Genomic DNA, 57,306 nt, shown 5'->3' on the forward strand with positions numbered 1-57,306 from the left:
ATGCTGATGGACCCGGATTCCGCGCTGAGCGACATCAGCGAGGCCAGCGCCAACAACTGACCTGCCGACGCTTTCGGGCCTGCCGACGCCTCGGCATGTGAACACGTCCTTGATCGACCGCCGCCGCCGCGGCCGCGTCAGCGCGCGGCGGCGGCGCGGTCAGCTGCGGGTGGGGGAGGGCGTCGGGGTGCCGCTCGGCGACACCGGATTCTTGTCGTTGATCACGTGCCGCTCCAACGTGACCTGTGACTGCCCGGTGCCCCCCACCTGGATGTCGTCGTACGCCTGCAGCGTCCGCTCCTTGCTGAAATAGAGCACCGACATCGACAGCGGTGTCGGCGCCTCGCCCTCCAGGCCCCGCAGCCCCGCCCCGCCGGTCGAACCCTCGACCAGCAGCCGCGTCGGTGGCGCCCCCGGCACCTGCTTCAGCGTCCGCACCTCGCGTTTGTGGACGTGCCCCGCGAGGACCAGCGGGCAGACGCCGGAGAGCGCCCCGGCCGATTCGGGGTCGTGCACCAGCGCGATGTCCACCGGCTGTCCGGAGGCGCGGATGGTGTTCGCCAGCCGCTCGCCGGTCCCCATCACCTGCTCGGCGGCCGACTTGCTGAGCCCGGAGCCGGCCGGAGAGGTCTCCTTGTCCGGCGTGAACCGGGGGTCGCCGATGCCGGCGATGGTCAGCCCCGCCACGGTGGTCATGGAGTTGTCCAGGACGATCGCGTTGCGCTGACCGGCGACGGTCGCCGCCGTGCGGGCCGAGTCGTGGTTGCCACGAATGAAGATGTAGGGCACCTTCAGCGCTCCGATGGCGCTGACGAATGACCCTTCCGGCTCACTGCCCCAGTCGGTGATGTCGCCGGTGTCGATGACCGCGTCGATGTTGAACTGCTCGACCACGGTGCGGATCATCTGCCAGGCGGTCGGGTTGAGGTGCAGGTCGGAGACCTGCAGCACGCGCTTGGTGCCGGGTGCCGGGTCGTAGAGCGGCAGTGTGGAGACCGTGGTGTAGATCCGGCTGACGTTTCCCACCAACTGCTGCAACTGTTCCGAGTACATGTTGTAGTCGTTGGCGATCCGCCGCGCGTCGCCGACCACCGCCGGCGCGTTGACCAGCAGCCCTTCGTACCGTGGCTCTTCGATCGACTGGGTGCGCAGGGTCAGTCCGGCGATCCCGAGGCTGCCACCGGTGATGATCAGCGCCAGCAACCCCGACCACGCCACCCGGCGGACGTTGCGGAACACGAGCGCGGCAAGGAGCAGAGCGCAGAGTACGGAGACGGCGAGCGTGCGTACGCCGAGCCGGATGATGCCGCGGGTCACGTCCTGCACCGCTGTCTCGCTGGCCCGGGCGATGCCGGCCGGATCGTCGATCAACGCTCTCGTCCGCAGCTGGTCGAGCGTGCCGAGCTGCACGGAAAGATGGACCGGTCCGTCGTGGCTGTCGAGCAGCAGTGAGCCCAGTGGCGGGATGACGACGTCGGTTCCGCCGCTGAGCGACGGTCGGATCGTCATCTCGGCGTTGAACGGGCCGATGTTGGCCTTGGTGTTCGCGCCGAGGAGCACGCCGATGACGACTCCGATGAGGGCGACGGTGAGCACGCTCAGCGCGATCCCGGCCCGGCGGCCGGCTACGGAGCGGCCGGCACGGTTGAGGACGCCGAGGGTGGCGTCGAGCCACTGCCTGGCGGATCTCCGCACGTCAGGGGTCTGTTCAGCTCCGGCGGGGGTCCGCTCTTCGTCTTTGCGTTCCTCCATGTCGAGATCATGCCTGCCCACCGTTGCCGGTGGGCAAACCTGACGCGCCTACGGCGTTTCCGGTCGCCCGCGCCGCGGCCCGGGTGGGGCGGCTCGCCGTGCACGCGGTGCTAGCTCTTGCCGGCCGCCCCGCCGGCGAAGACGAGCCGGATGATCCGGTCGTCGGTGGGGGCGGGCTTGCCGCGGCCGTCGTGGTTCGACGTGGTGATCCAGAGAGAACCGTCGGGCGCGACGACGGCGCTGCGCAGCCTGCCGTACTGGTTGTTGAGGAGCGCGCGGGGCTGTCCCAGGATGCCGCCGGCGGTGGTGAGCTCCATCAGCCAGATCCGCTGGCCGCGCAGGCAGGCGGCGGCGAGCAGGGGGCCGACGATCGCGGCGCCCGAGCAGGAGGATTCGGTGGTACGCCAGACGACGAGCGGGCCGACGAAGCGGTTGTCGGAGCTCTGCCCCTCGACGTCGGGCCAGCCGTAGTTCTTGCCGGGCTCGATCCGGTTGATCTCGTCCCAGCTGTTCTGCCCGAACTCGGTCGCGTAGAGCCGCTTGCTGGCGTCCCACGCGATGCCCTGGACATTGCGATGTCCGAGTGACCAGACCAGCGAGTTGCCGAAGGGGTTGCCCGGGGCGGGCTTCCCGTCGGCGGTCATTCGGAGGATCTTGCCGCCGAGACTCGCCTTGTCCTGGGCGAGGCCGCGCCGGGAGGCGTCGCCGGTGGTGGCGTAGAGGAAGCCGTCCGGGCCGAAGGCCAGCCGGCCGCCGTTATGGATGCCGGAGAGGGGGATGCCGGTGACGATCGGCGTCGGTTCGGCGCCGAGGGTCAGTTTGGAGATCCGGTTGTCCGTGGCCGTCGAGTAGTAGACGAAGACGGTCTTGTCGTCGGCGTACCTCGGTGAGACCGCGATGCCCATCAGGCCTCCCTCGCCGGCCGCGTCGACCTCATCGAGCGTCTGGACGGTGGTGACCTTGAGGCCGTTCGGGCCGGACTCCGGCCCCACCTTGAGGAGCTTGGCGGTGTCGCGCTCGGTCACCAGGGCCGCGCCGTCGGGGAGGAAGGCGACTCCCCATGGCACCCGCAGGCCGGTGGCGAGGACGGTCGCGGCGACCTGCTGGTCGGTGCCGCCACTGCCCTGGCCGGGGCTCGCGGACGGGGTGGCGAAGCGGGGCGGCTCGCCGGCGACGTCGGGGGCGGGGTCGCCGAAGCTGCAGCCGGCGGTCGCGAGAAGCAGCGCCGCGCTGGCGGCGGCGAACGCGCGGATGCGGCTCACGCGACGGTACGGGGGGCGGGCGTTCACCTGACCCAGCCTAACCGCCGCCGCGGTCCCGTCCCGCCCGCGGATGGCGGGAGCGACGCCCCGTCGAGGTGGATCGCGGCGAGGGGTCCGGGTTGACGGAGAAGCCGTATTCGCGCCGCCTGCGGGGAATAGTCTGTCTCCGACGGTGAGCCGTCGACGCTGCGGCACCCGGAGGTGACGGGGTGGTATCGGTAGGCCTGCTCCTGAGGCTGAGGGCGAAGCCCGGTCGGGAGGGCGAGCTGGCGGACCTTCTCCGCGGAGCCCTGCCGCTCGCGATGCAGGAACCGGAGACGACCGTGTGGTTCGCGGTGAAGCTCGACGACTCGACGTACGGCGTCTTCGACGCGTTCCCCACCGAGGATGGCCGGCGGGCGCACCTGGACGGCGCGATCGCGGCGGCGCTGACCGACAAGGCGGGGGACCTGCTGGCGGCGCCACCGGAGATCACGCCCTTCGATGTGCTCGCGGCGAAACTCCCCGACTGACGCGCGGCGACGGCCACCGGGTCGGGTGTGGGCGCGTGGTCGGGCGGGGGCCGGGTCCGCGCGGTCGGCGGAGAGAGCGACAGGAAGCCCGCGTACACTCCCGCTCGTGTCCGGCGTCCACATCGCCGGTCGTGCCCTGTGCAGGGAGTCCCCAGGAGGTCTACTCGTGTCTACGCCCGTGACCACGCTGGCCCTCGGCCCCGACTTCCTGGATCCGACGTGGCTGATCTCGACATTCGGTCTGCTCGGCATCCTCGCGATCGTCTTCGCCGAGTCCGGGCTGCTGATCGGGTTCTTCCTGCCCGGTGACTCGCTGCTCTTCACCGCCGGCCTGCTGACGGCGGACGGGCAGTACATCACGTACCCGCTCTGGCTGGTCTGCCTGTTGATCACGATCGCCGCGATCGCCGGTGACCAGGTCGGCTACCTCTTCGGCCGGCGCGTCGGACCTTCGCTGTTCCGCCGCCCCAACTCGCGGTTGTTCAAGCAGGAAAACCTGATCAAGGCGAACGAGTTCTTCGAGAAGTACGGCGCGCGCTCGATCGTGCTGGCCCGCTTCGTCCCCATCGTGCGGACGTTCACGCCGATCGTCGCCGGGGTCAGCAACATGCGCTACCGGACCTTCGTGATCTACAACGTCATCGGCGGCGTCCTCTGGGGCTGTGGCGTCACGATCCTCGGTTACTTCCTCGGTCAGATCGCCTTCGTCAAGGAGCACATCGAGCTCATCCTCATCGGCATCGTCGTGGTTTCCGTGGTGCCGATCGCCATCGAGTTGCTCCGGGCGCGCTCGAACAGCCGCAAGGACAGCGCCTCCGCATAGCCGGCGGCGAAGATTCTGCCGAATCGTTCCGGGAGTAAGAGGACCTCACCGAGGCGCAGACGGCCGAGGTGGTCGGTGCGCATCGGCACGGTGAACCCCGCGAGTCCCTGATCGCCAGGGGCGCGGTTCGTCAGGGCTGTGTCGTGCGGATGGCGAGCAGCGCGATGTCGTCCTCGCGGCTGTCGGCCTGCCGCAGGAGCGCGTCGCAGAGCTCCCCGGTCGGCAGTTCGGCCGCCGCGCGGAGCCGGTCGCGCAGTTCGGCGATCCCGTCGTCGAGATGGCTCCCGCGCCGCTCCACCAGGCCGTCCGTGTAGAGCAGCAGGGTCGCCCCGGGCTCCAGGACGGTCTCGTGCGTGGTGCGCCGGGTGGCCCCCCAGGTCAGACCGAGCAGCGACTCCGGCTGCCGGTGCAACACCTCGACCTCGCCGTCGGCCCGCAGCACCATCGGCGGGGGATGACCCGCGTTGGTCCAGGAGAGCTGACGCACGCCGCCGTTGTGGTGCACGCGGGCCAGGATCGCGGTGGCCGGCTTGGGGATCCGCAGCCCCCGGATCGTCGCGTCCAGGTGGGCCATGAGCTCACCGACACGGTCCGACCGGCCGTACGCGTTGCCGCGGATCAGGTTGCGCAGCTGACCCATCGCCGCGGCCGCTTCGATGTCGTGTCCCGCCGCGTCGCCGATCGTCGCGATCAGATCGCCGTCGGGTTGCACGAAGGCGTCGTACCAGTCGCCCCCGACCTCGGCGCCCGACGCGGCCGGCTGGTAGCGCGCGTGCAGCTCGAGGTGGGGCGACGTGGGCAGGTCGGTCAGCAGGCTCTGCTGCAGGACCTCCGCGACGTGCCGCTGTTCGCCGTACATCCGGGTGTTGTCGACCGCGAGGCCCGCGCGGCGGCCGATGTCGAGCGCCGTGCGCACGTCCGCGTCGGTGAAAGCCTCCCGGTCGGCGCCCTTGACCAGGCTGATCGTGCCGAGCACGGTGCCGCGCACGGGCGCGGTGATCGGCACCGTGACGTGGGAGGCGTAGCCCATCCTGGCGGCGAGCTCGGGCATCTCCGGACCGAGGGTGCGGTTCCGCATGCCGCGGAGTTCGGCGTTGCGGTCCAGCACCGGCTGGCCGGTGCGGAGCACCGTGCGGGTGATCGCGGACTGGTCCAGTTGGCTGCGCATCAGCGTGGAGAACCGGGACACGTCCTCGGCACGTCGCGGATCGTGGTGCGCGGAGGCCACGTGCCGCAGGGTGCCGCGCGGGCCGACGATGTTGACCACGCACCAGTCGGCGAGGCGGGGGACGACGGCGGCGGCGAGCCGGGCGAGCGCGTCCTCGATGTCGAGGGTGCCGACGAGCGTCTCAGTGAGATCGGCGAGCATGCTGAGCTGCGCGTGCGCCTCCTCGGCCCGCCGCCGCGCGGCCTCCGCCTGGTCGAGCGTGATGCGCAGCCGGAGTTCGGACGAGCAGGCCGCGGCGAGGTCGGCGAGGGTCGTCAGCTCTGCTGACGTCCACTCGCGCGGTCGGCCGTCCACGGCGGCAAGCGCCCCGAGGGTGCGTCCTTCGAGGTCGGTCAGGGGCATGCCGGCGTACGCCACGATGCCGAGCCCGCCCACCGGCTGCTCGTCGGGGATCTCCGTGTCGAGCCGGATATCGGAGAGCACGACCGGTTGCCCGCGCTCGACCACATGCCGGCACGGTGAGTGCGACAGCGGCCGCTGCCGCAGCCGGTCCGACGGCGCCGGCAGCCCGGCCGCGCCGGGGAAGAACTGTCGGTCGTGGGCGACCAGCGAGACGAGGGCGACGGGCACATCGAGCACGTCGCGCACGAGCCGGGCGAACCGCTCCAGTGCCTCGTCGGTGCCGCCGCCCGTGTCCAGCCCGGTCTGGCGGAGCGCACGCAGCCGGGCAGGATCGCTGAGCGCGTCCGAGTTCACCGCCATCGAGCACCTTGTTTCGCCGAACGCCAGGGGGAGGGTGTGAGTCGCATCGTCAGGCTACCCGTCGGGGCGACGCGGGTGACGTGCGGCGATCTGCCCTTTTCGTACCGCCTTCGGGACTCGCTCTGCGCCACCCGGTCCGACTATCGTCGGCTTTCGTGAAGGTGTGGATTCCGCACGAGCAGGGGCTCCCGCTGCTCGGCGCGCTGCCGGACGGCGTGACGATCGAGGTCGTGCCCCGCCCGGACCTGCTCGACGTCGACCCGACCGGGGTGCGGTTCTGGGTGCCGCCGTTCCTGACCCAGGCCGAGTCGGTGCACGTGGCCGGCAAGCTCCCGGACCTGGCGGTGGTGCAGCTGCTCTCCGCCGGCGCCGACGTGTGGACGGGGCGCCTGCCCGAGGGCGTGCTGCTGTGTGACGCACGCGGAGTGCACGACTCACCCACCGCCGAGTGGGTGGTCGCGGCGGTCCTGTCCCACCTGCGGGCCTTCCCCGGGTTCATCCGGGCCCAGGCCCGGCGCGAGTGGTCGTACGGCGACTTCGCGCCGACCGATGAACTCGCCGGCAAACGGGTGCTGATCGTCGGCGCCGGCTCGATCGGCGCGGCGCTGCGTGCCCGACTGACGCCGTTCGAGGTCGAGTTGACGCTGGTGGCCCGCACCGCCCGGCCGGCGGAGGGCGTGCACGGCGTCGACGACCTCCCGGCGCTGCTGCCGTCGGCCGACATCGTCGTGCTGATCGTGCCGCTGACCGGCGAGACGCGCGGGATGGTCGACCGTGGCTTCCTGGCCGCGATGCCGGACGGGGCGCTCCTGGTCAACGCGGCCCGCGGCCCGGTGGTCGACACGGCGGCGCTGGTCGCCGAGGTCTCGACCGGGCGGCTCGGCGCGGCGCTCGACGTGACCGACCCGGAGCCACTCCCCGGTGACCATCCGCTGTGGACGTTGCCCAATGTGCTGATCACGCCGCATGTGGGCGGCTCGGTGCGCGGACTGTTGCCGCGGGCGTACCGGCTCGCCGGCGAACAGTTGCGACGGTTCGCCGCGGGGCGGCCGCTGATCAACCAGGTCGTCAACGGCTACTGAGCATCGGGGGTGTCGCTGATGTGCTGGCCGGCCGCCCCGATGAGCCGCGGCAGGTCGGTGGCGCGGACGGCCGGCAGCACGATGGCGCGTCCGTCGGTGAGGCGCGCGACCGCCCGGCCGCGGGCGTCGGGACCGAGTTCGGCGACCTCGGGCCACGGGATCCGGTGCGAGCCGGCCAACGCCCGCAGGCGTAGGCCCTCGCTGTCGGCATCGGTGCCGGCGCGCCAGGCCCAGACCGCCACGGTGAGCGGGATGAGCAGCACCGGCAGGAGGTACCAGCGCGCGGAGGCGAGCGGAAGCGCGCCGATCAGGGCGACGATGGCGGCGACCAGAATCGCCTGGGGGGGACGGAACCGGACAACGCGCGTGGTGCTCACCGGGTCATCCTTCCATCCGGGCCGGTTCGGATGGTCGCCGCCCTTACAGACTGAATCCGCCGTCCGGCAAGAGCACTTTTGGGCGAATGTTCACCGTAACCCGCGTAGCGTACTGTTCGTTGAGTCTTCACAGGCGTGGTCTCGTCCCTGCCTCGTCGTCCCGTACCGCCCTCTGTCCCCTCCTCCGCGAAGGTGACCACCGGCTGTGTCAGCGGCAGTTCCTGATCGCGATCAAGCCCGGGATACCGCCTCCCGGGCCGTAGACATCGCGGCATCGACATCGGCGGGCGCGATTCTTCTTGCCGGTTTCCTCGGCTTCCTGCCGCCCGTCGTCGCGACCGCCGTCGCATCCGGGATCGTGGCGTTGCTGGTCGGCGTACGACTGATCCGACTCGCCGTCACCATTCGACGGGTCTACGGCACCCGCTACGGCACGTGCCGCGGCGCCGGGCTCCTCGGGATCGGTGTGCTGGTCGGCGGCCTTGCCGTCGCCGCCCTGCCGCTGGCCGTCCCGACGGCCCGGGCGTTGGTCGCCGTGGTCGGGCTGGCCGGCGCCGTGCTCGCCTTCCTGATGGGCATCCTGCTGCTGCCCGGCGCCGCGACCACCGTCGCGACCCGGGTTCGGCGCGGCTTCGACGGCCTCAGCATCGGCATCACGCTCGCCTTCGCCGCCTGGTTGGTGCCGCCGACCGGTCCGATGCCGCCCGAGGCCCTGGCCGCCGGTCTGCTGGTCGCGGCCGGGCTCTCCGTGGTCACCGTCACCGCCCTGCGGGCCGCGCGCTACCGCCCGGCGGTGCTGCTCTCCGGGTCGGGTTCGGGCATCGCGATGCTCGGGCTCACCGCGATGGCCATGCTCCTCGCCTACGGCGTCGCGTCGTGGACATTGCTCGTCGCCGCGGTCCCGCTCGTGGTCGGGCCGTTGCTCATCTCGACGGGCGCGCACCGCGCCCCCGCCGGCCCGCCCCCGCCGTCGACGATCGAGGCTGAGTCGCGCCTCTCCGCCTACCCGTTGCTCAGCGTCCCCGCGATGGTCGCCACGCTGGCCGCGCTCTACCACCTGCTGACGGTCGGCGAGTTCGACCACACCTCGATCGTGCTGGGACTGGCGGGGATTCCGGCGATGGTGGTGCGTGAGGTGCTGTCCGCGATGGACATCCGGAGCTACGCCCGGCGGCTGGCGCAGCAGGAGGCGCACTTCCGCTCGATGGTCTCCGGCGGCAACGACCTGACGATGGTGGTCGGCGATGATCTGCTGGTGCGTTGGCAGTCGCCGGCCGCGGCCCGGCTGTTCGGGCTCGCGGACGCCGATGTGATCGGGCGCTCGTTCGGCGAGCTGATGCACCCCGACGACGCGGCCGACGTGACCACGCTGCTCACCGGGGTGCTGGCTCAGCGGGAGCAGGTCTCGGACGGGCGCACGCAACTCGTGGCGGCGCGGCTGCGCGACGGACACGGAGCCTGGCGTGACACCGAGTCCACCATCAGCGACCAGCGTGCCGTGCCGGAGGTGGGCGCCCTGGTCGTGCACATGCGCGACGTGGGGGAGCGCCGGCGGCTGGAGCGAACCCTGCATCAGCTGGCCTTCACCGACCAGCTCACCGGCCTGGCCAACCGGCGTGAGCTGATGCGCACGGTCGTCACCCAGCGGGCGGTGCCCGGCCACGGTGGCGCCCTGCTCGTCATCGATCTGCACGGGATGGCCGGGATCAACGACGTCCGCGGACGGGAGGTCGGCGACGCGGTGCTGATCGAGGTCGGCCGTCGGCTGCGCACCACGGTCGGCTCCGACGACGTCGCCGCCCGCCTCTCCGGTGACGAGTTCGCCATCATCACGGTGGAGGGACCGGTGATGGCGTACGCCCTGGCCACCAAGCTGCTCACCGCGCTCACCGAGCCCTATCAGCTGCCCGGCGCGATCGTTCATCTGCACGTCAGCATCGGGTTGGCCGAGGTCGCCGGCGGGGACAGCGTCGACGACGTGCTGCGCCGCGCCGACCTCGCCCGCCGCCGTGCCCGGCAGCTGGGGCGCAACCGCGTCGAGTGGTACGACGCCTACATGGAAGAGCAGCTCATCCGGCGGATGGATCTCGAACGGGAGCTTCCCGGCGCGGCCGAGCGGGGCGAGCTCGATCTGGTCTACCAGCCGGTGCTCGGGTTGGACGACGGTCGGCCGGTGGGCGTCGAGGCGTTGCTGCGCTGGCGCAGCCCGATGCTGGGCACCGTCCTTCCCAACGAACTGCTGCCGGTCGCCGAGGACCTCGCGCTGATCGACGAGGTCGGCAAGTGGGTGCGGCAGCGGGCCTGCCGGCAGCTCGCCGCCTGGTCGCACAGCGGGCACGACCTCTGGATGGCGGTCAACGTCTCGCAGCGGGAGTTGGCCGCCCCCGACTTCGTCAGCGCCGTGGCCGCCACGCTCGCCGCGCACCGGATCGCCCCCGAGCGGTTGGTCGTGGAGATCGCCGAGTCGCGGGTCGCCGCCGACGTGCCGTCGGTGGTCACCCAGCTCGCGGGGCTGCGGGCCCTGGGCGTACGGACGGCGCTGGACGACTTCGGCGCGGGTCAGGCCTCGCTGGCCCAGCTCCGGCGCCTGCCCGTCGACATTCTCAAGATTGACCGGGCGCTGGTCGCCGATCCCGCCGACCGGCGCGGGCCCAGCAAACCGTTGATCGACGTGGTGGTCAGCCTCGGCCGTCGCCTCGGTCTGGAGATCCTCGCCGAAGGGCTGGAGTCGACCGCCCAGGTCGACCAGGCACGGGAAGCGGGGTGCCGGTTCGCGCAGGGCTTCGCGCTCGCCCGCCCGGCGCCCGCGGAGCGGATCGAGGCGTTCCTGGCGGATTTCCAGACGCCCTCGGTCTGAACGCCGTCCGGTGTGGACGGTGGCGGTGGCGGGATGTCCCGGCGTTCAGTCAGGACCCGGCCACCGCCAAGGGTTTTCTCACCCCCGGCGGCGGCCGCGTCGCTGGTAAACCGATCATCGCCCCTACCGGCGGACGATCGTCGGGATGTCAGGCCCCGGCGTACCCCGGCATGGGATAGCCGGCGAGCAGGTCGCTCACCTCGCCGGCGATGCGGGTCAGCGCCGCCTCGTCGTCCTTGACGGCGGCGGTCACCGCGTCGTCCATCCACGCCGCCACCTGTGGCATCTGCTCCTCGGTGAGGCCACGCGTGGTCAGGGCCGCCGTGCCGAGGCGGATGCCCGACGGGTCGAACGGCTTGCGGGTGTCGTACGGGACGGTGTTGTAGTTGAGCTCGATGCCCGCCCGGTCCAGCGCCTGCGCCGCCGGCTTGCCGGCGACACCCTTGCTGCTGAGGTCGGCGAGGATGAGGTGGTTGTCGGTGCCGCCGGAGGAAAGCTCGAAGCCGCGCTCCAGCAGTGCCGCGGCCAGCGCCTTGGCGTTGGCGACCACCTGGTGCGCGTAGCGGCGGAAGTCGGCGGTCGCCGCCTCCTTGAGCGCCACGGCGATGGCGGCGGTGGTGTGGTTGTGCGGGCCGCCCTGCAGGCCCGGGAAGACCGCCTTGTCGATCGCGTTGGCGTGCTGCGCCGTACTCATGATCATGGCGCCGCGCGGGCCGCGGAGGGTCTTGTGGGTCGTGGTCGTGATGACGTCGGCGTACCCGACCGGCGAGGGGTGCGCGCCGCCGGCGATCAGACCGGCGATGTGCGCGATGTCGGCGACCAGCACGGCGTCGATCTCCTCGGCGATCTGCGCGAAGCCGGGGAAGTCGATGGTGCGCGGTACGGCGGTGCCGCCGCAGAAGATCACCTTCGGCCGCTCGCGCAGCGCGATCTCACGCACCTCGTCGAGGTCGATCCGGCCGGTCTCCCTGGCCACGTTGTAGCGGACCGGGTTGAACCACTTGCCGGTCGCCGAGACCGACCAGCCGTGGGTGAGGTGCCCGCCCATCGGCAGCGCCATCCCCATCACGGTGTCGCCCGGGGAGAGGAACGCCAGGTAGACGGCGAGGTTGGCGGGGGAGCCGGAGTAGGGCTGGACGTTGGCGTGGTCCACCCCGAAGACCGCCCGCGCGCGCTCGATGGCGAGCGTCTCGATCGGGTCGATGAACTGCTGCCCCTCGTAGTAGCGCTTGCCCGCGTAGCCCTCGGAGTATTTGTTGGTCAGCACCGTGCTGCTCGCCTCGAGCACCGCGGTGGAGACGTAGTTTTCCGACGCGATCATCCGCAGCTTGTCGTGCTGCCGCCGCGCTTCCTGCTCGATGAGGCCGGCCACCTGCGGGTCCGCGGCGGTCAGGCTGGGGATCGGGGGTACGTGCACGAGCGTCCTCCTGGCATGTCGGCGTTTGCCGGCCGGGAACCTGGCCGGGCAAGACGGCCCTGTCGACGTGCACCCAGGCGCGCGGTGCACGATCTGTGGTCGCTCCCCGGTGGTCTGTTCCACCTCGCTGCGCCAGTCGCGTAACCGTCCTGATCGTAGCGGTCCCGTCGGCGGCGGTCGGCACTCCGTCCGGGCCCGCCGGACCGGGCGCCTGCGCGGAACGGGTCAGCGGGGCGGCCCCGTGCTGCCGCGCGGCTTCAGGTGAGCGGTGTCATCCTGATACGCGCCGATGGGCTCGCCCGCGATGGCGGCGAGGAGTTGGCGGGCGGCGTGCGCACCGTACGCGGGGATGTCGCGACCGAGCGCGGTCAGCGGCGGGTGGACCAGCTGGCACAGCGGTGAGTCGTCCCAGGCGACGATCGACAGGTCGCCGGGGACGGCCAGCCCCATCTCCTGGGCCACGGCCAGGCCGGCGATCGCCATCACGTCGTTGTCGTAGATCACCGCCGTGGGCCGCGCGGCGGAGCTGAGCAGCCGGCGGGTGGCCCGCGCCCCCTGCTCGCCGGTGTAGTCCGAGGGGACCGTGACCGACTCGACCAGGTCGAGGCGTTCGCAGATCCCGGCGAAGGCGTGGGTGCGGATCTGGGTGTGCAGCAACTCGGGCAGGCCGCCGACCCGGGCGATCCGCCGGTGGCCGAGGGTGAACAGGTATTCGACGGTCTCGACGAGCGCCGCGGCGTCGTCGGACCAGACGCTGGCGAGCCCGCCGGTGTGCCCCGGTCCGCCGATCACCACGGCGGGGAGTTGCAACTCCTCCAGCACCGCGACCCGCTGGTCGTCGATGCGCAGGTCGCAGAGGAACACCCCGTCGACCCGGTGCTCGCCCCACCAGCGGCGGTAGACCGCGATCTCCGCCGTCGGGTCCGCGACGACCTGCAGCGTCAGCGCGTACGACCGCGCGGAGAGCTCGGCCTCGACGCCGCTGATCAGCTCCATGAAGAACGGTTCGATGCCGAGGATGCGGGCCGGGCGGCAGAGCGCCAGCCCCACGGCGTTGGCGCTCGCGCCGGAGAGGGCGCGGGCGGCGCTGTTGGGGTTGAAGCCGATTTCCTCGGCGATGGCCAGGATGCGCTGCCGGGTCGCCTCGGAGACGCCGGGCTGACCGTTGAGGGCGTACGAGACGGCGCCCTTGGAGACGCCGGCGCGGAGTGCGATGTCCGCGATCGTCGGCCGTTTCACCGGCGCTCCTTTGCGTTGACTGGACCGGGACGCGATCCGGGGCCTTCACGCTACCCCCGGGCGCGCGGGCCACCCGTTACGCGGCGCGCCCGGTCGGAGTTGTCTTGCTCGGTTAAGTAGATCGTCTGGAGCCTGTGGGCTCCGGTCACGAACCGGCCCAGCGACCTCGTCGACCCGCCATTGACACCCCGATGACCCGCCCGTACGGTGGCCCCACTTATCCGGTTCAGTCGATTCTCCTCGATGTTGGGAGCGATTCGAATCCTCCGGAGGTGGCGATCTTCGATCTGGCCAGTGGCAACTACGTGCTCTACCGCAGAGTCCTCGCCGGTGCCCTGGTGGCGACGTTGCCGCTGCTCATCATGCTCTTCGTCGGCGGCCGCCAGATCGTCCGCGGAATCATGGAAGGCGCGGTGAAGTCGTGATCGACCGGAGACCCCTGCACGACGGCTGGCAACTGCGCGCCCTGCCCGGGCCGCAGCTCCCCGCCCGGCTCGCGGGCGCCGTGGTCCCGGCGACCGTGCCGGGCTGCGTCCACACCGACCTGCTCGCCGCCGGGCTCATCCCCGACCCCTACCTCGACGACAACGAGCTGGGGCTGGCCTGGATCGGGCGCACCGACTGGTGCTACGAGACCACCTTCCGGTGGGACGGCTCCGACGACCCCCGGGTCGACCTGGTCTGCGCCGGGCTCGACACGATCGCCACCGTCACGCTCAACGACGTGCCGCTCGGCAGCACCGCCAACATGCACCGCGGTTACCGGTTCGACGTCCGGGCGGCGCTCCGCGGCGGCGACAACGTGCTGCGGGTCCGGTTCGACTCCGCCTACCGCTACGCCGAAGAGCTGCGGGACCGGCTGGGGGAGCGCCCCAACGCCTACCCGGACCAGCCGTTCAACTTCATCCGGAAGATGGCCTGCAACTTCGGCTGGGACTGGGGACCGACCCTGGTCAGCGCGGGCATCTGGCAGGAGATCGGGCTGGAGAGCTGGCGCGGTGGGCGCCTCGCCACCGTCCGCCCCCTGGTCACGGTCGCCGACGGCGAGGGGCGGGTCGAGGTGCACGTCGAGGTCGAGCGGGAGAGCGACGAGCCGCTCACCGTCGCCGCCGCCGTCGCCGGCGTCCACGCCGAAGCGGTCATCGCGCCGGGGCAACGCACGGCCGTCGTCGCGCTCACCGTCCGCGACCCCGCGCTGTGGTGGCCGCGGGGGTACGGCGACCAGCCACGCCACCCGCTCGACGTGACGCTGCGCGGGGCCGACGGTGGCGCGCTCGACGCGTGGCGGCGGCGGATCGGCTTCCGCTCCGTGCGGCTGGACACCACACCCGACGAGGCCGGGACGCCGTTCACGGTGGTCGTCAACGACGTGCCGGTCTTCGTCCGCGGGGTCAACTGGATTCCCGACGACGTCTTCGTCACCCGGGTCGACCGGTCGCGCTACGCCGAGCGGCTCGCCCAGGCGTGCGAGGCCAACGTCAACCTGCTGCGGATCTGGGGCGGCGGGCGCTACGAGTCGGCGGACTTCTACGAACTCGCCGACGAGCTGGGGCTGATGGTGCAGCAGGACTTCCTCTTCGCCTGCGCGGCCTACCCGGAGGAGGAGCCGCTCGCCGGTGAGGTGGCGGCGGAGGCACGCGAACAGGTCGTACGGCTCGCCAGCCATCCCAGCCTCGTGCTGTGGACCGGCAACAACGAGAACATCTGGGGCTGGCACGACTGGCGTTGGCAGGAGCGGTTGGTCGACCGGTCCTGGGGCGCCGGCTACTACTTCGACCTGCTGCCGGGGATCGTCGGCGAGTTGGACCCGACCCGACCGTACTGGCCGGGCAGCCCCTGGTCCGGCCGGGACGACGTGCACCCCAACGATCCCGCGCACGGCAGCACGCACATCTGGGACGTCTGGAACGCGGACGACTACCTGCGCTACCGCGAACACGTGCCGCGCTTCGTCGCCGAGTTCGGCTACCAGGCGCCCCCGGCGTACGCGACGCTGCGCCGGGCGTTGCGTGACGAGCCGCTGGCGTCGGACTCGCCGGGCATGCGCCACCACCAGAAGGCGATCGACGGCGACCTCAAGCTCCAGCGTGGACTCGACGCCCACCTGTCGGCGCCGGCCGACTTCGACGACTGGCACTACCTCACCCAGCTCAACCAGGCGCGGGCGGTCGCGGTGGGGATCGAGCACTTCCGCTCGCACCGCCCGGTCTGCATGGGCACGATCATGTGGCAGCTCAACGACTGCTGGCCGGTGACGTCCTGGGCCGCGGTCGACGGCGACGGGCGACGAAAGCCCCTCTGGTACGCGCTGCGCCGGGTCTACGCCGACCGGCTGCTCACCATCCAACCCCGCGACGGCGGCCTCGCCCTCGTCGTCGTGAACGACGGCGGTTCGCCGTGGCGGGACGAGGCGGCGGTGACCCGGCTGACGCTCGACGGCTCGCCGCGGGCCAAGGCGGCGTTCGAGCTGGACGTCGCGCCGCACTCCACCGTCACCCTGCCGCTCCCCGCGGACGTCGTGCTCGCCGACGAGCCGCGACGCGAGCTGTTGCTCGCCGAGGGCGGAACCGAACGGGCCTGGTGGTTCTTCGCCGAGGACCGGGGGATCGCCTACCCGCCGGCGGAGTACGACGCGACCGTCGAGCCGGCTCCCGGAGGACTCCGGGTGACGGTCACCGCCCGCACCGTACTGCGGGATCTGACCCTCTTCGCCGACCGGCTCGACCCGGCGGCGCTGGTCGACCAGGCGTTGGTCACGCTCCTGCCCGGCGAGTCGACCACCTTCACCGTCCGCACCGCCGCGCCGCTCGACCACGGGGCGCTGACCACGAAGCCGGTGCTCCGCTGCGTCAACGACCTCCGCCCCGCCGGCTGAGGGTGAGCGGTCGGCGTCATGGCGACAGGTGGTGCTAGGGGAAATCGGGGTTCCGCATGTTGGCGTGGCGCTTGTCGCGCAGGGCATGCAGCGCCTGGGCGTAGGTGGGGTGGTCCGCGCATTGCAGGCAGCGCAGCGTGGAGGCGCAGCGCGGGCGCCAGTGTGTGGAGCGCTTGAACGTCAGCAGCCCGATCGCGCTTGCATTCCTTGAACCCGCGAGGATGGGGAACACGCGACTGGGCGAGTAACAGAATGAGTGACGGTCGAGACGCCGATCTGGCGATCAACGCGGTAGGTCGGACGTCGCGCGTCAGCGTTTCGGCGGCACGAGGTAACGGGTCAGGTTGGTGACCTTGGCGCACGCCGTCGCGTACCTCGTGCCCTTGCCGTGCAGCGTAAAGAGCGCGACGACGAACCGGTTGTTCCGTCCCGTCGTGCCGGTCGTGTGCAGGGCGTCGCTCCGCAGGTCCAGCCCGGGGATCTTCGCCCGGGACGGCGGGTTGCCGCCGAACCCCGACCAGCCCTGTTTGACCGCCCGCGGCGCGGCGAAGGTCAGCAGCCCGAACTTCTGATTGAACCCGTCGCCCGCTCTGGTGGTGGCCTGGCTCAGGTTCCCCATGATGAAATCCCGGACCGGCCTGCGCGCCGAGTCCAGGATGAACCGGTAGATGCGGACGACGTCCTCGGCGCTGATGCCCACGTACCCCCACCATCCGCGCAGCGACGACGGTGGCGGCACCGTGTTCCGCAGTTTCAGCCGCTTCGCCATGCGCAGCGCCACGTTGCGGTTCCCGCCGCGGTTCCAGAAGTAGGTCGCGGCGCCGTCGTTGCTGCTGCGCAGCATCGACGTCAGCCGGCTGCGGTCCTTCGCGCTCAACCTGCCGGGGTCGCGGGTCCACAGTTGGTCGAGCGCGATGAGCAGTTTCACCACGGACGCGGAGCGGAATCGTGTCGTGCTGTTGCGTCGCTCGGTGAACCTGCCGGTCTGGCGGTCGAAGACCGCGTAGCCGACCGTCATTCCGGCGGTCGCGCTGCGCGGCGGGGCGGCGGCTGTGGGACGGGCCGGGGCGAACAACGCGATGGCGGCGCCCATGACGAGCGTCAGCGTTATCCGGAGGCAGACATCGCGACGCGGACGGGGCGCGGTCATCACACTCCACCCCCGATTGTTCAGGTCGCCTGCCGTCCATAGCGGTCGGCAGTCGGCGTACCTGAGAAGAACTCGCGATTGCCGATGCGCTGCCGCTCCCGGTGTCTCTTCCGGTTCGAACCGCAGCAGGTTCCGCTGACAGCCGAAATCCTCAGGCTGCCTTCGCTCCATGCCGATCCAGGACATTGCGCGGACGGTCATGGACGGCTGGGTCTCGATCCGTTACCCCGACGGTTCGTGGCGTTCCCGCGCACGACGTTCGCCCCCGAACTACGCAATGGAAGGAACCCTGATGGGATCTCCCGTCCCGTACGGTCGTGTTCTGGCCCCTGCGATCGCTGTCCTCACCGCGCTTGTCGTCCTGGTCGGTACTCCATCGCAGGCGTCCGCCGCGATGAGCTACAAGCAGATGCAGAACCGCGCGCAGAGCGCGATGAACTCGGCCGTGCCGTACGCCTGGCGCAAGGCTCTGCCGAACGTGAAGGTCGTCAGCGTCATCGGCGGATACTCGTCGTACTCCACCCGCTACCGCGGCATCAAGATCGGCACCTATCACGCGCAGCGTCCGTGGTCGAACCTGAAGTCGGTGATGGCGCACGAGTTCGCGCACCACATCGCGTTCCACTACGGCTCGCGGCGCTCCTACGGCGCGCCGCCGACCGGCTTCCCGCAGGCGACCCGCTCCACCGTCGAGACCTGGGCGGACTGCGTGGCGACCGCGCTCACGGGTACCAGATACAGGTACGGCAACGTGCCGCCCTGCAACGCCAGGGCGCTGGCCTGGACCAAGGCATGGCTGAAGAAGGGCCCGAGTGGGCACCGGCGCACTCTGCGTTGACGCGTGAGCAGCGGCACCCCGACAGGTTCGGGGTGCCGCTGTCGCATGGTGGTTACTCCGGGACGCGGCGGTAGGCGCCGTCGCTGGCCGAGGTCGCCATCGAGGCGTACGCGCGCAGCGCGGCGGAGACCGGACGCTGCCGGTCGACCGGGGTGTACGGCCGGTCCCGCTTCTCCTGCGCGATCCGGCGCGCCTGGAGCACCTCGTCGGAGACGTTGAGCTGGATCGAGCGGGTCGGGATGTCGATGACGATCTCGTCGCCCTCTTCGACCAGCGCGATCGTGCCGCCGGAGGCCGCCTCCGGTGAGACGTGCCCGATCGACAGGCCGGACGTGCCGCCGGAGAAGCGCCCGTCGGTGATCAGGGCGCAGGCCCGACCGAGCCCGCGCCCCTTGAGGTACGAGGTCGGGTAGAGCATCTCCTGCATGCCGGGGCCGCCCTTGGGTCCCTCGTAGCGGATCACCACGACATCCCCGGCGACGATCCGCTTACCGAGGATCGCCTCGACCGCCGCGTCCTGCGACTCGAAGACCTTGGCCGGGCCACGGAAGGACAGGCACTCCTCGGGAACGCCGGCGGTCTTCACGACGGAGCCCTCGGGCGCGAGGTTGCCGGAGAGGATGGCGAGCCCCCCGTCGGCGGAGTAGGCGTGGGCGATGTCGCGGATGCAGCCGCCCGCGGCGTCGGTGTCCAGCGTCGACCAGCGGTTGGTGGTGGAGAAGGGCTGGGTGGTGCGCACCCCGCCGGGCGCGGCGTGGAAGAGTTCGACGGCCTCGGGCGTGGGCGAGCCGCCGCGCACGTCCCAGTCGGCCAGCCACTGCGTCAGCGTCGGCGAGTGCACCGAGTGCACGTCGCGGTGGAGCGCGCCGGCCCGGTCGAGCTCGCCGAGCAGCGCGGGAATGCCGCCGGCCCGGTGCACGTCCTCCATGTGGAATATCTGGGTGGCAGACGCGCTGTTCGGGGCCACCTTCGCCAGGCAGGGCACCCGGCGGGAGATCGCGTCGATGTCGGCCACGTTGAAGTCCAGTTCGGCCTCGCGGGCCGCGGCGAGCAGGTGCAGCACGGTGTTGGTGGAGCCGCCCATCGCCACGTCGAGCGCGACGGCGTTCTCGAACGCCGACTTGGAGGCGATGGAGCGGGGCAGCACGGAGGCGTCGTCCTCGTCGTACCAGCGCTTGGCGATCCGCACCGCGGTCCGCCCGGCCTCCTCGAACAGCGCCCGGCGCGCGGCGTGGGTCGCCAGGACCGAGCCGTTGCCCGGCAGGGCGAGACCGATCGCCTCGGTGAGGCAGTTCATCGAGTTGGCGGTGAACATGCCGGAACACGACCCGCAGGTCGGGCAGGCCGAGCGCTCGATCTCGCTGAGCTGCTCGTCCGTGACCGACTCGTTCGAGGAGGCGATCATCGCGTCGATCAGGTCGAGCTTGGCGTGCACGACGCCCTCGATGGCGACGGTCTTGCCGGCCTCCATCGGGCCGCCGGAGACGAAGACGGTCGGGATGTTGAGCCGCAGCGCGGCGAGGAGCATCCCGGGCGTGATCTTGTCGCAGTTGGAGATGCAGACCAGGACGTCCGCGCAGTGCGCGTTGACCATGTATTCGACCGCGTCGGCGATCAGCTCACGGCTGGGCAGCGAGTAGAGCATGCCGCCGTGGCCCATGGCGATGCCGTCGTCGACCGCGATGGTGTTGAACTCCCGGCCGACGCCGCCGGCCTCGGCCACGGCGTCGGCGACCAGGCCGCCCATGTCCTTGAGATGCACATGCCCCGGTACGAACTGGGTGAAGCTGTTGGCGATGGCGACGATCGGCTTGCCGAAATCGTCGTCGGTCATCCCGGTGGCCCGCCACAGGGCCCGGGCGCCGGCCATCATCCGGCCGTGCGTGGAGGTCTTCGACCGCAGTTCAGGCATACGCTCAGTGTTGCACCGACCGCCCTGGTACGGCTGGCGTGACAGGTGTCCCGTCCACCACTCGGGACGCCGGTCGATGCGTGGTTCCTGCCCGTCACGGCCACCCCGTTCCCCATGTGCGGTTCCGATCCGGCAGAGTTGACCCGTGCAGCTCATCTCGGGCCCGGGTGTCGTCGCCGTGGAAACTGCGGTCGCGGCTGTGCTCGGCACCCTGATGTTGATCCTCTCGGCCCGGCGCCGGCCGCCCGGCCGGGGCGTCCCGCACCGGCTCTTCGCCGTCGGCGCGCTGATCGCGACCGTCAGCGCGATCGCCGCGCTGGCCGGAGTCGTCGTGCTGGCGCCGCGCTGGGCGGCGACCCAGCCCGACCGGATGATGCTCGCCTCGGTGGTCGCCGTCGGGTTCACGCTGAGCGCCGTCGTGCTCTGCGCGGGGCTGCTCGCGCTCCCCGGAGTGTCGGAAACCGGCGGTTGCGTGCTGCGGCACGTACTCGACGCTCTGGTGATCGCCGCCGCGCTCTGGTTCGTCGGCTCGGTGCTGATCTCGCCGCCGACCCGGATCCTCGGTGACTGGAGCCCGACCGCCTGCCCGGCGATCCTGCTGCCGGCTGCCGCGGCCGCCCTGGCGATCGGGGTCGCGGCCATCGTGGGCATGCGCTGGTCCGGCCCGCGCCGCGAACTCCTGCTCGTCGGTGGCGGCGTGGTCTGGGCGGCGCTCTGCGGCACGGGTCTCGCCGCCGGCATCTGCCAGCGTGGCGCCGGGCTGGCCCTGGTCTCCGCCGCCGGACTCCCGGTGGGGCTCCTGCTCGTCGCGGTCGCGCGCCGCACGCCCCACGTGCCGGGACCGCGCGACGGAGACGTCATCCGGCGCGGGACCGGCTACGCGTTCGTGCCGATGATCGCGATGGCGGTCGTCGCCATGTACCACGTGCTCGTGCGGGGAGAGTTCACCGCGATGGGCATCGCCGCGGGCAGCGTCGAGGGATTGACGCTGGTCGCCCGGCAGTACCTCGCCCTGCTCGACGTGCGCGGCTACGCCCTGCGTCTCGCCGACCGCGAGGCGCACTTCCGCGAGCTGGCGCACACCGATCCGCTCACCGGCGTGGCCAACCGTCGGGCGCTTCTGCAGGAGCTGCACCACGAGGTCGCGTCGGGCCGGCCGTGCGTGCTGGTCGCCCTCGACCTGGACGGCTTCAAGATCATCAACGACATGCGGGGGCACGACGTCGGCGACGCGGTGCTCGTCGAGGTGGGCCAGCGGTTGCGCGCTCAACTGCGGCCGGGTGACGTGACGTCGCGGTTGGGCGGGGACGAGTTCGCCGTCCTGCTCACCGCCACCGGACCGGACGAGGCGCGCCGGATCGCCGAGCGGCTGCTCACGGTGCTCAACCTGCCGTACGAACGGGTGGAGGGGCCCGTGGTCCGGCTCTCGGTGAGCATCGGGATGGCCGGCTCGGCCGCGGCGCCGGACGTGCCGGCGTTGCTGCGCAACGCCGATCTCGCGCTGCGCTACGCCAAGCAGCGCGGCAAGAACCGGGTCGAGCAGTACGACAGCGACTACGACCAGCAGCTGCGTCGGCGCACCGCGGTGGAGCACGAGATGCGGGGCGCGATCGAGCGCGGCGAGTTGCACCTGGCGTACCAGCCGGTGGCGGCGGTGCCCTCGGTGCGGCCGGTGGGCGCCGAGGCGCTGCTCCGCTGGCACCACCCCCAGCTCGGCAACGTGCGCCCGGACGAGTTCATCCCGCTCGCGGAGGAGTGCGGCCAGATCGGCAAGCTCGGCGCCTGGGTGCTCGATCAGGCGTGTCGCCAGCTCGCCCGTTGGCTCGTCGACGGGCACGACGTGTGGGTCTCGGTCAACGTGTCACCGCTCGAGCTGCACGCCCCGGAGTACGCCCTCCAGGTCGCCGAGGCGCTCCGGGCCCACCAGGTCCCGCCGCAGCGGCTCGTGCTCGAGGTCACCGAGCACGCCGTCGCGACCGACCTCGACGAGCTGATCCGGCGGTTGCGGGCGCTGCGCGCCACCGGCGTGCGCATCGCGCTGGACGACTTCGGCGCCGGCTACTCGTCGTTGGCGCAGCTCCGTAACCTGCCGATCGACATTCTCAAGATCGATCACAGCCTCGTCGCGGAGCAGGGGCCGGCGCAGCCGGCGGTGCCCGGGCGGCGGGCCTTCGCCCCGATGGTCGACATCGTCATGCGGCTCGGCCACCAGTTGGGACTGGAGGTGATCGCGGAGGGGGTGACCAACCAGGCGGAGCTCGCGGTGGTGGTCGAGGCGGGCTGCCGGTTCGGCCAGGGCGCGCTCTTCGGCTGGGGTGTGCCGGCGGAGCACCTGGAGGCGATGTTGGACGCGGCGACATCGCAGGGCTCGCGCGCGTTGCCCGCGCCCCGCCCGGCCCCGGATGGGCGACTCGCGCTGCCGCCGGCGCCGTCGTCGCCCGCCACGCCGGTCTCGCCGGCCGGCGCTGGACCGCAGGTCGAGGGGGATCTGCCGACACGGGGCGTCCAAGATCTGGGATCAGTTGACTCAGCGCGTGAGATCCGTCAGGCTTAGCCCCATGTCGCCGACTAGGTCGTCTCGAGTACTTATCTGAGCGCACTCTCCTGCTGCGAGAGTGCGCTGGCCCCGTGCATCTGCACGAGGGCCGTTTTTATTGCCAGCTTCGGAGTCCACCGGGTGGGCACAGCCCCGCCCGACGCCGACATCAACGAGACCACCGACCGAGCCGAAGGCCTGAATCGCTATGACGAGACCAACGCCAGAGACCCTCGCCCACCGTGCCCACGCCGCCGCAGCGCCCGCCGTCACCCCCGTAGCGTCGGCCGGGCCGACCCAGATCTCCGGGGCGGGCTCGCTCGTCAGGTCTCTTGAGGCGCTCGGCGTCGACGTCGTGTTCGGCATTCCCGGCGGGGCGATCCTGCCGGCGTACGACCCGCTCTACGACTCGAAGGTGCGGCACATCCTGGTCCGCCACGAGCAGGGCGCGGGGCACGCCGCGACGGGCTACGCGCAGGCCACCGGCAAGGTCGGTGTCTGTATCGCCACCTCCGGCCCCGGCGCCACCAACCTGGTCACGCCGATCGCCGACGCGTACATGGACTCGGTCGCCATGGTGGCGATCACCGGGCAGGTGGCGAGCCCGTCGATCGGCACGGACGCCTTCCAGGAGGCCGACATCCAGGGGATCACCCTGCCGATCACCAAGCACAACTACCTCGTGCAGACGGCCGAGGAGATCCCGCGGGTGCTCGCCGAGGCGTTCCACCTCGCCTCCACCGGCCGTCCCGGTCCGGTGCTGGTCGACATCCCCAAGGATCTGCTGCAGGCGCAGACCACGTTCAGCTGGCCGCCGACGCTCGACCTCCCCGGCTACCGGCCGACCCTGCACCCCCACGGCAAGCAGATCCGCGAGGCGGCCCGGTTGATGACCACCGCCCGCCGCCCGGTGCTCTACGTCGGCGGCGGCGTGCTCAAGGCCGGCGCCACCGAGGGGCTGCGCAAGCTGGCCGAGCTCACCGGCATCCCGGTGGTGACCACGCTGATGGCGCGCGGGGCGTTCCCCGACTCCCACGAGCAGCACCTGGGCATGCCCGGCATGCACGGCACCGTCGCCGCCGTCTACGGCCTGCAGCGGGCCGACCTGATCGTGGCGCTCGGCGCGCGCTTCGATGACCGGGTGACCGGCAAGCTCGACTCGTTCGCCCCCGGCGCGGCGATCGTGCACGCCGACATCGACCCGGCGGAGATCGGCAAGAACCGCGCGGCGGACGTGCCGATCGTCGGCGACGCCAAGTACGTCATCGACGAGCTGATCTCGGCCGTCGAGGCGGTCAGCGACGGCGCGGAGCGGCCGGCGGGGGGCGGCGTCGACCGGACCGAGTGGTGGTTGCAGCTCAACGACCTGCGGGAGCGTTACCCGCTCGGCTACGACGAGCCGACCGACGGCACGCTCGCCCCGCAGTACGTCATCGAGCGGCTCGGCAAGATCGCCGGCCCGGACGCGATCTACGTCGCGGGGGTGGGCCAGCACCAGATGTGGGCCTCCCAGTTCGTCTCGTACGAGAAGCCGTACACCTGGCTCAACTCCGGTGGCCTCGGCACCATGGGCTACGCGGTGCCGGCGGCGATGGGCGCCAAGGCGGGCAAGCCCGACGCGACCGTGTGGGCGGTCGACGGGGACGGCTGCTTCCAGATGACCAACCAGGAGCTCGCCACCTGCGCCCTGGAGGGCATCCCGATCAAGGTGGCCCTGATCAACAACGGCAACCTCGGCATGGTGCGGCAGTGGCAGACCCTCTTCTACGGGGAGCGCTACTCCAACACCGACCTCGGCACCCACAAGCACCGCATCCCCGATTTCGTGAAGCTGGCCGAGGCGCTGGGCTGCGTCGGACTGCGCTGCGAGAGCGCCGCCGACGTCGACAAGACGATCGAGGCCGCGATGGCCATCAACGACAGGCCGGTGGTGGTGGAGTTCGTGGTCGGCAAGGACGCGATGGTGTGGCCGATGGTGGCCGCCGGCACTGGCAACGACGAGATCATGTTCGCCCGGGGTGTCCGCCCGGCCTTTGACGAGGATGACATCTGATGACGACCCACACTTTGTCCGTGCTGGTGGAGAATAAGCCCGGTGTCCTGGCCCGGGTGTCGGGTCTCTTCTCCCGGCGCGGGTTCAACATCGACTCGCTCGCCGTCGGCGAGACGGAGAATCCGGAGGTCTCCCGGATCACCATCGTCGTCAACGCCGACGAGTCGCCGTTGGAGCAGGTCACCAAGCAGCTCAACAAGCTGGTCAACGTGCTCAAGATCGTCGAGCTGGATCAGGGTGTCTCGGTGTCGCGGGAGTTGCTGCTGGTCAAGGTGCGGGCCGACCGTGCGATGCGGTCGCAGGTGCTGGAGACCGTGGGCCTCTTCCGGGCCCGCATCGTCGACGTCGCGCCGGACACGTTGACCATCGAGGCGACGGGCACGCCCGACAAGCTCGACGCGCTGCTGCGCGACCTCGAACCGTACGGAATCAAGGAAATGGTGCAGTCCGGCCTGGTCGCGATCGGTCGCGGCTCGCGCTCCATCACGACGGGTCCGGCACTGCGTGCCGCATAAGCACGGCGGCCGGGGTGGCCGCCGCAGGAAAGGGAAGTCATGACCGCTGAGGTGTTCTACGACGACGACGCCGACCTGGGCATCATCCAGGGCAAGAAGGTCGCGGTGCTCGGCTACGGCAGCCAGGGCCACGCCCACTCGCTCTCGCTGCGCGACTCCGGCGTCGAGGTCGTGATCGGCCTGCCCGAGGGCTCGAAGAGCCGCGCGAAGGCGGAGGAGCAGGGGCTGCGGGTGCTGACCCCGGCCGAGGCGTCCGCCTGGGCCGACGTGATCATGGTGCTGGCGCCGGACACCGCGCAGCGCAAGCTCTACACCGAGGCGATCGCGCCGAACCTCACCGCCGGCAAGGCGCTCTTCTTCGGCCACGGCCTCAACATCCGGTACGGCCTCATCGAGCCCCCGGCCGACGTCGACGTCGCGATGGTGGCGCCGAAGGGTCCGGGTCACCTGGTGCGCCGCCAGTACGTCGACGGCAAGGGCGTGCCCGCGCTCGTCGCGGTGGAGCAGAACGCGAGCGGCAACGCGCTCGCCCTGGCGCTGTCGTACGCCAAGGCGATCGGCGGCACCCGTGCCGGCGTCATCAAGACGACGTTCAAGGAAGAGACCGAGACGGACCTCTTCGGCGAGCAGGCCGTGCTCTGCGGCGGTGCCGCGGCGCTGGTGCAGACCGGGTTCGAGGTGCTCACCGAGGCGGGTTACGCCCCGGAGATCGCCTACTTCGAGTGTCTGCACGAGCTGAAGCTGATCGTGGACCTGATGTACGAGGGCGGCATCCAGCGGATGCGCTACAGCATCTCCGACACCGCCGAGTTCGGCGACTACACCCGCGGCCCGCGCGTCGTTGACGCCCGGACCAAGGACGAGATGCGCAAGATCCTGGCCGAGATCCAGTCGGGCCAGTTCACCCGCGAGCTGATCGAGGACGACGAGGCGGGCCGGCCGGCCCTGACCAAGTTCCGCGAGCAGGGCGCCGCACACCCGATCGAGCAGACCGGCAAGAAGCTGCGCGACATGATGAGCTGGGTGGACCGCCCGCTCACCGAGACGGCCTGACCCAGGCGTCTGCCGAGCCCGGCGTCCGGGGTGTGTCACCTGCACCCCTGACGCCGGGCTCTTCGCTGTTCGCGACGCCTTCACCGACGCGGCCGACGCTGTCCCACCGACCGGGAAGCACGGCGGTCAGCGCGGGCCGGCCGGGCATGACGCCGCTCACCCAGGCGCTCGTGGTGGGCGTTAGATCCCGTCTTGTGAGGGCCCTCACGCGGGGCCGCGAGGCGTGGTCCGGGCGGGGGCGAATACGATCGGCGGTAGGCCGCATCCGCATCTCCGGGTCACCCGGGTGGGGGAGCATAGGGCGCAGCGCGGCGCCCGTCCGCGCCGCAGACACTCGCCACTGATTACTGCGAGGACCAATGAATCCTGTCGTACTGATCGCCGAAGAGCTCGCCCCCGCCGCCATCGACGTGCTCGCGCACGACTTTGACGTCCGTCACGTCGACGGCACCGACCGGCCGGCGCTGCTCGCTGCCCTGGCCGAGGCCGACGCGGTGATCGTGCGCAGCGCCACCCAGATCGACGCTGAGGCCGTCGCCGCCGCCCCGCGGCTGAAGGTCGTCGCCCGTGCCGGCGTCGGCCTCGACAACGTCGAGGTGCCCGCCGCCACCGCGCGCGGCGTCATGGTCGTCAACGCCCCGACCTCCAACATCGTCTCCGCCGCGGAGCAGGCGCTCGCCCTGCTGCTCGCGGTCGCGCGCAACACCGCCAGCGCGAGCGCCGCACTCAAGGCCGGCGAGTGGAAGCGCTCCAAGTACACCGGGGTGGAGATCCAGGGCAAGACCGTCGGCGTGGTCGGCCTCGGCCGGATCGGCGTGCTCTTCGCGCAGCGCATCGCCGCCTTCGGCACCCGCCTCATCGCGTACGACCCCTACATCCAGCCGGCCCGCGCCGCCCAGCTCGGCGTCCGCCTCGTCGGCCTGGAGGAGCTGCTGCGGGAGAGCGACTTCATCTCGATCCACCTGCCGAAGACGCCGGAGACCGTCGGCCTGATCGGTGAGAAGGAGCTGGCGATCGTCAAGCCCGGCGTCCGGATCATCAACGCCGCACGCGGTGGGCTCGTCGACGAGCAGGCCCTGGCCAACGCGATCGCCGAGGGCCGGGTCGCCGGCGCCGGCATCGACGTCTACGTCAAGGAGCCCTGCACCTCCTCGCCGCTCTTCGCGTTCGACAACGTGGTGGCCACCCCGCACCTGGGCGCCTCCACGAACGAAGCGCAGGACAAGGCCGGCCTGGCCGTCGCCAGGAGCGTGAAGCTGGCGCTGCAGGGCGAGTTCGTGCCGGACGCGGTCAACGTGCAGGCGGGTGGCGTGGTCGCCGAGGACGTACGGCCGCTGTTGCCGCTCGCGGAGAAGCTCGGCAAGGTGTTCACCGCCGTCGCCGGCGGAGTCGCCGCGAGCGTCACCGTCGAGGTGCGTGGCGAGATCGTCGCCAACGACGTCTCCGTGCTCAAGCTCGCCGCGACCAAGGGGCTCTTCGCCTCGGTCGTCGAGGAGCAGGTCACCTACGTCAACGCGCCGCACCTCGCGGCCGACCGGGGCGTCGAGGTGGAGCTGAGCACGCACGCCGAGACGATCGACCACCCCAACCTGGTCACCCTGCGCGGGGCGCTCCCCGACGGGCGTACGGTCACCGTCTCCGGCACGGTCGTGACCACCGGCACCCGCGAGGTCGTCCGGCTCACCGAGGTCGACGGCTTCGACCTTGAGCTCGGCGCCGAAGGGATCCTGCTGTTCTTCCGCTACGCCGACCGTCCGGGCGTCGTCGGCACCGTCGGCTCGATCCTCGGCGAGAGCGGCGTCAACATCGCGGCGATGCAGGTCGCCCGTCGCGAGGCCGGCGGTGAGGCGCTGATGACCCTGACCGTCGACTCGGCGATCGCGGTGGAGTTGCTGGCCTCGGCGGCCGAGGCCATCGGCGCGGGCACGGCGAGCGCGGCGGACCTGCGCGACGAGTAGTCGCCCCGGCTCCCGAAGGGCTCCCCTTGATCCGCGCAGGCGGGTGGAGGGGGGCCCTTTTCGTTGGCGGCGGCGGAGCAGCCCTCAGACGCGGGTCGGTGGGGGGTAGACCGAGCCGTCCTGCGGGTCCAGCAGCAGCAGGTTGTGCTCCCCGGCGAGCCGTTCGATCGTGAGCAGCACCTCGTCGGCGCAGGCCGGGCGGAGATGCATCTCGACGTGGTCCGTCGCGACGTGCAGCGGGGCGGCCGCCCACGGCGACTGTTCGCTCTGCATGGCGGGGCCACGGTCGGGGTAGCGGCCGGCCAGATCCGCGTAGAACGCGGCGATCCGCCGATCAGGTTGCCCCTCGACATGTTCACCCTGACGGCACAGTTCATGGGCCGCCCGCACATCCGCTGAGGTGGACCCGCTGTCCATGGACCACACGACCAGATCGAAACTCACGGGCGACAGATTGCCATCCGGGACGTGTCCAACTCCACTTGCCCCGGCCGACACGCGGCGAAGCTCGCTCTTGCACCGTGCCGCACGGAATCGATAGCGTGTTCGACGGGTTACTCAGTGAGTTGTCCGGTGTGGACACGTCTTCGGGTGACGTCGTTCCCTGCCGGGTGGGTGGCCCACACCCCCCGTGTGTGCGAGCCACGCGCACTCGTCTTTGGTCGGCCCCCGCGATCCGTTGCCGAGTTCGCGGGGGCCGATCGTGCGTGGAGCACCGCAAGTCGTTACATGACAGGCTTTCGCGGGCCGGTGCCGCCGAAGAGCGCGCGGTAACCGTCCACGGTGGGGAACCAGTCCAGGCCGGCCGGGCCGGCGGCGCAGAGCCCGGTCGCGTAGGCGTCGGCCACCGCGAGGTCGGGTCCGGTCACGATGGCGCGGCGGTGCTGCTCGACGGCGGCGCCGGTGTGCGGGTCCACCACGTGCCCGCGCCGTCCCGCCATCCCTGATGTGCCGACCGCGCCCTCCGTCAGATGCAGCATGGTCGGCTGCGGGTTGCCGCACTCCGGATCGTGTACGGCGATGCGCCACGGACCGCCGTGCGGCGCGTGCCCGCGTACCGTCAGATCCCCACCGCTGACCACCGCGTGGTCCTCGATGCCCGCGGCGCGCAACCGCGCGGCCGCCCGCTCCATCGCCCATCCCTTGAGCAGGCCGCTCGGGTCGAAGCCGCCCGGCACGGCCCACGCGTCGAACCAGCCGTCCGTGGCGGCGCGCATCGCGTCGCACCGCGCCACGATGTCGGCGAGCGGGGGGTACGCCTCCGGCGAGACCTCGCCGCGGCGCAGCAGCGAGACGAGGCTGGTCCGGCGCAACGGGCTGTACGTCACGTCGATCGCCCGCAGTTCGGCCACCGCGTCGGCGATCGCCTCGCCGAGAGCGCGCCGGGTCATCCACTCCGGCGCGATCAGCATCATCAGGTAGTCGGCGGTCGAGGTGTTGACGGTGTGCCGGGCGACCACCCGGTCGCCGAAGCCGACGGCGAGCGGCGCCCCGGTCCGCTCCGCGGGACCGGTGCCGATCCGCACGTCGGGACGGGCCCAGCTGTCGACGGCTACCGGCGTGTGTGCGGTGCGTCGAGTCCGGGTCGTCCGGTGTGCCAGCATCTCCTTGACCTTCCTGCCTGCCCCCGTGCCGGTCGCTACATACGGTAGGGGCTGGAGATGATCCCCTTATGAAGGTTCGCTGCGAAGCCGCTGTGAGCTGGGTAACCGCTGCCCGTTATCGCGCCGGTCCGTATCCTGGGATTCGTGTACCGGAACTCGGGACAATCGCCTAACGTTGCCCCCGACATCAGGTCGTAGCGGAGGAGTTGACGTGACGGTGGCGCGGATCGCGGTGGTGGCCGGCGACGGCATCGGCTCCGAGGTGACCGCGCAGGCCCGCAAGGTCATCGATGCCGTCCTCCCCGGTGTCGAGGCGACCGAATACGACCTCGGCGCCGCCCGCTACCACCGCACCGGCGAGGTGCTTCCCGACTCCGTGCTCGCCGAGTTGGCCGGGCACGACGCCATCCTGCTCGGCGCGGTCGGCGACCCCACGGTGCCGCCGGGCGTGCTCGAGCGCGGGCTCCTGCTCAAGCTCCGCTTCGCCTTCGACCAGTACGTCAACCTCCGCCCGTCCCGCCTGTGGCCCGGCACGACCGGCCCGCTCGCCAACGTCAAGCCCGGCGAGATCGACTTCGTCGTGGTCCGCGAGGGGACCGAGGGGCTCTACGCGGGCGCCGGCGGCACGCTGCACCGGGGCACCCCCGCCGAGGTCGCCACCGAGGAGAGCCTCAACACCCGGCACGGCGTCGAGCGGGTGATCCGGGACGCCTTCGCGCGTGCCCAGCGGCGCGAGCGGCGCAAGGTCACCCTCGTGCACAAGACCAACGTGCTGACCCACGCCGGCTCGCTGTGGGCGCGCGCCTTCGACGCCGTCAAGGCCGAGTTCCCCGACGTGGCGACCGAATACCAGCACGTCGACGCGGCCGCCATGTTCATGGTGACCCAGCCGCAGCGCTACGACGTCGTCGTCACCGACAACCTCTTCGGCGACATCCTCACCGACATCGCCGCCGCCGTCACGGGCGGCATCGGCCTCGCCGCCAGCGCCTGCATCAACCCCGAGCGCGCCTACCCGTCGATGTTCGAGCCGGTGCACGGCTCCGCCCCGGACATCGCCGGCAAGGGGCTGGCCGACCCGGCCGCCGCCGTGCTCTCCGCCGCCCTCCTGCTCGACCACCTCGGCCACGGCGACGCGGCCCAGCGAGTATCCGAGGCGGTCGCGGCCGAGCTCGCCACCCGTACGCCGGGAGCGCCGCTGCGCACCGCCGAGGTCGGCGACCGGCTCGCCGCGCACGCGGCGCGCTGACCGCGACTCACCTCCTCCCGTCACTCGCCGTCGATCCAGTGCCTGCGTCTGGCATCGTCGTCGCGGCGGCCGCCCTCCGCCCCGCGTGTGCGGACTCCCTCTGAACGAACGTTCGGGGTAAGTTTCAGGGCACCACTCTTTCGTTCACGTAACCGGAGGTCAGCGCAATGAGCGGTGGTGACAAGCTCGACTTCGAGATTCGTCCGAATCTCCAGCCCGTATCCGCCGCCGAGCGCGCCGCGCTGCTGGCCGACCCGGGATTCGGTCGGATCTTCACCGACCACATGGTCACCATCCGCTACGCCGAGGGCAAGGGCTGGTACGACGCCCGCGTCGAGGCGCGCGCCCCGATTCCGATGGACCCGGCGACCGCGGTTCTGCACTACGCGCAGGAGATCTTCGAAGGGCTCAAGGCGTACCACGCCGCCGACGGCGGGATCACGATGTTCCGGCCGCAGGCCAACGCCGCCCGGTTCGCCGCCTCCGCCGAACGGATGGCGATGGCGCAGCTGCCCGAAGCCGCGTTCCTCGACTCGCTGCGACACCTCATCACGATCGACCGCGACTGGATCCCGACCGGCGAGGACGGCAGCCTCTACCTGCGCCCGTTCATGTACGCCAGCGAGGTCTTCCTCGGCGTGCGCCCGGCCGCCGAATACCTCTACGTCGTGATCGCCTCTCCCGTCGGCGCGTACTTCTCCGGTGGCGTCAAGCCCGTCAACGTCTGGGTCTCGCCCCGGTACACGCGGGCCGCGCCCGGCGGCACCGGGGCGGCCAAGTGCGGCGGCAACTACGCCACCTCGCTGGTGGCCCAGGCCGAGGCGATGGAGCACGGCTGCGACCAGGTGGTCTTCCTCGACGCGGTGGAGCGCCGCTACGTCGACGAACTCGGCGGCATGAACGTCTTCTTCGTCTATGACGACGGCACCCTCGTCACCCCGCCGCTCACCGGCACGATCCTGCCCGGCATCACCCGCGACTCGGTCATCACGCTGGCCCGCCAGGCCGGTCGGACGGTCGTGGAGCGGCCGGTCAGCTTCGACGAGTGGCGGGCGGACGCGGAGAGCGGGCGGCTTCGGGAGGCGTTCGCCTGCGGCACGGCGGCGGTCCTCACGCCGATCGGGCAGGTGCGCTTCCCGGAGGGTTCGTTCACGATCGGGGACGGCGGTCCCGGCGAGGTGACGCTCGGACTGCGGCAGGTCCTCGTCGACCTGCAGCGTGGGCGCGGCGAAGACCCCAACGGCTGGACGCACCGCGTCTCCTGACGTCCCCGCGCAGCGCCGTCGCCGCGTCGGCGCGTTGATCGACGGAGAACTCCTTGATCGACGTGGCGGGCCGTCAGGGCGTCGGGTCGGTGAGCAGGTGCGCGCGCAGCGCCGCCACCTGCTCCCTGCCCAGCCCTGCCCCGGTCACATAACGCTCGATCGAGCCGTGCCGCTGGCGTAGCTCGCCGAGAAACGTCTGCATCGCCTCCGCCGGGCTGGAGAAGAACGGCGTGGGAACCGTGCGATAGGGATCCTGCTTGTCCAGCCACGCCGTGAAGCGGTCCGCTGCCGCCGTGCTCAGCGCGTAGTCCTCGGCGATCACCTCGTCGGGGACACCGAGCAGCGACAACGTCAGCGCGCACACCACGCCGGTGCGGTCCTTGCCGGCGGCGCAGTGCACCACGGCCGGGGCGCTCGCCTCGTCCGCGATGAGCGTCAGCGCGTCCACGACGCCGCCGGCCGCCTGCTCGGCGAGGTCGTGGTAGCGGTCGGCGAGATAGCGCGCCGGCCCCACCTCCTCCTCGTACGGGATCTCGATCCACTCCTGGTGCTCGAGGTGAACGTGCTGGTAGTCCAGCCCGTCATAGGCCGGCACCCGGCCGTACCGGCTCACCTCGTGCGGGCGGCGCAGGTCGATGACGGTGCGCACGCCGAGCGCGGCGAACGCCGCCCGGTCGCTGTCGTCGATGCGGTGCAGCGAGTCCGAGCGGTAGACACGACGCCACCGCACCGTGCGACCGTCGAGCCCGGCGTACCCGCCGACGTCCCGAAAGTTGAACAGGGTCGAGAAGGTCAGCGTGCGGGTCGCGGGGGAGACATCCATGCCGACACGGTAACGGCCGCCGTATCGCGGTCGCTGTGGCGCGCGTCGCCGGAAAATCACGCGACGATGTCGGGGGCCCGTGGTCCCATGGCAGCGTGCACAGCTACCGCCGCGACCTCCAACTCCTGCGTGATCGTCGCTTCGCCCTGCTCTTCGCCGCCCGCACCGTCTCCGTGCTGGGCGCCGCCTTCGCCCCGGTGGCCCTGGCGTTCGGTGTGTTGGGGCTCGAGGATGCCACGGCCGCGACCCTGTCGGTGGTGCTCGCCGCGCAGGCCATCCCGGAGATTGTCTTCATGCTCGTCGGTGGCGTGCTCGCCGACCGGTTCCCGCGCTACCGGGTGATGGTCGCGGGTGAAGTCCTCAGCACGCTCGCCTACGGACTGCTCGCCGCGATGCTGATCAGCGGTACGGCGCCGGTGCCGGCGCTCGCCGCCGGAGCGGCTGTCGCCGGCATCGGTCTGGCGGTCTTCTTTCCCGCGCTGATCGGCATCGTCCCGGAAGTCGTGGCGGATGAGCGGCTGCAGGCGGCGAACGGGCTGCTCCGTGTCGGCACCAACATCGCCCGCATCGCCGGCTACGCGCTCGCCGGGGCCACTGTCGTGCTGGTGGGTGGTGGCGTGGCGCTGGCGGTCAGCGCCGGTCTGTTCGCCGTCTCCGCGCTCCTCATCGCGGCGCTGCGGCTGCCCGCGGTGGCGGCGCGGGCAGCCGGCCCCGGTCGCACTGCGATCGCCGATCTGCGCGACGGCTGGCGTGAGTTCGTCGCGCGGCAGTGGTTGTGGGTGATCGTGCTGCAGTTCGCCTTCATCGTGGCGGCGCTGCAGGCCGCCCACGGGGTGTTGGGGCCGTTGGTGGCGAAGCAGGAGCTCGGCGGAGCCGGCGCGTGGTCGGCGGTGCTCGCCGGTGAGGCCGTCGGCATGCTGCTCGGCGTGGCCATCGCGATTCGGATCCGGCCCACCCGGCCGATGCTGGTGTGTGTCCTGATGACCCTGCCGACCGCTGCGCCCTACCTGCTGCTCGGAGTGTCGGCCCCACTGTGGATGGTGGTCTGCGGCGCCGCGGTGATGGGGATCTGCTTCGACATCTTCGGGGTGCTGTGGGAGACGACGCTCCAGCGGGAGATCCCGCCGGCCGTACTGTCCAGGGTCAGCTCGTACGACGCCCTCGGCTCGTTCATGTTCGGCCCGATCGGGCTGCTGCTGGCCGGTCCCGCGGCGCTCGCTTTCGGCGCCCGGCCATCCCTCATCGTCTGCGGCGGTGTGATCGTCGTGGCCACGCTCGCCACGCTCTGCTCGCCCAGCGTGCGCGGGATGCGGGTGCCGGCCGCGGAGCCCGCCGCCCATGGGCTCGCGGTCCCCACCGTCGCGAACGCGGTGGCGACGCCGGCGCTGGCGGCGGACGGCCCGGCGGCGGCTCCGGACGTTGCGCGGCAGCCCACCGGCGTCGTGCCGTCCTGACCGCTGGGCGCGCCGACGGCCGGCGGGGGATTCCCGCCGGCTGTCGTGACTCCCTCTCCGCCTAGGCGGTCGGGGGGAGCGTCGAGCCCGGTGCGCCGTACGTTCCGCCGTAGTAGCCACCGAGCTTGTCCCGGTACGTCGGATCGCCGTAGGTCGTCTCGTCGAATTCCGGAGCAGCCTTGATCTGGCCCTTGCTCCGGTCGAGGTAGACCTTCCGATCCTCGTGGTCGACGTGGTTGATCACGCCGGCCGGCAGCATCACCTTCTTGCCGAAGATCCACGGCCCGGTGTCGACCACCAGGTAACTGGCGTTGACGTCGTGGCTGGCACTGTCGATCTTGCCAATGCCGCCATCGGTCGCCTCCACCTTGTAGCCCACCACGTCGCCGCCGGTCACGTCGGCATCCTCGCGGTAGCTCCACGGATCGAAGGCGTGGGCCGGGGTCGCCCCGGCGAAGGCGCCCCCGCCGTCGTGCGCCAGGGGGTCCGACGTCTGGTTCGGGGTCGTCTGAGGGTCGAGCCTGTCCACGGGCTTTCACTCCTCTTCTCGACATCGACTGCTCTGTCATCCCTCGCCATACCCGGTGCCCGGATCGGCTACACGCGTAGATCGAAGATCCTTGGTGAATGGGTGAATGGGTGAATGGCCGGGTCAGGTCGGTGGTCGGGGCACCTGTCCGCGTCGACTTCCCAAATTGTGGACTTTTCTTCCCGGAGATCGGTCGGGATGGCAAAGTACTCTGCGTGACGCAGCTCGTACTCATTATTGGCACCTAGCGCGCCGGCCCCCCTCACGCCGAGCGCGCAGACCTCCCGCATCCGCCGGGGGGTCTTTTTGTTGGTCGCCACGAGCCGGTCGCAGGTCGAGAGAGGAATTTCGATGACATTCCAGGTGTACGACACGACGCTGCGCGACGGGGCACAGCGTGAGGGGATCAGCTATTCGGTCGTCGACAAGCTGGCCATCGCGCGACTGCTGGACGACTTCGGCGTCGGCTTCATCGAAGGCGGCTGGCCGGGCGCGATGCCGAAGGACACCGAGTTCTTCCGCCGGGCCCGCACCGAACTCGACCTGCGGCACGCGCTCCTCGTCGCGTTCGGCGCCACCCGCAAGGCCGGCGTCGCGGTCGCCGACGACCCCCAGGTGCGCGCCCTGCTCGACGCCGAGACGGCGGCGGTGTGTCTGGTCGCCAAGTCCGACATCCGGCACGTCGAGCGGGCGCTGCGCACCACCGGAGCCGAGAACCTGGCCATGGTCCGCGACACGGTCGCGCACTTCGTCGCCGAGGGCCGTCGCGTCTTCCTCGACTGCGAGCACTTCTTCGACGGCTACCGCTTCGACCCGGCGTACACCAGCGAGGTCACCGCGACCGCGCTCGAAGCCGGCGCCGAGGTGGTCGTCATGTGCGACACCAACGGCGGGATGCTGCCGTCGCAGGTGACCGCGGCGATCGGCCAGCTCGTCGACCGGCTCGGGGTCCGTCCGGACCGGCTCGGCATCCACTGCCAGAACGACACCTCGTGCGCGGTGGCCAACACCGTCGCCGCCGTCGAGGCGGGGGTGAAGCACTTCCAGGGCACCGCCAACGGCTACGGCGAGCGGCCCGGCAATGCCGACATCTTCGCCGTCGTCGGCAACCTGCAACTCAAGCTCGGGCTGCCCGTCCTACCGGAGGGGTGCCTCGAACAGATGGTGCGCGTCTCGCACGCCATCGCCGAGATCGCCAACATCGCCCCCGACACCCACCAGGCCTACGTCGGGGCCGCCGCCTTCGCCCACAAGGCGGGGTTGCACGCGAGCGCGATCAAAGTGGATCCGGTGCTCTACAACCACGTCGACCCGGCCGTGGTGGGCAACGACATGCGGATCCTCGTCACCGAGATGGCCGGTCGGGCCAGCATCGAGCTCAAGAGCCGTGAACTCGGTCTGGACCTGGCCGGCCATCCCGACGCGCTGTCGCGGGTCACCAAGCGGGTCAAGGAACTGGAGGCCGAGGGCTGGTCGTTCGAGGCGGCCGACGCCTCGTTCGAGCTGCTGGTCCGCGCCGAGCTCGCCGCCGAGACCGGCGCGGCGACCGTGCGGCCGTTCACGCTGGAGTCCTACCGGGTGATCGTCGAGCACCGCGAGGACGACGCGGTGGTCTCCGAGGCGACCGTCAAGATCCGGGTACGCGGCGAGCGGGTGATCGCCACGGCGGAGGGGAACGGTCCGGTCAACGCCCTCGACGAGGCGCTCCGGGTGGCGCTCTCCCGGCACTACCCCGAGCTGCGCGGCTTCGAATTGGCCGACTACAAGGTGCGCATCCTGGAGGGGAGCCACGGCACCGGCGCCGTCACGCGGGTGCTCGTGGAGACCGACGCGGAGGGTGGGCGCGACTGGACCACGGTGGGCGTCCACGAAAACGTGGTCGAGGCCAGCTGGCACGCGCTGGTGGACGCGCTCGCGTACGGGCTGGTGAAGGCCGGCGTGACCGCATGAGGCGGATCGGAAGGGCCCTGCCCTGTGCGGAAAGGGCCCTCCCGCCGAATCAGGACCGCGGAAGGGTGAGCTCGGCGAGCACGGGGCGGTGGTCGCTGCCGGGCAGTGGGTGCACCGAGACGCCGCTCACCCCGATCCGCCGGTCGACGAGCACGTGATCGATGGTGACCGGCGGAATGAGATCCCCGTCGTACGGGCCCCACGTGCCGACCAGGCCCTGACCGACCGCGGCCGCGGCGTCGACGTACCCCGTGCCGAGCAGGCGGCGCAGGACCGCGTGGTCCAGCGTCGAGTTGAAATCGCCGGCGAGGATGCGCAGCCCCCCGTGCGGCGTCGCGGCCGGCTGCGCGCGTAGGTCGGCCCACCAGTCCGGCAGGGTGGAGAGCGCGTGCGGGGCCATCGGGTGCGCCGATTCGACGCGCACCGGCGGGGCGCCCGGCACGGCGAGCGTCCCGTACGCCTGGGTGAATCCGCCGGCATTGCGACGGATACCGGTGTCGGTGAGCGGAAAGCGTGTGTAGAGCGCCGACCCCGTGGTGCCCACCTCCGCGTTGAGCTGCCGGTGCGGCAGCAACTCCGCCAGGCCCAGCCGGTCCAGCTCCGCCTGCGTCTGCGGCGTGAACTCCTGCAGTGCCAGCACGTCCACCCGGTGCGTGCGGACCAGCCCGACCACGGTCGCCGCGTCGCCCTCTCCGGCGAGCATGTTGGCGGTGGCGACCCGCAGTGGCGGACCGCCCGTGGCGGCACTGTCGGGCAGCGCCCGGGGCGCGACCGCGCCGATCAGCGTCAGCGCGACGACGCCGGCTGTCACCGCGGGCCACCGGCGGCGCAGCGCGACCGCGAGCACCAGCGGCGCGAGCGCCCAGCCGGCGACGTACGGCGTGAAGGCCACCAGTTGTACCAGCGGACCGCGTTCGAGCCCCGGCAGGCGGATCAGCGCCCACAGCAGTCCCGGGGCGGCGAGCAGCCAGCAAAGCCAGGTCAGTGCCGGGGACCGCCGGCGTGCGACCGGTGCCGTGCTCTTCTCTGTCGTCTCCACGCTCATCCGGGCACGTTAACCACCCCGTGTCGGCGTCGGGAACGCGCCGTCGTCCTGCCCGGCCACGCGCTCCGACCGGCCGGCGCGTTAATCGGGCCGTTTAGCGGGCAACCCCGACGGGTGCCCGACCCCGCCGGGCACGGACGTCCACCGCCAGTCATCCGCGCGCTCGACCGAGGGGAACCCACATGGTCACGCCCACACCGGCCACGACGGTCGCGACCGCGAGCGACCTGGAGCAGACGCTGTTCGAGGTCAAGAAGGTGATCGTCGGGCAGGACCGCCTGGTGGAACGCCTCCTCACGGCGCTGCTGGCCGATGGGCACTGCCTGCTGGAAGGGGTGCCCGGAATCGCGAAGACGCTCGCCGCGCAGACCCTGGCCACCGCGGTCGGCGGCGATTTCTCCCGGATCCAGTTCACCCCCGACCTGGTCCCGTCGGACATCGTCGGCACCCGGATCTACCGGGCGTCGACGGAGAGCTTCGACGTGGAACTCGGCCCCGTGATGGCCAACCTGGTGCTCGCCGACGAGATCAACCGCGCCCCCGCGAAGGTGCAGTCGGCGTTGCTGGAGGCGATGGCCGAGCGGCAGGTGTCGATCGGCGGGCGCAGCTATCCGGTGCCCGACCCGTTCCTGGTGCTCGCCACGCAGAACCCGATCGAGTCCGAAGGGGTCTACCAGCTGCCGGAGGCGCAGCGCGACCGGTTCCTGATGAAGGTCGTCGTCGACTATCCGAGCGACGAGGAGGAGCTGGGGATCCTCTACCGGATGGGGGCCAGGCGACCGCACGCCACACGGGTGCTCGACCCGGAGCGGCTGCGCGCCCTGCAGGCGCGGGCGCGCACCGTCTTCGTGCACCACGCCCTCGCCGAGTACGTCGTCCGGCTGGTGCTCGCCACCCGCCGTCCCGAACGGTTCGGCCTCGCGCCACTCGCGCCGCAACTCGCGTACGGGGCGAGTCCGCGCGCCACGCTGGGCCTGGTCGCCGCGGCCCGCGCGCTGGCGCTGCTGCGCGGACGCGACTACGTGCTCCCCGACGACGTGCAGGAGCTTGCCGTGGACGTGCTCGCCCATCGGCTGGTGCTCTCCTTCGACGCGGTGGCGGAAGGGGTTTCGGCGGAGTCCATCGTGCGCCGGCTGCTCCAGGCGGTTCCCCCGCCGCGGATCGCGCCGGCCCGCGAGGAGTCCACCGTCGGCCTGGCCGCGGCATGACGCGTGGGACGCGCGACGTCGACCACGCCAGCCTCCCGCAGTTGGCGCCCGAGGCGCGGCTGCGCCGGCTGGAACTGACCGTCACCCGGCGACTCGACGGACTCCTGCACGGACAGCACATCGGTCTGCTGCCCGGGGCGGGAAGCGAGCTCGCCGGTAGCCGCGAGTACCGGCCGGGGGAGGACGAGGTGCGCCGGATGGACTGGGCGGTCACCGCGCGGACGGCGGTGCCGCACGTGCGCGAGGTCGACGCCGACCGGGAACTGAGCACCTGGGTGCTGGTCGACTCGACGCCGAGCATGGACTTCGGCACGGCCGAGGTGGAGAAGCGGGAGTTGGCGGTCGCCGCGCTCGCCGCGGTCGGGTTCCTCACCGCCGGCGTGGGCAACCGGCTCGGCGTCCACGTGCTCGGCGCGGAGACGGTGCGCCGATTCCCGGACCGCACCGGCCGCACCCATCTGCTGGGGTTGCTGCGTACGCTGCTGGCCGCGCCGCGTGGCGCGGACGGCGCCCGGCCACCGTCGCTCGCCTCCGCGATCGACGGGTTGCGCCGATCGGCGCCCCGGCGCGGTCTGATCGTCGTGGTGTCCGATTTTCTGGACGGGCTCCCCGACGCCGAGGGCGGCGAGCCGACGTGGGAGAAGCCGTTGCGGCGGCTCCGCGTGCGCCATCAGGTGCTCGCGGTCGAGGTGACGGACCCACGCGAGCTGGAGCTGCCGGACGTCGGCCTCATCACGCTGATGGACCCGGAGACCGGGCAGCGCCGCGAGGTGTCGACCGGCAGTGCGCGGCTGCGCGAGCGCTTCGCCGCGGCCGCCGCCGGGCAGCGGCGGACGGTCGCGCAGGCGTTGCGTCGGGCGGGGGCGGCGCACCTGTCGCTGCGGACGGACCGGGACTGGGTCGCCGACATCGTCCGGCACGTCCACGTCCAGCGCCGGCTTTCGGTCGCCGGGCCGGCGGCGGGCTTCCGCGGAGGTGTCGCATGAGCATGAACTGGGAGTCCCCGCACCGGCTCTGGCTGCTGGCCGGAGTGGTCGGCCTGCTGGCCGGGTACCTGTTCCTGCAGCGGCGGCGGAGCCGCTACGCGGTGCGCTTCACCAACCTGCGCCTGCTGGACCGGGTCGCGCCGAACCGGCCGGCCTGGCGTCGGCACGTACCGGCCGGGTTGTTCCTGGCCATGCTGTCGCTGTTGGTGGTCGGCTTCGCGCGTCCCAACGCCGACGTGCGGGTCCCGCGCGAGCGGGCCACCGTCATGGTCGCGGTGGACGTGTCGACGTCGATGCTCGCCACCGATGTGGCGCCGAACCGGCTGGCGGCGGCGAAGTCCGCGGCGCACGGGTTCGTCGCCGACCTGCCCAAGCAGTTCAACGTCGGGCTGGTCGCCTTCGCCGGAAACGCCTCGGTGCTGGTCGCCCCGGACACCAACCGAAAGGCGTTGGACGCCGGCATCGACCGGCTCGCGGAGGGTGTGACCGGCACCCAGGGCACCGCCATCGGCGAGGCGATCAACACGTCGTTGGAGGGGATCCGTTCGCTGGACGCCAAGGCGGCCGAGACCCCGCCGCCCTCCCGGATCGTGCTCCTCTCCGACGGCGCGAACACGTCGGGTCGGGACCCGGAGACCGCGGCGAACGAGGCGATCGAAGCGGGCGTTCCGGTCGACACCATCTCCTTCGGCACCGTCGACGGCACCATCAACCAGGGGGGTGGCCAGCCGCTGCGCGTCCCGGTGGACGGAGACAGCCTGCGAGCCGTGGCCGGGGTGACCGGCGGCGCCTACCACGAGGCGGAAAGCAGCGACGAGCTGCGGAAGGTCTACGACAACATCGGTACGTCGGTGGGCTACCGCACCGAGCGGCAGGACGTCTCCGCCCGCTTCATCGGGGTGGGGTTGCTGCTGGGCCTGGCCGCCGCCGGCGGCTCGATGCTGTGGTTCTCCCGCCTGCCCTGACGTCTCTCAGGAGTGTGCGATGACTACCAGCCCTACCGGCCTCGGCGAACCGCGCGGACCGTGGTTCGTCTCGCCCGAGCTGAACCCCGCCGACCGTCCCGGTTACGGCGTGCCGGAGGCCGCGCCGCGCGGGGGTGGAGCCGGTGCGTGGCGGCGCGGCCTCCTCGCCGCCCTCGCCGTGGTGGCGCTCTCCACGGCGTCCGGCGGGCTCGCCGGCGGCTACGTCGCGAGCCGCGACCCCGCCCAGGGCAAGGTCGCGGCGAGCCCGCCGAGCTCCCCGGGCGGCGCGTCCGGCGTCCCCGCGGATCTGGTCAACGCGGCGGCGCAGGCGCTGCCGGGGGTCGTCTCCGTGCAGGTGGGCACCGGCAGCGGCATGGCCGGCGGCTCCGGTTTCGCCGTCGACGACGGACAACACATCATCACCAACGACCACATCCTCGACGCCGGGGGTTCGGGCGGGGTGACCGGCAGCGCGGCGGGCGGCAACGGAACAGGCGTCACCGTCGTGGGGCCGGACGGCCGGCGGTTGCCGGCCCAGGTGGTCGGCCGCGATCCGGGCAGCGACATCGCGGTGTTGCGGGTGTCGCGGTCGGCGGGTCTGCGGCCGCTGCCCCTCGCCCAGCCGAAGAGCACCCGGGTGGGGGAGCCGGTCCTCGCGGTCGGCTCGCCACTGGGCCTCTCGGGCACCGTCACCGCCGGCATCGTGAGCGCTCTGGACCGGCAGGTGCGGCTCGGCCACGCGGGCCGGCAGTCGGCGGTGCAGACGGACGCCTCCATCAACCCGGGGAACTCCGGCGGACCGCTGGTCAACGCCCGCGGTGAGGTGATCGGGGTGAACACGGCGATCGCCACACTGGAGGGAAGCGGCTCGATCGGGATCGGGTTCGCGATCCCCATCCAGCGGGCGGAGCAGGTGGCCGACCGCCTCATCCGGCGGGGCGGCTGACACGTCAGCGGCGGGAATGCGCGCGCGTGCCGGCCGGTGCGACCACTAGCCTCAAGGGATGGCCGAGGATCTGCGCGTGAGTGAGCGGCTGGTCATTCCGGCCAGCGAGTTGCGCGAACGCTTTTCCCGGTCGTCAGGTCCGGGCGGGCAAGGGGTAAACACCACGGATTCCCGCGTCGAGCTCACCTTCGACGTCGGAGCCTCCGCGGCGCTGCCGGAGTGGTTGCGCGGTCGGATCAGTGAGCGGCTCGCCGGGCGGCTCGTCGACGGCTCGCTCACCGTGACGGCCAGTGAGCACCGCGCGCAGCTCGCCAATCGCGAGGCCGCCCGTGCCCGGCTCGCCGCCCTGCTGCGCGAGGCGTCGGCGCCGCCGGCGCCGCCCCGTCGCGCCACCAAACCGAGTCGCCGGGCGAAGGAGCGGCGGCTCGACGCCAAGCGTCGGCAGTCGCAGTTGAAGAAGGGCCGACGGGCCCAGGAGGATTAGGCGTCCAGCGCGTCGATCGCGTCGATCAGACGGGCGCGCAGCGGCGCCGCCCGCTCGGCGAATCCGCGCTGTGCGGCGGCGTACTCGGCGCGTCCCTCCGGGGTTTCCACCGACACCGGCGGATAACCGAGCGCCGCCAGGTCGTACGGACTGGCCCGCATGTCGAGCGTGCGGATGTCCCGCGCCAGCGCGAACGCCTCGGCCACCAACTCGCTGCAAACCAGCGGCGACAGCTTGTATGCCCACTTGTAGAGGTCCATGTTGGCGTGTAGACAGCCCGGCTGCTCGTTGTCGAGTTGCCTCTCCCGCGTCGGCGAAAGCAGGTTCAGCGGCCGGGCGGGCGCGGTGAAGAAGCGGTAGGCGTCGAAGTGGCTGCAGCGGATTCGGTTCTGTTCCACGGTCTGCGCGGTCTGTTCCGGGGAAAGCCGCAGCGGCCACGCGTTGTGCCGGACCTCGTCCTGGGTCTGCCGGTAGACCATCGCCCACTCGTGCATCCCGAAGCACCCGAAGTGCGCGCTCCGCCCCGCCGTCGCCACGAGCAGCGTGCGGACCCAGGCCGCCGATTCGCCGCGGCGAGCCAGGAGCGCCGGGGTGTCCAGGGTGATCCCGCCGTCGACCGTCCGGTAGTCACGGCCGAATTCGTTCGGATCCGCGCCCGCCAGCACGACTCCGGCTCCGGGGTGCCAACGGCGCAGTTGAGCCGGGCGGTGCGAATAGTAGGTGAAGAGGAAGTCCTCGACCGGATGCTTACGGCCGGTGCGCCGCCGCTCCAGGTGCCCGCTCAGCCACCCGTCGACGATGTTCTCGTGCGCCGCCCGCCGGGCCCGCCAGGTCGCCGGCGCCAGTGCGCCGCGGCCGGCGCCGGTGGCGGCGGCGTCCGTCGGGGTGGTCGCGGTCATCCGTCCAGGGTACGGGCGGCGCGGCTCAGACCGAGGTCACGGTGACGCCGGCGTTGAAGACGCCGCTGCGTAGCTCGATCCGGTTGGGCAGCAGGTCGCTGGTGACGGTGAACACGAGCGGGAAGAGCAGGCGCTGGCCGGAGGCGACGGGCTCCGCGAAAAAATCCCGACCCCCGTTGACCTCCCGCGTGGCCGCCTCGTCGGTGCTGACCCAGTTGCCCGTGGGGAGGTAGGCCCGCTGCAGCGGCGCGTACCAGAGCTGTTTGTTGTTGCTGACGTTGTGCAAGCCGATCGTGGCGAGGCAGCGTCGGGCCGCTCGTCCGGACTCCTGGCACGCGATCCGGTAGACGGTGACCTCGAAGGCCGCCTCGTGCAGCACGGCGCCGACCGGGCCGGCGGCCGGCTCGCCGATCCAGCCTCCGTTGCGCTGTTTGCCGACGATCCCCGTGGCGTGGGCGCCGAGGACCGTCGCCTGCGTGCCGATCGCCGATCCGGCGGCCAACAGCACGATGCCCAGGGCGAACACGAGGAAGGCAGGGGGGCGGCGTCGGCGCGGCGCCGGTGGCGGTGCCAGGGCCCGAGCCGGATTCCGGGTCGTCGGGCCGATCGGGGGCCGGCCGGCCGCGCGCCGTCGGCGCCGGCGCAGCGACCGGGCGAACGACCAGATCAGGACGACGCCGAAGAGCAGGGACAGCCCGGCGATGGTGAGATTCCGTGGTTGCTGCCACCACACTCTGGCGTTGGCGGGCACGATCGGTGGTGGGGGAGTCCAGGAGGCGGCCGAGCAGTCGTACGGCCGGTTGCCGCCGTTTTCGTACGCGCAGGCGGGGGAGAGCAGCGGGGTGACGCCGCCGGACTGGGTGAGCGAGGTCGTCAGCGCGGTGGTGCTCCGGGGCGGGGCCTGGACCTGCCAGGTCACCTCGGTCTCGCCGACCCGACCGCCGGAGCTGGTGGTCGTCACGCCGGTGCCCCGCGGTAGCTCCTGCCGCACCGTGACGTCGATCGGCTTGGTGGTGGAGTTGCGCAGTTCGAGCCGGTAGTTCGGCGAGAGCTGACCGCTGCTGTTGATCGTCAGACTGACCGTATGGGGGTCGGCGCTGGCCGGTTGCGGCGCCGCGAGGGCCGACGACATCGCGACGATGATGAGGATTGCAGCGCGCTGCCACGAGGTAAACATGAGCTTCCTTCGCCTCCCATCCGAAGATAGGCCGCGTCGGTCCGGTCGGCTGGCGAAAGCCCCGATCCCATGTCCGCGCCGGTCCCCACCGGTACGGTGCCGCACCCACCGGCCGCGCCGCGACGACGAGTGTGTCGCCTCCCCGGCTCAGGAGTTCGCCCGCCGGATAGATTGAGCCCGTGCGAATCGCTCGTTTTGCTCATGCCAGTGGAATGTCATTCGGTGTCGTCGAGGGAGAGCCGGGGGCGGGGTTGGCAGGGCTGACCGTCGCCGAGATCGATGGTCATCCGTTCGGCCGCATCTCCTTCACCAAACAGCGCTGGGCCCTCGCGGACGTCCGGCTGCTCTCGCCGATCCTGCCGAGCAAGGTGGTGTGCGTCGGCCGCAACTACGCCGAGCACGCCGCGGAGCACGGTGCGGAGGTGCCGACCGAGCCGCTGATCTTCCTGAAGCCCTCGACCTCGGTGATCGGTCCGCGCGACGCGATCCGGTTGCCGGCCCAGTCCAAGCAGGTCGAGCACGAGGCCGAGCTCGCGGTGATCATCGGTCCGCCGGGGGCGCGCCGCGCTGACCGGGCGGACGCCGAGAAGGCGATCTTCGGGTACGCCTGCGGGAACGACGTCACCGCCCGCGACCTCCAGCGCTCCGACGGCCAGTGGACCCGCGCGAAGGGCTTCGACTCGTTCTGTCCGCTCGGCCCCTGGATCGTCACGGGCGCCGACGTGCGGGACCTCGAGGTGCGTTGTGAGGTGGGCCGCGACCCGGAGCAGATGGAGGTCCGTCAGCTGGGGCGGACGAAGGACATGGTGTTCGACGTGCCGACCCTCGTGTCGTACATCTCACACGTGATGACGCTGCTCCCCGGCGACGTGATCCTGACCGGCACGCCGGCCGGGGTGAGCCCGGTGACCGCCGGCGATACGGTGACTGTGCGTATCGAGGGGATCGGCGAGCTGTCGAATCCCGTGGTCGCGTTCGAGTAATCGGTGCTTCGCCGCGTCCGGGAAACGCCGTCATGGAACCCGATTTGGCGCGGACCATGGGGTCAGGTAAAGTTCTGTCCCGGTGCGGCAAGCACCGATGGGGTATGGGGTAATTGGCAGCCCAACTGATTCTGGTTCAGTTAGTCTAGGTTCGAGTCCTGGTACCCCAGCCACCGATGTGAATATGCATCGGTTGCTGGTCTCTGATAGAGTTCAGCACCGTTGTCCGGAAGGATAACGAAAAGTTCTGGCCCCGTCGTCTAGCGGCCTAGGACGCCGCCCTCTCAAGGCGGTAGCGCCGGTTCGAATCCGGTCGGGGCTACAGATTAGCCGAGGCGCCCTCCATCTGGAGGGCGCCTCGGCTTTTTGGTGGTCCGATCCGTGCGAGACCAGGCGGATCGCGGCAGGGCCACGTGGGTCCCTGCGGGGCCACGTGGGTCAGCGCGGGAACATCGTGCCCCGCCGCCCGCCGCCCGCCGCCCGCCGCCCGCAACTGCGTCGAGGTCGCGGCCAGTTCGCCGGCGGCGTGCTGCGCGCCGAGGTGGCGCCGGAGCGCGGCGTGCTGGCTCCGCTGACCACGTCCTCCACGCCGTTGGCGCGCCGGGTCGTCCCCGACGCCGCGGTACCCAGCTCCGCCGCCGTGCTGCTCGTGGTGGCGCTCTGTTCCTCGGGACCTACAGACCGGAGAGGCGTTGGCCGGCACGGACCACGGCCATCGCGTGCCGGTCGCCCGGACGTCGGCCGAGTCGCTCGATCGGGCCGGAGATGCTGATCGACGCGATGACGCGCCCCGTGCGGTCGCGGATCGGCGCTGAGACGCTCGCCACTCCGGCCTCCCGTTCGGCGACGCTCTGCGCCCAGCCCCGGCGGCGCACCTCGGCCAGCGTGCGACCGGTGAACTTGCAGCGCGGCAGCAGTGGCATCACGGCCTCCGGGGGCTCCCACGCGAGCAGGATCTGCGCGGCCGACCCGGCGACCATCGGCAGCACGGAGCCGACCGGGACGGTGTCCCGTAGCCCGCTGGCCCGTTCGGCGGCGGCGACGCAGATCCGCTCGTCGGCACGGCGCAGGTAGAGCTGTGCGCTCTCCCCGGTGGCGTCGCGCAATGCGGCGAGCAACGGCTCTGCCGCGGTCAGCAGCACGTCCGGCGCCGCGTTGGCGAGTTCGCCCAGGCGTGGCCCCGGGCGCCACCGCCCCTGGGTGTCCCGGACCAACATCCGGTGGATCTCCAGCGCCTGCGCCAACCGGTGGGCGGTGGCCCTCGGCAGCTTGGTGCGATCAACGAGTTCGGCCAGGCTGGCGCCGTCCACGCAGGCGGCAAGAATGACGACCGCCTTGTCGAGAACGCCGACACCGCTCATACTGTGTCCCACAAGCCGAAACATACCTCCCAGAATTTAGGATGTCCAGATGGTGGGAGTCACTCCGAAACCGACAGCGCCCCGGACCCTGGCCGAGAAGGTCTGGGATGCGCACGTGGTCCGGTCCGCCGACGGTGAGCCGGATCTCCTCTTCATCGATCTTCACCTCCTGCACGAGGTGACCAGCCCGCAGGCGTTCGACGGACTGCGCGTGGCCGGTCGGTCCGTCCGCCGCACGGACCTCACGCTCGCCACTGAGGACCACAACACCCCGACCGGGTACGCGGACCCCGCGTTCAACACCCGCCGCGGCGACCTGCTGACCATCGCCGACCCCACGTCGCGTACGCAGATCGAGACGCTGCGCCGCAACTGCGCAGAGTTCGGCGTGAAGCTGCACGCGCTCGGTGACGACAACCAGGGCATCGTGCACGTGATCGGGCCGCAGCTCGGCCTGACGCAGCCCGGTACGACGATCGTGTGTGGTGACTCGCACACCGCGACCCACGGCGCCTTCGGCGCCCTGGCGTTCGGCATCGGTACCAGTGAGGTTGAGCACGTCCTGGCGACCCAGACGCTCCCGCAGACCCGGCCCCGGACGATGGCCGTCACGGTCACCGGCGAACTCGGACCGGGGGTCACCGCGAAGGACCTCGTGCTCGCCCTCATCACGCAGGTCGGCACGGGCGGCGGACGCGGCCACATCGTGGAATACCGGGGCGAGGCGATCCGCAAACTCTCCATGGAGGGGCGGATGACGATCGCCAACATGTCCATCGAGTGGGGCGCGAAGGCCGGCATGATCGCGCCGGACGAGACCACCTTCGCCTACCTCAAGGGCCGTCCCAACGCCCCGCAGGGCGCCGACTGGGACGCCGCTCTCGCCTACTGGCGCACCCTGCCGACCGACGAGGATGCCACCTTCGACACCGAGGTGATCCTGGACGCCAGCCGGATCAGTCCCTTCGTCACGTGGGGCACCAACCCCGGCCAGGGCGCGTCGCTCAGCGCGAGCGTCCCCGACCCGGTCGACTTCGCCACTGAGGCGGAGCGCGTCGCGGCGCAGCGGGCGCTGGAATACATGGACCTCACGCCCGGCACGCCGCTGCGCGACGTCGCGGTCGACGTGGTCTTCGTCGGCTCATGCACGAACGGCCGACTGGAAGACCTGCGCGCCGCCGCCGATGTGTTGCGCGGGCGCACCGTCGCCGAGGGCGTACGGATGCTGGTCGTGCCGGGTTCCGCCGCCGTGCGGGAGGCCGCGGAGAGCGAAGGGCTGCACAAGGTCTTCCTCGACGCCGGCGCCGAGTGGCGCTTCGCCGGGTGCTCGATGTGTCTGGGCATGAACCCGGACACGCTCAAGCCGGGCGAGCGTTCCGCCTCCACCTCCAACCGCAACTTCGAGGGCCGGCAGGGCCGCGGCGGGCGTACCCATCTGGTCTCGCCGCCGGTCGCCGCCGCCACCGCCGTGGTCGGCCGGCTGGCCGCCCCCGCCGACCTGTGAAGGGCTGACACGACATGGACAAGTTCACCGAGCACACCGGCACCGCGGTTCCGCTGCGCCGTTCCAATGTGGATACCGATCAGATCATCCCGGCCGTGTATCTCAAGCGGGTCACCCGCACCGGATTCGCCGATGGTCTCTTCAACGCCTGGCGGGAAGATCCGGCATTCGTCCTCAACGATGCCTCATATGCGGGTGCGTCGATTCTTCTGGCCGGGCCGGAGTTCGGCACCGGCTCGTCACGGGAGCACGCCGTGTGGGCATTGCGCGACTGGGGCTTCCGCGCCGTCATCGCCCCCCGCTTCGGTGACATCTTCCGCGGAAACGCACTCAAGGAAGGGCTGCTGCCGGTCGAGCTCGAATTGAGCGTCGTCGAATCATTGTGGGAGCTGACGGAGCGCGACCCGAGTGCGCAGATCACTGTCGACCTCACCGCGCGGGAGGTGCGGGCGGCCGGCTCCGCCTGGCCCTTCCCCCTCGATGACTTCAGCCGTTGGCGGCTTATGGAGGGGTTGGACGACATTGGACTGACGCTGCGCCACGAGTCCGTGATCGCGGAGTACGAACAGCGCCGGCTTCCCTTCCTGCCCGTCGTGGCATAGGCCGATCCTCGGCCGCGCAGTCGTTTTCGCCCCCATCGGTTCAGCCGATGGGGGCGAATCCGTTACGACACAACGACTTTTTTCGAGCAGATGTTTGTGTACTGGGGGCGTAGGGCATACGGTGCGCGCAGAATGGCTCGCGATGAGTCTAGTTGCACAAACGGGAGGGAAGTCGTGAACAAGGCCGAGCTCATCGAAGCGCTCAGTGCTCGCCTGGGGGATCGTAAGGCGGCGACCGCAGCGCTCGACGCGGTTCTCGCCGAGATCCAGGTCGCGGTCACCAAGGGCGACCGGGTTGCGATCACGGGTTTCGGAGTTTTCGAAAAGCGTGCACGCGGTGCCCGAACAGCGCGGAACCCGCGCACCGGCGAAGCGGTGAAGGTGAAGAAGACATCCGTTCCGGCATTCCGTGCCGGCGCGGGATTCAAGGAGATGGTCGCCAGCGGCAAGGTGCCGAAGGTTGCCACGGTGAAGAAGGCCGCCACCGCCAAGGCGACGACGGCCCGCAAGGCCACCGTCGACAAGGCGACGGCGCCCCGGGTGACCACCCCGAAGGTGCCGCCGACCAAGGCGACCGCGGTCAAGAAGACCGCCGCCACCAAGGCGACCGCCACCAAGGCGACCGCCACGAAGGCGACCGCCACCAGGGCCACCCCCGCGACCAAGAAGGTCGCGGCGGCCAAGAAGACCGCCACCAAGGCGACCGCCACGAAGGCGACCGCCACGAAGGCGACCGCCACGAAGGCGACCGCCACGAAGGCGACCGCCACGAAGGCGACCGCCACCAAGGCCACCGCCACGAAGGCCACCGCCACCAAGGCGACGGCGGCCAAGAAGGCTCCGGCCAAGAAGGCCGCGACCCGGCGCTGACCCGAGGAAGTCCATCGAAGGGTGCCCACCATCCCGGTGGGCACCCTTCGTCCGTCCAGCGCGCCCGGCACATGCCGAACCGAACCGCCGGACCGGCCGCAGACGGCACACATAGGACAATGTGCGGCGTGCCCGCGCTGCCCGCCGGCCTACAGCCGGTCCGCGGCCGCCAACCGTCCGTCCGTGAAGGCGAGCAGCCAGCCGCCGCCCTTCGGCGTCGCGTACCGCTCCGGCCTGTCGTCGCCGGCCAGCCGCGCCAGCGCCGCCGGAATGACCTTGCCCTGACTGCACACCGCGGCGGGGATGCCGGCGGCCGCCAGTTCAGTGAGGCGCGCGGCCGCGACCAGCGCGTTCTCCACCGCGTCCTGGCCCGGCACCGGCTCATCGAAGGACGAGTCGATCTCGACCGGCAGATCCAGCAGCTCGGCCAGCGGATCGAGCGTCTGCAGGCACCGTCGCGCGCTCGCCGACAGCAACCGCCGCGGCGCGGTGAGCGCCTGCAACGCGGCCACCGCCCGGGCCTGCGCCAGCCCCTCCTCATCCAACGGCCGGCCCTGATCCGGCCCCGGCCAGGTGCCGCGCCTACCGGCATGCGCATGCCGAACGAGGGTGAGCACCGTCGTGACGGTCGGCAGCGCCGCGAAGTCTCCCAGCACCCGCACGTCATGGTCGTACGTCATCCGCCGGACCGCGGCCGGGACGGGCAGCCAGCACATCCCGTCGACCTCGCCCGCGACGCCCAGCCCCTCGCCCTCGTACCCGCGCATCGACCAGTAGTCGACGGTCTTCGGCAGACCGTCACGGATGTAGGAGACGGAAGGGAGGCGGATCTGCGGTACGCCACGCAGGTCGGTCTCCTCGCCGACCTCGCGCACCGCGGCGGCCAGCGGATGCTCTCCCGGCTCCAACTTGCCTTTCGGCAGCGTCCAGTCGTCGTACCGCGGGCGGTGGATCAGACAGATCTCCACCCCGTTGCCCGCCGGCCGCCAGACCACGCCGCCCGCGGCCCGCACCGGTGTCACGACAACCAATCGGTTCGGCGACCGCCGGTCGCGCGCCGCCACACCCGCGGGAAGTCCGCCCGGACCGCGCGGACCACCGTCCGTTCCCGCTCGAAGAGTCGCCCGGCGGTCAACGCCAGGGCGTGGTCGTCGGGATGAGCCCGCGCGATGTCCCGCCACGTTTCCGCGGCCACCACCGCGTCCTGGTGCTCGCCGAGGAGATCCTGCACGCCGGCGAGGGCCTTGGCGAGCTTCTTCGCCGCGCCGCCGGCGACGGGCACGACCGCGTCGACCGCGTACCGCGCCTTCTTGCCGTTGAGGCGGACCGCGTGCCAGCGGCCGTCGGGGGCGTCGGGGTCGAGATCGCCGGCGCCGTCGACGCCCTTGCCGCCGTACGCCAGCCTGCGCCAGCGCCGCGACACCAGCCGCGGCAGCAGGCGGTCCGCGCGGGACCCGGCCCGCGGCGTGAGCAGCGGGTCACGGGTCGCCTGGACGAGGGCCTCGACCAGCGTCAGGTAGCGCTGCGAGCGGAGCACCTCGTCGAGGCCGGTGAGCGCCCGCTCGTGCCGCGCCGCCAGTTGGGCGTCGAGCCGGGCCACCACGGGGGCGTCCGGCGGGCAGAGCGGATCGGCGTCGGCGGTACGGCGCAGCCGATCGCGGAGCACCTCCGCGTCGCGGGCCGCGCCGAGGGCATCGGCCAACCACTTCAACTCGGCACGCAGGGACCGGCTCCAGTCGGCCCGCACGAGCGGCGCGAAGGTGCGTAGGTCGCTGCGGAGCCGGCGGGTGGCGGCCCGCATCCGGTGCACGGCGGTCTTGCCGTCCGCCGGGGCGCGCAACCGCACCAGCGGGTCGTAGCTGAGCATCCGCCCCACGCTGCGGCGGATCGCGGCGGACACCACGTCACCGCCGGTCGGGCGGCGCGGCAGGTCGGCCGGCGGCACGAGGTCGGCAGGCGCGGACGCGGCCTCGCCCAGGGCGCGGACGTGCTTGGGGGTGAATCCGGTGACCGTCGCCCCGCCCTGGCGCAGCGGCGCCTCGATCTCGTCGAGCAGCCGGCGCGGCCCGTCCTTGCGCTCCACCTCGATTTCGCGGAACGTCGAGGGCGCCGTTGCACCGTCGAGCACCGTCACCGTGTCGTCGGCGAGCTCGGCGAGCACCCGGTCGTCGCCGTCGCGCAGCTCGTACGCCTGCCGCGCCGTGCGGATCACGACGACCGGTCGCAGCCGCGCGCCCCGGGAATACGCCGAAACCAACGCGACGAGGTCGGCGGGCGGCTCCCCCGCACTGCCCGCGCGGGAGATCTCGTGCCGCACGCCGGGCAGCTCGGCAGGGAGCTTCACCGTCCACGGCTCCCGGTCGCCGTCACGGTGCCGCAACGAGACCCCGGCGCGGGCCAGGCGCAGATCGGGGGCGTCGAAGTAGGTCGCGGTGAGGGTGACGGGCGGCAGCCGCACCACCCGGCCGCCGGGGGGCAGGCATTCGCCGAGCGCGGGGAGCGCGAAGTCGCCCCTGACCTCGTATTTGCGCTCCTCCTCCAGCATGTCGGTCAGCCTATCCGCGCCGGCGCGCCCGCCGGTGCCGATCACGTGCCGGGCCCGACGGTGCGACGCAGCAGCAGCTCCTGCAGGTGCAGCAGGGGCGCCTCCGGGGTGGAGACCCGACGACGCCAGCCGCCGTCCGCCGCGAGTTCGAACGCCTCGCACTCCGGGCCCATCGCGGCGGTCAGCACCTGGTCCAGCTCGGCGCGGGCAGCCGCGTCCGTCACCTGCACCAACGCCTCCACCCTGCGGTCGAGGTTGCGGTGCATCAGGTCGGCGGAGCCGATCCAGAACTCGGTCGAACCGTTGTTGCCGAAGCGGAAGACGCGGGAGTGCTCCAGGAAGCGACCGAGGATCGAGCGGACGCGGATGCTCTCCGACAGCCCCGGCACTCCCGGGCGCAGCGTGCACATGCCGCGGATCAGCAGGTCGACCCGGACGCCGGCCCGGGACGCCCGGTAGAGCGAGTCCACGATCTCCTCGTCGACCAGCGAGTTCACCTTGATCTGCACCAGGCCGGGGCCGCCCGCGCGGACGTGGTCGATCTCCCGGTCGATCCGTTCGATGATGCCGGTGCGGACGCCGTGCGGGGCGACCAGCAGCCGTCGGTACGCCGTCTGACGGCTGTATCCGGTGAGCACGTTGAACAGGTCGGTCAGGTCGGCGCCGACCTCGGGGTCGGCGGTGAGCATGCCGAAGTCCTCGTAGAGGCGCGCGGTCTTGGGGTGGTAGTTGCCGGTGCCGATGTGGCAGTAGCGGCGCAGCTGGTTTCCCTCCTGGCGTACCACCAGCGCCGTCTTGCAGTGCGTCTTGAGCCCCACCAGGCCGTAGACGACGTGGCAGCCGGCGTGCTCGAGCATCCGCGCCCAGCCGATGTTGGCCTGCTCGTCGAAGCGGGCCTTCAGCTCGACCAGAACCACCACCTGCTTGCCGGCGGCCGCCGCGTCGATCAGCGCGTCGACGATCGGGGAGTCGCCGCTGGTGCGGTAGAGGGTCTGTTTGATGGCGAGCACCTGCGGGTCCGCCGCGGCCTGCTCGATGAAGCGCTGCACGCTCGTCGAGAAGGAGTGGTACGGGTGGTGGACCAGGATGTCGCCCTCGCGCAGCGTCGCGAAGACGCTGCGCGGAATCTCGCCCTCCACCAGCCGCGGGTGCGTCGCCGGCACGAAGGGCCGGTCCTTGAGCTCCGGTCGGTCGCACTCCTCGTAGACCTGCCACAACGCCGACAGGTCGATCAGCCCCGGCACCCGCAGCACGTCCTGGCTGTCCATGTCCAGCTCGCGCACGAGCAGGTCGAGCACGTGCTCGGAGATGGAGGCGGCGACCTCCAGCCGTACGGAGGGGCCGAAGCGACGCCGCGCGAGCTCGCGTTCGAGGGCCTGCAACAGATCCTCGTCGCGGTCCTCGTCGACCTCCACGTCGGCGTTGCGGGTGACCCGGAAAAGGTGGCACTCGACCACCTGCCGACCGGAGAAGAGCTCACCGAGGTGGGCGGCGATCAGGTCCTCGACGGGCAGGAAGCGGGTGAGCCGGGCCTCCCGCGTGACCACGACGAAACGCGGCACGTTGTTGGGGACCTTGACCCGGGCGAAGAGCTCGGGGCCCCCGTCGGGGTCCCGCACCACGACCGCGAGGTTGAGTGACCGGCTGGAGATGTAGGGGAACGGGTGCGCCGGGTCGACCGCGAGCGGGGTGAGCACCGGGAAGATGTGCTCACGGAAGTAGCCGTGCAGCTTCTCCCGTTCCGCCGACTGCAGATCGGCCCAATGGACCAGGTGGACGTCCCGTGCCGCCAGCCCCGGCCGCACGTCCTCCATGAAGCAGCGCGCGTGCCGGGCGACCAGGTCGGCGCTCTTCTCCGCGATCAGCTCCAGCTGGGTGCGCAGGGGAATCCGGTCGCCGCCACGTACGGGGAGGCCGGCCTGGAGCCGACGCTTCAGGCCGGCGACCCGGACCATGTAGAACTCGTCGAGGTTCCGGGCGAAGATCGCCAGGAACTTCGCCCGCTCCAGGAGCGGAGTGTTCGGGTCCTCGGCCAGCGCCAGCACCCGGGCGTTGAAGTCCAGCCAGGACAGCTCCCGGTTGATGAACCGGTCCTCGGGGAGCGGCTCCGGTAGCGGTGGCGGGTCGTCGTCCGGCGGCGGGGCGTGGCCCGCGTCGCGGGCGGCGTGGGGCGCGGGCGCCACGGCGGCCGGGCCGGGCTCGCCGGGCTCGGCGGGACGCTCGGCGGGGCTGCCCGATCGGGGGCCGGCGTGCTCGGCGTCGGCCTGCGGCGGGGCGACGGTGGGCTGGGCGCGGTCGGAAGCGGTGGGCATCTCGGCGGGGTGCGTGGCGGCCGGGTGGGACGCGGCGGCGGTCGCCGGGTCCGGATCCGGGCCGACGGGTGCCCGGCGCGGACGGGAGGGGCGTCGTGCGGGGGCGGTAGTCATGTCGCTCATCATGACCCGATTCGGGTTAACGCAAAACGAACATCCTCCGATTTGATCAGTCGAAGGTGGGGAGCGTAACGCGGCGCACCTCGCCCGACTCGTCACGCTCGATCCGTACCCGCTGACCGAGGCGGAGCAGCCGGAGACCGGAGGCGTCGAAGGCGGCGGTCGGGAACGGCACCTCGGCGCCGTCGTCGAGAAGCAGCGTGCCGGAGCGGGTCTGCGCGTCGAAGGTCGCCACCGTGCCCTGCATGCCAGCAACCTAACGCATGCCGGCGGCGTGCAGCACAGGTCAGGAGTCGGCCGGCGCCAGCGAGGGGAGCAGGGCGGCGGTGTGCCGGCCCAACCCGAAGGAGGCCGCCGCGGCCAGATCGGCGGCGGTGTCGACATCGCGACGCAGGGTGGGCCACGCGCCGGCGAGCGCCAGCGCACCGGAGCCGCCGTGCGCGGCGGCCGACCCGACGCCGAACCGTGGATCGAGCGGCACTCCGGGGGGCGCGGTGAGCAGGACAGTTCCGGTGGTCGGCGCGTCCACGACGAAATGACGTACGTCGGCCGGCCCGTGCGCCGCGGCGCGCAACGCCCCCGCCAGATCGGCGGGTCGCAGTGCCGGGAGATCGGCGGTGAGCGCGGCGACCCATCGGTCCGAACCGCTGACCAGCTCCGCTCCGGCGGCGAAGGCGGGGTTGAGCCCGGGGTACGGCGGATCCGGCACGACCCGGGCGCCGAGCGCCCCGAGCACGGCGGTCGCCGCCGGGTCGGACGTCACCACCAGCACCTCTGTGACCGGCGGACAGGCCAGCGCGGCGGCCACCGTGTCCTGGGCCAGGGCGAGCGCCAGCCGTTCGTGCGGCACGCCGGGCAGTGCCCCGCGCAGCCGGCTCTTGGCCGCGGGGAGCCGCTTCACCGGCAGCACGACTGTCCAGGTCAAATCGCCCACACCGCAATCCTGCCAGCAAGGTGAGCATCCCCTCGCTGGCCGTGCCCGGGGCCGAGCAGGCATGATTTCGCTTCAGACGTCAGGTGGCGTCGTACGGCGCCGGTGGGGTGGGCGGCGCCGGCGGGGAGGGCACGACGAGGAGGAACCGTGACACGGCGCAGGGTGGGGTTCTGGCGGCGTTTCGCGGTGGCGGTGGTCAAGCCCGTGATGACGGTGTGGACCCGGCGCGACTGGAGCGGGATGGAGCACCTCCGCGCCGAGGGAGGCATGATCATCGTGCCCAACCACATCTCGCATGCCGATCCACTCGTGTCGGCGCACTTCATCTACGACGCGGGACGCTGGCCGCAGTACCTTGGCAAGGCCAGCGTGTTCAAGGTGCCGGGAGTGGGCTGGCTGCTCCACAAGGTGAAGCAGATCCCGGTGGAGCGGGGCTCGGTCGACGCGGCGAAGTCGTTGGACGCGCTGGTCGCGGCCATCAGAGAGGGCGGCGCCGTCGTGATCTACCCGGAGGGCACGACGACCCGCGAGCCGGGCCTGTGGCCGATGCGCGGCAAGACCGGGGCCGCCCGGCTGGCGCTGACCACCGGGGCGCCGGTGATTCCGCTGGTCATGTGGGGCCCGGAGAAGCTGTTCGACCCGCGCACGGCGAGGCCCGGTCTGCGGCCGCGCATCCCGGTCACGGTCGTGGCCGGGCCGCCGATCGACCTGAGCCGCTGGGCCGGCGCCAACCCGACGAAAGCCACGCTCGACGAGATGACCGATGTGATCATGCTGCGGCTCCGGGACATGTTGGCCGAGATCCGCGGCGGCACCCCGCCGCCGCTCTGGTCGCGCCCGGCCCGGCAGCCCGCCCACGAAGGGGAGGCCGGAGCATGAGCGCGCTCAGCCACGTGGCCGTGCTCGGCGGCGGTTCCTGGGGCACGGCGTTCGCCAAGATCCTCGCGGATGCGGGCAGCGAGGTGACCATCTGGGCACGCCGGGATTCGGTCGCCGAGGCGATCCGGACGACCGGCATGAACCCCGACTACCTGCCCGGTGTGCGGCTGCCGGAGCGGGTCACCGCCACCAGCGACGCCCCCAAGGCGATCGCCGGGGCCGGGCTGGTCGTGCTCGCCGTACCGTCGCAGACCCTGCGGGGCAACCTCGCGGAATGGGCCGGCGTCCTCGACCCCGACGCCACGTTGGTCTCCCTGATGAAGGGGATCGAGCTCGGCACCACCAAGCGGATGAGCGAGGTGATCGTGGAGACCGCCGGGGTCGCCCCGGACCGGGTGGTCGTGGTCTCCGGTCCCAATCTCGCCCCCGAGATCGCCGCCGAACAGCCGGCGGCGACGGTGGTCGCCGGTA

General features: G+C 71.7%; 48 protein-coding genes, 2 tRNA genes and 1 riboswitch (1 of these 51 only partly in view). Of the genes, 29 read left to right on the plus strand and 21 right to left on the minus strand.

Translation table 11 applies throughout. The features are described 5' to 3' along the window. Positions 1 to 159 precede the first annotated feature (159 nt). Complete coding sequence (locus AB0J06_RS08915) at positions 160 to 1,752, minus strand: metallophosphoesterase (RefSeq protein WP_357426274.1); 1,593 nt, start codon at positions 1,750 to 1,752, stop codon at positions 160 to 162. A gap of 110 nt (positions 1,753 to 1,862) precedes the next feature. Then, on the minus strand, positions 1,863 to 3,041 hold the full coding sequence (locus tag AB0J06_RS08920) for a PQQ-dependent sugar dehydrogenase (protein WP_357426277.1): 1,179 nt from the start codon (positions 3,039 to 3,041) through the stop codon (positions 1,863 to 1,865). A 182-nt stretch (positions 3,042 to 3,223) separates the two neighbouring features. On the opposite strand from AB0J06_RS08920, the gene AB0J06_RS08925 reads away from it, so the two are divergent. Together AB0J06_RS08925 and AB0J06_RS08930 are read left to right on the plus strand one after the other, a co-directional pair. Beyond that, complete coding sequence (locus AB0J06_RS08925; protein ID WP_357426279.1) at positions 3,224 to 3,526, plus strand: antibiotic biosynthesis monooxygenase; 303 nt, start codon at positions 3,224 to 3,226, stop codon at positions 3,524 to 3,526. Between the two features lie 166 nt (positions 3,527 to 3,692). Further along, on the plus strand, positions 3,693 to 4,349 hold the full coding sequence (locus AB0J06_RS08930) for a VTT domain-containing protein (protein ID WP_357426281.1): 657 nt from the start codon (positions 3,693 to 3,695) through the stop codon (positions 4,347 to 4,349). A 130-nt stretch (positions 4,350 to 4,479) separates the two neighbouring features. On the opposite strand, the gene AB0J06_RS08935 is transcribed toward AB0J06_RS08930, so the two are convergent. After that, complete coding sequence (locus AB0J06_RS08935; RefSeq protein ID WP_357426283.1) at positions 4,480 to 6,279, minus strand: SpoIIE family protein phosphatase; 1,800 nt, start codon at positions 6,277 to 6,279, stop codon at positions 4,480 to 4,482. Positions 6,280 to 6,434: 155 nt separating this feature from the next. Here AB0J06_RS08935 and AB0J06_RS08940 point away from each other — a divergent pair, with 155 nt between their 5' ends. After that, entirely contained in the window at positions 6,435 to 7,361 is a 927-nt protein-coding gene (locus AB0J06_RS08940; protein ID WP_357426285.1) for a 2-hydroxyacid dehydrogenase, read from the plus strand. Here the strand turns inward: AB0J06_RS08940 and AB0J06_RS08945 are convergent. Next, a complete protein-coding gene (locus AB0J06_RS08945; RefSeq protein WP_357426287.1) occupies positions 7,355 to 7,738 on the minus strand; it encodes a PH domain-containing protein in 384 nt (127 codons plus the stop codon). The genes AB0J06_RS08940 and AB0J06_RS08945 overlap by 7 nt on opposite strands. Positions 7,739 to 8,096: 358 nt before the next feature. On the opposite strand from AB0J06_RS08945, the gene AB0J06_RS08950 reads away from it, so the two are divergent. Continuing rightward, on the plus strand, positions 8,097 to 10,595 hold the full coding sequence (locus AB0J06_RS08950) for an EAL domain-containing protein (protein WP_357426289.1): 2,499 nt from the start codon (positions 8,097 to 8,099) through the stop codon (positions 10,593 to 10,595). 148 nt (positions 10,596 to 10,743) lie between these two features. Here the strand turns inward: AB0J06_RS08950 and glyA are convergent, their stop codons facing one another. Further along, entirely contained in the window at positions 10,744 to 12,012 is a 1,269-nt protein-coding gene (gene glyA / locus AB0J06_RS08955) for a serine hydroxymethyltransferase (protein WP_357426291.1), read from the minus strand. Between the two features lie 64 nt (positions 12,013 to 12,076). Continuing rightward, a riboswitch (ZMP/ZTP riboswitch) is annotated at positions 12,077 to 12,162 on the minus strand. Positions 12,163 to 12,237: 75 nt separating this feature from the next. Then, a complete protein-coding gene (locus tag AB0J06_RS08960) occupies positions 12,238 to 13,251 on the minus strand; it encodes a LacI family DNA-binding transcriptional regulator (RefSeq protein ID WP_357426293.1) in 1,014 nt (337 codons plus the stop codon). Positions 13,252 to 13,523: 272 nt separating this feature from the next. Between AB0J06_RS08960 and AB0J06_RS08965 the strand changes: the two genes are divergently transcribed. Both AB0J06_RS08965 and AB0J06_RS08970 read left to right on the plus strand, forming a co-directional pair. Then, positions 13,524 to 13,676 (plus strand): hypothetical protein, encoded by a 153-nt coding sequence (locus tag AB0J06_RS08965; RefSeq protein ID WP_357426295.1) that lies wholly within the window; start codon positions 13,524 to 13,526, stop codon positions 13,674 to 13,676. Then, complete coding sequence (locus AB0J06_RS08970) at positions 13,676 to 16,126, plus strand: glycoside hydrolase family 2 protein (protein WP_357426507.1); 2,451 nt, start codon at positions 13,676 to 13,678, stop codon at positions 16,124 to 16,126. Before AB0J06_RS08965 ends, AB0J06_RS08970 begins: the two co-directional genes overlap by 1 nt. A 310-nt stretch (positions 16,127 to 16,436) precedes the next feature. On the opposite strand, the gene AB0J06_RS08975 is transcribed toward AB0J06_RS08970, so the two are convergent. Further along, positions 16,437 to 17,276 (minus strand): hypothetical protein, encoded by an 840-nt coding sequence (locus AB0J06_RS08975; RefSeq protein WP_357426297.1) that lies wholly within the window; start codon positions 17,274 to 17,276, stop codon positions 16,437 to 16,439. A gap of 292 nt (positions 17,277 to 17,568) precedes the next feature. On the opposite strand from AB0J06_RS08975, the gene AB0J06_RS08980 reads away from it, so the two are divergent. After that, a complete protein-coding gene (locus AB0J06_RS08980; RefSeq protein WP_357426299.1) occupies positions 17,569 to 18,114 on the plus strand; it encodes a hypothetical protein in 546 nt (181 codons plus the stop codon). A 52-nt stretch (positions 18,115 to 18,166) separates the two neighbouring features. On the opposite strand, the gene ilvD is transcribed toward AB0J06_RS08980, so the two are convergent. Continuing rightward, the gene (ilvD, locus tag AB0J06_RS08985; RefSeq protein WP_357426301.1) at positions 18,167 to 20,026 is read right to left on the minus strand and encodes a dihydroxy-acid dehydratase; all 1,860 of its coding nucleotides are present in this window, start codon (positions 20,024 to 20,026) and stop codon (positions 18,167 to 18,169) included. A gap of 214 nt (positions 20,027 to 20,240) precedes the next feature. On the opposite strand from ilvD, the gene AB0J06_RS08990 reads away from it, so the two are divergent. The 5 genes from AB0J06_RS08990 (at position 20,241) to serA (ending at position 28,141) form a co-directional block, all read left to right on the plus strand. Then, positions 20,241 to 22,580, plus strand: a complete 2,340-nt coding sequence (locus AB0J06_RS08990) for a bifunctional diguanylate cyclase/phosphodiesterase (RefSeq protein ID WP_357426509.1) — start codon at positions 20,241 to 20,243, stop codon at positions 22,578 to 22,580. A gap of 190 nt (positions 22,581 to 22,770) precedes the next feature. Beyond that, entirely contained in the window at positions 22,771 to 24,615 is a 1,845-nt protein-coding gene (locus AB0J06_RS08995; RefSeq protein ID WP_357426303.1) for an acetolactate synthase large subunit, read from the plus strand. Beyond that, entirely contained in the window at positions 24,615 to 25,130 is a 516-nt protein-coding gene (gene ilvN, locus AB0J06_RS09000) for an acetolactate synthase small subunit (RefSeq protein ID WP_357426305.1), read from the plus strand. The genes AB0J06_RS08995 and ilvN overlap by 1 nt, the downstream gene beginning before the upstream one ends. Positions 25,131 to 25,169: 39 nt before the next feature. Further along, entirely contained in the window at positions 25,170 to 26,183 is a 1,014-nt protein-coding gene (gene ilvC / locus AB0J06_RS09005) for a ketol-acid reductoisomerase (protein WP_357426307.1), read from the plus strand. Positions 26,184 to 26,542: 359 nt separating this feature from the next. After that, positions 26,543 to 28,141 carry a phosphoglycerate dehydrogenase gene (gene serA, locus AB0J06_RS09010; RefSeq protein WP_357426309.1) on the plus strand — a complete coding sequence of 533 codons (1,599 nt, stop codon included), beginning with the start codon at positions 26,543 to 26,545 and terminating at the stop codon, positions 28,139 to 28,141. 84 nt (positions 28,142 to 28,225) lie between these two features. On the opposite strand, the gene AB0J06_RS09015 is transcribed toward serA, so the two are convergent. Further along, positions 28,226 to 28,585 (minus strand): hypothetical protein, encoded by a 360-nt coding sequence (locus AB0J06_RS09015; protein ID WP_357426311.1) that lies wholly within the window; start codon positions 28,583 to 28,585, stop codon positions 28,226 to 28,228. 281 nt (positions 28,586 to 28,866) lie between these two features. Next, positions 28,867 to 29,745 carry an FAD:protein FMN transferase gene (locus AB0J06_RS09020; protein WP_357426313.1) on the minus strand — a complete coding sequence of 293 codons (879 nt, stop codon included), beginning with the start codon at positions 29,743 to 29,745 and terminating at the stop codon, positions 28,867 to 28,869. Positions 29,746 to 29,962: 217 nt separating this feature from the next. On the opposite strand from AB0J06_RS09020, the gene AB0J06_RS09025 reads away from it, so the two are divergent. Together AB0J06_RS09025 and AB0J06_RS09030 are read left to right on the plus strand one after the other, a co-directional pair. Continuing rightward, on the plus strand, positions 29,963 to 30,994 hold the full coding sequence (locus AB0J06_RS09025) for a 3-isopropylmalate dehydrogenase (protein WP_357426511.1): 1,032 nt from the start codon (positions 29,963 to 29,965) through the stop codon (positions 30,992 to 30,994). Between the two features lie 167 nt (positions 30,995 to 31,161). Continuing rightward, a complete protein-coding gene (locus AB0J06_RS09030; protein ID WP_357426315.1) occupies positions 31,162 to 32,259 on the plus strand; it encodes a branched-chain amino acid aminotransferase in 1,098 nt (365 codons plus the stop codon). A 73-nt stretch (positions 32,260 to 32,332) separates the two neighbouring features. On the opposite strand, the gene AB0J06_RS09035 is transcribed toward AB0J06_RS09030, so the two are convergent. Continuing rightward, positions 32,333 to 33,082: a tyrosine-protein phosphatase gene (locus AB0J06_RS09035; RefSeq protein ID WP_357426317.1), complete on the minus strand. Its 750-nt coding sequence runs from the start codon at positions 33,080 to 33,082 to the stop codon at positions 32,333 to 32,335. 95 nt (positions 33,083 to 33,177) lie between these two features. Here AB0J06_RS09035 and AB0J06_RS09040 point away from each other — a divergent pair, with 95 nt between their 5' ends. After that, on the plus strand, positions 33,178 to 34,536 hold the full coding sequence (locus tag AB0J06_RS09040; RefSeq protein WP_357426319.1) for an MFS transporter: 1,359 nt from the start codon (positions 33,178 to 33,180) through the stop codon (positions 34,534 to 34,536). A gap of 61 nt (positions 34,537 to 34,597) precedes the next feature. Here AB0J06_RS09040 and AB0J06_RS09045 read toward each other — a convergent pair whose 3' ends face one another. Then, positions 34,598 to 35,017 (minus strand): PRC-barrel domain-containing protein, encoded by a 420-nt coding sequence (locus tag AB0J06_RS09045; protein ID WP_357426513.1) that lies wholly within the window; start codon positions 35,015 to 35,017, stop codon positions 34,598 to 34,600. Positions 35,018 to 35,416: 399 nt separating this feature from the next. On the opposite strand from AB0J06_RS09045, the gene cimA reads away from it, so the two are divergent. Next, positions 35,417 to 37,015: a citramalate synthase gene (gene cimA / locus AB0J06_RS09050; RefSeq protein WP_357426321.1), complete on the plus strand. Its 1,599-nt coding sequence runs from the start codon at positions 35,417 to 35,419 to the stop codon at positions 37,013 to 37,015. 49 nt (positions 37,016 to 37,064) lie between these two features. Here the strand turns inward: cimA and AB0J06_RS09055 are convergent, their stop codons facing one another. Beyond that, positions 37,065 to 38,060 (minus strand): endonuclease/exonuclease/phosphatase family protein, encoded by a 996-nt coding sequence (locus AB0J06_RS09055; RefSeq protein ID WP_357426323.1) that lies wholly within the window; start codon positions 38,058 to 38,060, stop codon positions 37,065 to 37,067. A gap of 182 nt (positions 38,061 to 38,242) precedes the next feature. Between AB0J06_RS09055 and AB0J06_RS09060 the strand changes: the two genes are divergently transcribed. The 5 genes from AB0J06_RS09060 to arfB are packed head-to-tail and all read left to right on the plus strand — an operon-like array spanning position 38,243 to position 42,649. After that, positions 38,243 to 39,268, plus strand: coding sequence for a MoxR family ATPase (locus AB0J06_RS09060; protein WP_357426325.1), 1,026 nt, complete (start codon positions 38,243 to 38,245; stop codon positions 39,266 to 39,268). Beyond that, complete coding sequence (locus AB0J06_RS09065) at positions 39,265 to 40,254, plus strand: DUF58 domain-containing protein (RefSeq protein WP_357426327.1); 990 nt, start codon at positions 39,265 to 39,267, stop codon at positions 40,252 to 40,254. Before AB0J06_RS09060 ends, AB0J06_RS09065 begins: the two co-directional genes overlap by 4 nt. 2 nt (positions 40,255 to 40,256) lie before the next feature. Continuing rightward, positions 40,257 to 41,219 (plus strand): VWA domain-containing protein, encoded by a 963-nt coding sequence (locus tag AB0J06_RS09070; RefSeq protein WP_357426515.1) that lies wholly within the window; start codon positions 40,257 to 40,259, stop codon positions 41,217 to 41,219. A gap of 19 nt (positions 41,220 to 41,238) precedes the next feature. Beyond that, positions 41,239 to 42,165: a trypsin-like peptidase domain-containing protein gene (locus tag AB0J06_RS09075; protein ID WP_357426329.1), complete on the plus strand. Its 927-nt coding sequence runs from the start codon at positions 41,239 to 41,241 to the stop codon at positions 42,163 to 42,165. 58 nt (positions 42,166 to 42,223) lie between these two features. Beyond that, positions 42,224 to 42,649 carry an alternative ribosome rescue aminoacyl-tRNA hydrolase ArfB gene (gene arfB / locus AB0J06_RS09080; protein WP_357426331.1) on the plus strand — a complete coding sequence of 142 codons (426 nt, stop codon included), beginning with the start codon at positions 42,224 to 42,226 and terminating at the stop codon, positions 42,647 to 42,649. On the opposite strand, the gene AB0J06_RS09085 is transcribed toward arfB, so the two are convergent. Both AB0J06_RS09085 and AB0J06_RS09090 read right to left on the minus strand, forming a co-directional pair. Beyond that, positions 42,646 to 43,548, minus strand: coding sequence for a 3-methyladenine DNA glycosylase (locus AB0J06_RS09085; RefSeq protein WP_357426333.1), 903 nt, complete (start codon positions 43,546 to 43,548; stop codon positions 42,646 to 42,648). The two genes, arfB and AB0J06_RS09085, sit on opposite strands and share 4 nt — an antisense overlap. Positions 43,549 to 43,573: 25 nt before the next feature. After that, entirely contained in the window at positions 43,574 to 44,680 is a 1,107-nt protein-coding gene (locus AB0J06_RS09090; RefSeq protein WP_357426335.1) for a hypothetical protein, read from the minus strand. Between the two features lie 224 nt (positions 44,681 to 44,904). Here AB0J06_RS09090 and AB0J06_RS09095 point away from each other — a divergent pair, with 224 nt between their 5' ends. The 3 genes from AB0J06_RS09095 to AB0J06_RS09105 all read left to right on the plus strand — a co-directional run bounded on the left by AB0J06_RS09095 (position 44,905) and on the right by AB0J06_RS09105 (position 46,030). Next, on the plus strand, positions 44,905 to 45,708 hold the full coding sequence (locus AB0J06_RS09095; RefSeq protein ID WP_357426337.1) for a fumarylacetoacetate hydrolase family protein: 804 nt from the start codon (positions 44,905 to 44,907) through the stop codon (positions 45,706 to 45,708). Between the two features lie 98 nt (positions 45,709 to 45,806). Beyond that, a tRNA-Gln gene (locus AB0J06_RS09100) sits at positions 45,807 to 45,881 on the plus strand. Positions 45,882 to 45,957: 76 nt separating this feature from the next. Further along, positions 45,958 to 46,030, plus strand: a tRNA-Glu gene (locus AB0J06_RS09105). Positions 46,031 to 46,382: 352 nt separating this feature from the next. On the opposite strand, the gene AB0J06_RS09110 is transcribed toward AB0J06_RS09105, so the two are convergent. Further along, entirely contained in the window at positions 46,383 to 47,069 is a 687-nt protein-coding gene (locus tag AB0J06_RS09110; protein WP_357426339.1) for an IclR family transcriptional regulator, read from the minus strand. A gap of 49 nt (positions 47,070 to 47,118) precedes the next feature. Between AB0J06_RS09110 and leuC the strand changes: the two genes are divergently transcribed. From leuC to AB0J06_RS09125, 3 genes are all read left to right on the plus strand, one after another. Continuing rightward, positions 47,119 to 48,573 (plus strand): 3-isopropylmalate dehydratase large subunit, encoded by a 1,455-nt coding sequence (leuC, locus tag AB0J06_RS09115; protein ID WP_357426341.1) that lies wholly within the window; start codon positions 47,119 to 47,121, stop codon positions 48,571 to 48,573. A 14-nt stretch (positions 48,574 to 48,587) separates the two neighbouring features. Then, the gene (gene leuD / locus AB0J06_RS09120; RefSeq protein WP_357426343.1) at positions 48,588 to 49,175 is read left to right on the plus strand and encodes a 3-isopropylmalate dehydratase small subunit; all 588 of its coding nucleotides are present in this window, start codon (positions 48,588 to 48,590) and stop codon (positions 49,173 to 49,175) included. Positions 49,176 to 49,349: 174 nt separating this feature from the next. Further along, positions 49,350 to 50,045 (plus strand): HU family DNA-binding protein, encoded by a 696-nt coding sequence (locus AB0J06_RS09125; RefSeq protein ID WP_357426345.1) that lies wholly within the window; start codon positions 49,350 to 49,352, stop codon positions 50,043 to 50,045. 149 nt (positions 50,046 to 50,194) lie between these two features. On the opposite strand, the gene AB0J06_RS09130 is transcribed toward AB0J06_RS09125, so the two are convergent. Genes AB0J06_RS09130 through cofC form a run of 5 tightly spaced genes read right to left on the minus strand, consistent with a single transcriptional unit; the run spans position 50,195 to position 55,947 of the window. Beyond that, positions 50,195 to 51,076: an NUDIX hydrolase gene (locus tag AB0J06_RS09130; RefSeq protein WP_357426347.1), complete on the minus strand. Its 882-nt coding sequence runs from the start codon at positions 51,074 to 51,076 to the stop codon at positions 50,195 to 50,197. Continuing rightward, entirely contained in the window at positions 51,064 to 52,590 is a 1,527-nt protein-coding gene (locus tag AB0J06_RS09135; RefSeq protein WP_357426349.1) for a CYTH and CHAD domain-containing protein, read from the minus strand. The genes AB0J06_RS09130 and AB0J06_RS09135 overlap by 13 nt, the downstream gene beginning before the upstream one ends. A 41-nt stretch (positions 52,591 to 52,631) precedes the next feature. Further along, a complete protein-coding gene (locus AB0J06_RS09140; RefSeq protein WP_357426351.1) occupies positions 52,632 to 55,016 on the minus strand; it encodes an RNA degradosome polyphosphate kinase in 2,385 nt (794 codons plus the stop codon). A 55-nt stretch (positions 55,017 to 55,071) separates the two neighbouring features. Next, positions 55,072 to 55,269 carry a cold-shock protein gene (locus tag AB0J06_RS09145; RefSeq protein WP_357426354.1) on the minus strand — a complete coding sequence of 66 codons (198 nt, stop codon included), beginning with the start codon at positions 55,267 to 55,269 and terminating at the stop codon, positions 55,072 to 55,074. A gap of 39 nt (positions 55,270 to 55,308) precedes the next feature. Further along, entirely contained in the window at positions 55,309 to 55,947 is a 639-nt protein-coding gene (gene cofC, locus AB0J06_RS09150; protein WP_357426517.1) for a 2-phospho-L-lactate guanylyltransferase, read from the minus strand. A 156-nt stretch (positions 55,948 to 56,103) separates the two neighbouring features. On the opposite strand from cofC, the gene AB0J06_RS09155 reads away from it, so the two are divergent. Beyond that, positions 56,104 to 56,835, plus strand: a complete 732-nt coding sequence (locus AB0J06_RS09155; RefSeq protein WP_357426356.1) for a lysophospholipid acyltransferase family protein — start codon at positions 56,104 to 56,106, stop codon at positions 56,833 to 56,835. Further along, positions 56,832 to 57,306: the 5' portion of an NAD(P)H-dependent glycerol-3-phosphate dehydrogenase gene (locus AB0J06_RS09160; protein WP_357426359.1), read on the plus strand. It continues 530 nt past the right edge of the window; the window shows 475 of its 1,005 coding nt (coding positions 1-475); its start codon is at positions 56,832 to 56,834; its stop codon lies beyond the right edge, outside the window. Before AB0J06_RS09155 ends, AB0J06_RS09160 begins: the two co-directional genes overlap by 4 nt.

This window comes from Micromonospora sp. NPDC049679 (genome assembly GCF_040659735.1).
In the GTDB taxonomy this organism is placed as follows: domain Bacteria; phylum Actinomycetota; class Actinomycetes; order Mycobacteriales; family Micromonosporaceae; genus Micromonospora_I.

Bases quoted from the DNA above. Each gene is read 5' to 3' on its own strand.
- AB0J06_RS08975 (WP_357426297.1), bottom strand. From the start codon at position 17,276: ATGACCGCGCCCCGTCCGCGTCGCGATGTCTGCCTCCGGATAACGCTG.
- AB0J06_RS09035 (WP_357426317.1), bottom strand. From the start codon at position 33,082: ATGGATGTCTCCCCCGCGACCCGCACGCTGACCTTCTCGACCCTGTTC.
- AB0J06_RS09090 (WP_357426335.1), bottom strand. From the start codon at position 44,680: ATGTCGTCGGCCCTCGCGGCGCCGCAACCGGCCAGCGCCGACCCCCAT.
- ilvC (WP_357426307.1), top strand. From the start codon at position 25,170: ATGACCGCTGAGGTGTTCTACGACGACGACGCCGACCTGGGCATCATC.
- AB0J06_RS09140 (WP_357426351.1), bottom strand. From the start codon at position 55,016: ATGACTACCGCCCCCGCACGACGCCCCTCCCGTCCGCGCCGGGCACCC.
- AB0J06_RS09055 (WP_357426323.1), bottom strand. From the start codon at position 38,060: ATGAGCGTGGAGACGACAGAGAAGAGCACGGCACCGGTCGCACGCCGG.
- cimA (WP_357426321.1), top strand. From the start codon at position 35,417: ATGACATTCCAGGTGTACGACACGACGCTGCGCGACGGGGCACAGCGT.
- serA (WP_357426309.1), top strand. From the start codon at position 26,543: ATGAATCCTGTCGTACTGATCGCCGAAGAGCTCGCCCCCGCCGCCATC.
- AB0J06_RS09060 (WP_357426325.1), top strand. From the start codon at position 38,243: ATGGTCACGCCCACACCGGCCACGACGGTCGCGACCGCGAGCGACCTG.
- AB0J06_RS09085 (WP_357426333.1), bottom strand. From the start codon at position 43,548: ATGACCGCGACCACCCCGACGGACGCCGCCGCCACCGGCGCCGGCCGC.
- AB0J06_RS08995 (WP_357426303.1), top strand. From the start codon at position 22,771: ATGACGAGACCAACGCCAGAGACCCTCGCCCACCGTGCCCACGCCGCC.
- AB0J06_RS09030 (WP_357426315.1), top strand. From the start codon at position 31,162: ATGAGCGGTGGTGACAAGCTCGACTTCGAGATTCGTCCGAATCTCCAG.
- AB0J06_RS08915 (WP_357426274.1), bottom strand. From the start codon at position 1,752: ATGGAGGAACGCAAAGACGAAGAGCGGACCCCCGCCGGAGCTGAACAG.
- ilvD (WP_357426301.1), bottom strand. From the start codon at position 20,026: ATGCCTGAACTGCGGTCGAAGACCTCCACGCACGGCCGGATGATGGCC.
- AB0J06_RS08980 (WP_357426299.1), top strand. From the start codon at position 17,569: ATGGGATCTCCCGTCCCGTACGGTCGTGTTCTGGCCCCTGCGATCGCT.
- leuD (WP_357426343.1), top strand. From the start codon at position 48,588: ATGGACAAGTTCACCGAGCACACCGGCACCGCGGTTCCGCTGCGCCGT.
- AB0J06_RS08935 (WP_357426283.1), bottom strand. From the start codon at position 6,279: ATGGCGGTGAACTCGGACGCGCTCAGCGATCCTGCCCGGCTGCGTGCG.
- AB0J06_RS09145 (WP_357426354.1), bottom strand. From the start codon at position 55,269: ATGCAGGGCACGGTGGCGACCTTCGACGCGCAGACCCGCTCCGGCACG.
- AB0J06_RS09135 (WP_357426349.1), bottom strand. From the start codon at position 52,590: ATGCTGGAGGAGGAGCGCAAATACGAGGTCAGGGGCGACTTCGCGCTC.
- ilvN (WP_357426305.1), top strand. From the start codon at position 24,615: ATGACGACCCACACTTTGTCCGTGCTGGTGGAGAATAAGCCCGGTGTC.
- AB0J06_RS09020 (WP_357426313.1), bottom strand. From the start codon at position 29,745: ATGCTGGCACACCGGACGACCCGGACTCGACGCACCGCACACACGCCG.
- AB0J06_RS08990 (WP_357426509.1), top strand. From the start codon at position 20,241: ATGTTGATCCTCTCGGCCCGGCGCCGGCCGCCCGGCCGGGGCGTCCCG.
- AB0J06_RS09110 (WP_357426339.1), bottom strand. From the start codon at position 47,069: ATGAGCGGTGTCGGCGTTCTCGACAAGGCGGTCGTCATTCTTGCCGCC.
- leuC (WP_357426341.1), top strand. From the start codon at position 47,119: ATGGTGGGAGTCACTCCGAAACCGACAGCGCCCCGGACCCTGGCCGAG.
- AB0J06_RS09070 (WP_357426515.1), top strand. From the start codon at position 40,257: ATGAACTGGGAGTCCCCGCACCGGCTCTGGCTGCTGGCCGGAGTGGTC.
- arfB (WP_357426331.1), top strand. From the start codon at position 42,224: ATGGCCGAGGATCTGCGCGTGAGTGAGCGGCTGGTCATTCCGGCCAGC.
- AB0J06_RS09075 (WP_357426329.1), top strand. From the start codon at position 41,239: ATGACTACCAGCCCTACCGGCCTCGGCGAACCGCGCGGACCGTGGTTC.
- AB0J06_RS09065 (WP_357426327.1), top strand. From the start codon at position 39,265: ATGACGCGTGGGACGCGCGACGTCGACCACGCCAGCCTCCCGCAGTTG.